The sequence below is a fragment of the Mycolicibacter heraklionensis genome (genome assembly GCF_001021505.1).
GTDB lineage: Bacteria > Actinomycetota > Actinomycetes > Mycobacteriales > Mycobacteriaceae > Mycobacterium > Mycobacterium heraklionense.
On record NZ_LDPO01000006.1, the window covers coordinates 1 to 56,853 of the forward strand.

The 56,853-nt window shown below is 68.3% G+C and carries 51 protein-coding genes and 1 tRNA gene (1 of these 52 only partly in view); 21 read left to right on the forward strand and 31 right to left on the reverse strand.

Translation table 11 applies throughout. From position 1 onward, the window contains the following. The first annotated feature begins 435 nt into the window (after positions 1-435). Both ABW16_RS09305 and ABW16_RS09310 read left to right on the forward strand, forming a co-directional pair. Positions 436-651 carry a biotin/lipoyl-binding carrier protein gene (locus tag ABW16_RS09305; protein ID WP_036458599.1) on the forward strand — a complete coding sequence of 72 codons (216 nt, stop codon included), beginning with the start codon at positions 436-438 and terminating at the stop codon, positions 649-651. A gap of 32 nt (positions 652-683) precedes the next feature. Continuing rightward, complete coding sequence (locus ABW16_RS09310; protein ID WP_047318896.1) at positions 684-2,171, forward strand: sensor histidine kinase; 1,488 nt, start codon at positions 684-686, stop codon at positions 2,169-2,171. A gap of 67 nt (positions 2,172-2,238) precedes the next feature. On the opposite strand, the gene ABW16_RS09315 is transcribed toward ABW16_RS09310, so the two are convergent. Both ABW16_RS09315 and ABW16_RS09320 read right to left on the reverse strand, forming a co-directional pair. After that, positions 2,239-2,493, reverse strand: coding sequence for a WhiB family transcriptional regulator (locus ABW16_RS09315; RefSeq protein ID WP_024443658.1), 255 nt, complete (start codon positions 2,491-2,493; stop codon positions 2,239-2,241). A 254-nt stretch (positions 2,494-2,747) separates the two neighbouring features. Continuing rightward, positions 2,748-3,713 carry a diacylglycerol/lipid kinase family protein gene (locus ABW16_RS09320; RefSeq protein WP_047318897.1) on the reverse strand — a complete coding sequence of 322 codons (966 nt, stop codon included), beginning with the start codon at positions 3,711-3,713 and terminating at the stop codon, positions 2,748-2,750. A 55-nt stretch (positions 3,714-3,768) separates the two neighbouring features. Here ABW16_RS09320 and ABW16_RS09325 point away from each other — a divergent pair, with 55 nt between their 5' ends. After that, positions 3,769-4,161: a hypothetical protein gene (locus ABW16_RS09325; protein ID WP_200900634.1), complete on the forward strand. Its 393-nt coding sequence runs from the start codon at positions 3,769-3,771 to the stop codon at positions 4,159-4,161. On the opposite strand, the gene ABW16_RS09330 is transcribed toward ABW16_RS09325, so the two are convergent. Further along, positions 4,121-5,179, reverse strand: coding sequence for an isochorismate synthase (locus ABW16_RS09330; protein ID WP_047318898.1), 1,059 nt, complete (start codon positions 5,177-5,179; stop codon positions 4,121-4,123). The two genes, ABW16_RS09325 and ABW16_RS09330, sit on opposite strands and share 41 nt — an antisense overlap. An 83-nt stretch (positions 5,180-5,262) precedes the next feature. After that, positions 5,263-5,868, reverse strand: a complete 606-nt coding sequence (locus ABW16_RS09335; RefSeq protein WP_047318899.1) for an acid phosphatase — start codon at positions 5,866-5,868, stop codon at positions 5,263-5,265. 87 nt (positions 5,869-5,955) lie between these two features. On the opposite strand from ABW16_RS09335, the gene ABW16_RS09340 reads away from it, so the two are divergent. Next, positions 5,956-6,747, forward strand: coding sequence for a ParA family protein (locus ABW16_RS09340; protein ID WP_047318900.1), 792 nt, complete (start codon positions 5,956-5,958; stop codon positions 6,745-6,747). 108 nt (positions 6,748-6,855) lie between these two features. Here ABW16_RS09340 and ABW16_RS09345 read toward each other — a convergent pair whose 3' ends face one another. Next, positions 6,856-8,091 carry an Rv3212 family protein gene (locus ABW16_RS09345; protein WP_047318901.1) on the reverse strand — a complete coding sequence of 412 codons (1,236 nt, stop codon included), beginning with the start codon at positions 8,089-8,091 and terminating at the stop codon, positions 6,856-6,858. Between the two features lie 14 nt (positions 8,092-8,105). After that, positions 8,106-9,620 (reverse strand): DEAD/DEAH box helicase, encoded by a 1,515-nt coding sequence (locus ABW16_RS09350; RefSeq protein ID WP_047318902.1) that lies wholly within the window; start codon positions 9,618-9,620, stop codon positions 8,106-8,108. 254 nt (positions 9,621-9,874) lie between these two features. On the opposite strand from ABW16_RS09350, the gene ABW16_RS09355 reads away from it, so the two are divergent. Further along, positions 9,875-10,570 (forward strand): ferritin-like fold-containing protein, encoded by a 696-nt coding sequence (locus ABW16_RS09355; RefSeq protein ID WP_047318903.1) that lies wholly within the window; start codon positions 9,875-9,877, stop codon positions 10,568-10,570. Between the two features lie 108 nt (positions 10,571-10,678). Beyond that, positions 10,679-10,945, forward strand: a complete 267-nt coding sequence (locus ABW16_RS09360; RefSeq protein ID WP_047318904.1) for a DUF3107 domain-containing protein — start codon at positions 10,679-10,681, stop codon at positions 10,943-10,945. Here ABW16_RS09360 and ABW16_RS09365 read toward each other — a convergent pair. Then, positions 10,942-11,628, reverse strand: coding sequence for a TetR/AcrR family transcriptional regulator (locus ABW16_RS09365; RefSeq protein ID WP_047318905.1), 687 nt, complete (start codon positions 11,626-11,628; stop codon positions 10,942-10,944). The two genes, ABW16_RS09360 and ABW16_RS09365, sit on opposite strands and share 4 nt — an antisense overlap. Positions 11,629-11,830: 202 nt before the next feature. Here ABW16_RS09365 and ABW16_RS09370 point away from each other — a divergent pair, with 202 nt between their 5' ends. From ABW16_RS09370 to ABW16_RS09380, 3 genes are all read left to right on the forward strand, one after another. After that, a complete protein-coding gene (locus ABW16_RS09370; protein WP_047318906.1) occupies positions 11,831-12,865 on the forward strand; it encodes a DUF3152 domain-containing protein in 1,035 nt (344 codons plus the stop codon). Between the two features lie 101 nt (positions 12,866-12,966). Beyond that, positions 12,967-14,160 (forward strand): adenylyltransferase/sulfurtransferase MoeZ, encoded by a 1,194-nt coding sequence (gene moeZ, locus ABW16_RS09375; protein ID WP_047318907.1) that lies wholly within the window; start codon positions 12,967-12,969, stop codon positions 14,158-14,160. 91 nt (positions 14,161-14,251) lie between these two features. Next, entirely contained in the window at positions 14,252-15,106 is an 855-nt protein-coding gene (locus tag ABW16_RS09380) for a TIGR02569 family protein (RefSeq protein ID WP_047318908.1), read from the forward strand. A 98-nt stretch (positions 15,107-15,204) separates the two neighbouring features. Here ABW16_RS09380 and ABW16_RS09385 read toward each other — a convergent pair whose 3' ends face one another. Together ABW16_RS09385 and ABW16_RS09390 are read right to left on the reverse strand one after the other, a co-directional pair. Further along, on the reverse strand, positions 15,205-15,501 hold the full coding sequence (locus ABW16_RS09385) for an MGMT family protein (RefSeq protein WP_047318909.1): 297 nt from the start codon (positions 15,499-15,501) through the stop codon (positions 15,205-15,207). An 11-nt stretch (positions 15,502-15,512) separates the two neighbouring features. Then, positions 15,513-16,301 (reverse strand): alpha/beta fold hydrolase, encoded by a 789-nt coding sequence (locus ABW16_RS09390; RefSeq protein ID WP_047318910.1) that lies wholly within the window; start codon positions 16,299-16,301, stop codon positions 15,513-15,515. Between the two features lie 58 nt (positions 16,302-16,359). On the opposite strand from ABW16_RS09390, the gene ABW16_RS09395 reads away from it, so the two are divergent. Genes ABW16_RS09395 through nudC form a run of 4 tightly spaced genes read left to right on the forward strand, consistent with a single transcriptional unit; the run spans position 16,360 to position 24,868 of the window. After that, positions 16,360-19,509, forward strand: coding sequence for an ATP-dependent helicase (locus ABW16_RS09395; RefSeq protein WP_047318911.1), 3,150 nt, complete (start codon positions 16,360-16,362; stop codon positions 19,507-19,509). Beyond that, positions 19,506-22,760 (forward strand): ATP-dependent helicase, encoded by a 3,255-nt coding sequence (locus ABW16_RS09400; RefSeq protein WP_047319059.1) that lies wholly within the window; start codon positions 19,506-19,508, stop codon positions 22,758-22,760. The genes ABW16_RS09395 and ABW16_RS09400 overlap by 4 nt, the downstream gene beginning before the upstream one ends. 55 nt (positions 22,761-22,815) lie before the next feature. Continuing rightward, the gene (locus ABW16_RS09405; RefSeq protein WP_047318912.1) at positions 22,816-23,892 is read left to right on the forward strand and encodes a potassium channel family protein; all 1,077 of its coding nucleotides are present in this window, start codon (positions 22,816-22,818) and stop codon (positions 23,890-23,892) included. 52 nt (positions 23,893-23,944) lie between these two features. Continuing rightward, on the forward strand, positions 23,945-24,868 hold the full coding sequence (gene nudC, locus ABW16_RS09410) for an NAD(+) diphosphatase (RefSeq protein WP_200900635.1): 924 nt from the start codon (positions 23,945-23,947) through the stop codon (positions 24,866-24,868). Here the strand turns inward: nudC and ABW16_RS09415 are convergent. Beyond that, positions 24,840-26,075 (reverse strand): cytochrome P450, encoded by a 1,236-nt coding sequence (locus tag ABW16_RS09415; RefSeq protein ID WP_047318914.1) that lies wholly within the window; start codon positions 26,073-26,075, stop codon positions 24,840-24,842. The two genes, nudC and ABW16_RS09415, sit on opposite strands and share 29 nt — an antisense overlap. Before the next feature lie 151 nt (positions 26,076-26,226). Here ABW16_RS09415 and ABW16_RS09420 point away from each other — a divergent pair, with 151 nt between their 5' ends. Next, entirely contained in the window at positions 26,227-29,505 is a 3,279-nt protein-coding gene (locus ABW16_RS09420; protein WP_047318915.1) for a LuxR C-terminal-related transcriptional regulator, read from the forward strand. A 2-nt stretch (positions 29,506-29,507) separates the two neighbouring features. Here the strand turns inward: ABW16_RS09420 and ABW16_RS09425 are convergent, their stop codons facing one another. After that, the gene (locus ABW16_RS09425; protein ID WP_047318916.1) at positions 29,508-29,756 is read right to left on the reverse strand and encodes a mycoredoxin; all 249 of its coding nucleotides are present in this window, start codon (positions 29,754-29,756) and stop codon (positions 29,508-29,510) included. 73 nt (positions 29,757-29,829) lie between these two features. On the opposite strand from ABW16_RS09425, the gene ABW16_RS09430 reads away from it, so the two are divergent. After that, entirely contained in the window at positions 29,830-31,929 is a 2,100-nt protein-coding gene (locus tag ABW16_RS09430; RefSeq protein WP_047318917.1) for an ATP-dependent DNA helicase UvrD2, read from the forward strand. A 238-nt stretch (positions 31,930-32,167) separates the two neighbouring features. Further along, positions 32,168-32,413: a WhiB family transcriptional regulator gene (locus ABW16_RS09435; RefSeq protein ID WP_047318918.1), complete on the forward strand. Its 246-nt coding sequence runs from the start codon at positions 32,168-32,170 to the stop codon at positions 32,411-32,413. A 13-nt stretch (positions 32,414-32,426) separates the two neighbouring features. Here ABW16_RS09435 and ABW16_RS09440 read toward each other — a convergent pair whose 3' ends face one another. From ABW16_RS09440 to ABW16_RS09450, 3 genes are read right to left on the reverse strand one after another with little or no spacing between them, the layout of a single operon-like run. Continuing rightward, positions 32,427-33,782 carry a macrolide-binding ATPase MABP-1 gene (locus ABW16_RS09440; RefSeq protein WP_047318919.1) on the reverse strand — a complete coding sequence of 452 codons (1,356 nt, stop codon included), beginning with the start codon at positions 33,780-33,782 and terminating at the stop codon, positions 32,427-32,429. 55 nt (positions 33,783-33,837) lie between these two features. Continuing rightward, positions 33,838-34,707, reverse strand: coding sequence for a TOMM precursor leader peptide-binding protein (locus tag ABW16_RS09445; protein WP_047318920.1), 870 nt, complete (start codon positions 34,705-34,707; stop codon positions 33,838-33,840). A gap of 40 nt (positions 34,708-34,747) precedes the next feature. After that, positions 34,748-35,323, reverse strand: a complete 576-nt coding sequence (locus ABW16_RS09450) for a TetR/AcrR family transcriptional regulator (RefSeq protein ID WP_047318921.1) — start codon at positions 35,321-35,323, stop codon at positions 34,748-34,750. A 47-nt stretch (positions 35,324-35,370) separates the two neighbouring features. Between ABW16_RS09450 and ABW16_RS09455 the strand changes: the two genes are divergently transcribed. After that, positions 35,371-36,252 carry a lysophospholipid acyltransferase family protein gene (locus ABW16_RS09455; protein WP_047318922.1) on the forward strand — a complete coding sequence of 294 codons (882 nt, stop codon included), beginning with the start codon at positions 35,371-35,373 and terminating at the stop codon, positions 36,250-36,252. Between the two features lie 10 nt (positions 36,253-36,262). Here the strand turns inward: ABW16_RS09455 and ABW16_RS09460 are convergent, their stop codons facing one another. After that, positions 36,263-37,600 carry a zinc-dependent metalloprotease gene (locus tag ABW16_RS09460; RefSeq protein WP_047318923.1) on the reverse strand — a complete coding sequence of 446 codons (1,338 nt, stop codon included), beginning with the start codon at positions 37,598-37,600 and terminating at the stop codon, positions 36,263-36,265. 99 nt (positions 37,601-37,699) lie between these two features. Here ABW16_RS09460 and ABW16_RS09465 point away from each other — a divergent pair, with 99 nt between their 5' ends. Both ABW16_RS09465 and ABW16_RS09470 read left to right on the forward strand, forming a co-directional pair. Then, on the forward strand, positions 37,700-38,719 hold the full coding sequence (locus ABW16_RS09465; RefSeq protein WP_047318924.1) for a YlbL family protein: 1,020 nt from the start codon (positions 37,700-37,702) through the stop codon (positions 38,717-38,719). A 56-nt stretch (positions 38,720-38,775) separates the two neighbouring features. After that, positions 38,776-41,736, forward strand: a complete 2,961-nt coding sequence (locus ABW16_RS09470) for a UPF0182 family protein (protein ID WP_047318925.1) — start codon at positions 38,776-38,778, stop codon at positions 41,734-41,736. A gap of 13 nt (positions 41,737-41,749) precedes the next feature. Here ABW16_RS09470 and ABW16_RS09475 read toward each other — a convergent pair whose 3' ends face one another. The 16 genes from ABW16_RS09475 to ABW16_RS09550 are packed head-to-tail and all read right to left on the reverse strand — an operon-like array spanning position 41,750 to position 55,960. Further along, a complete protein-coding gene (locus tag ABW16_RS09475; protein ID WP_047318926.1) occupies positions 41,750-42,967 on the reverse strand; it encodes a TetR/AcrR family transcriptional regulator in 1,218 nt (405 codons plus the stop codon). After that, positions 42,960-43,763: an oxygenase MpaB family protein gene (locus ABW16_RS09480; RefSeq protein ID WP_047318927.1), complete on the reverse strand. Its 804-nt coding sequence runs from the start codon at positions 43,761-43,763 to the stop codon at positions 42,960-42,962. The genes ABW16_RS09475 and ABW16_RS09480 overlap by 8 nt, the downstream gene beginning before the upstream one ends. Positions 43,764-43,765: 2 nt before the next feature. Then, on the reverse strand, positions 43,766-44,680 hold the full coding sequence (locus ABW16_RS09485; protein ID WP_047318928.1) for an oxygenase MpaB family protein: 915 nt from the start codon (positions 44,678-44,680) through the stop codon (positions 43,766-43,768). Positions 44,681-44,715: 35 nt separating this feature from the next. Beyond that, positions 44,716-44,895: a hypothetical protein gene (locus tag ABW16_RS09490; protein ID WP_047318929.1), complete on the reverse strand. Its 180-nt coding sequence runs from the start codon at positions 44,893-44,895 to the stop codon at positions 44,716-44,718. A 28-nt stretch (positions 44,896-44,923) separates the two neighbouring features. Continuing rightward, the gene (locus tag ABW16_RS09495) at positions 44,924-45,727 is read right to left on the reverse strand and encodes a mannan-binding protein (RefSeq protein ID WP_047318930.1); all 804 of its coding nucleotides are present in this window, start codon (positions 45,725-45,727) and stop codon (positions 44,924-44,926) included. Beyond that, complete coding sequence (locus ABW16_RS09500; RefSeq protein ID WP_052956825.1) at positions 45,724-46,296, reverse strand: hypothetical protein; 573 nt, start codon at positions 46,294-46,296, stop codon at positions 45,724-45,726. Before ABW16_RS09500 ends, ABW16_RS09495 begins: the two co-directional genes overlap by 4 nt. Positions 46,297-46,302: 6 nt before the next feature. Further along, positions 46,303-46,917, reverse strand: coding sequence for a hypothetical protein (locus tag ABW16_RS09505; RefSeq protein WP_047318931.1), 615 nt, complete (start codon positions 46,915-46,917; stop codon positions 46,303-46,305). Positions 46,918-46,934: 17 nt separating this feature from the next. Beyond that, a complete protein-coding gene (locus ABW16_RS09510; protein ID WP_047318932.1) occupies positions 46,935-48,206 on the reverse strand; it encodes an MlaD family protein in 1,272 nt (423 codons plus the stop codon). Then, positions 48,203-49,297, reverse strand: coding sequence for an MlaD family protein (locus ABW16_RS09515; RefSeq protein ID WP_233424733.1), 1,095 nt, complete (start codon positions 49,295-49,297; stop codon positions 48,203-48,205). Before ABW16_RS09515 ends, ABW16_RS09510 begins: the two co-directional genes overlap by 4 nt. 17 nt (positions 49,298-49,314) lie before the next feature. Further along, the gene (locus ABW16_RS09520) at positions 49,315-50,451 is read right to left on the reverse strand and encodes an MCE family protein (RefSeq protein ID WP_052956826.1); all 1,137 of its coding nucleotides are present in this window, start codon (positions 50,449-50,451) and stop codon (positions 49,315-49,317) included. Continuing rightward, positions 50,448-51,482 carry an MCE family protein gene (locus tag ABW16_RS09525; protein ID WP_047319062.1) on the reverse strand — a complete coding sequence of 345 codons (1,035 nt, stop codon included), beginning with the start codon at positions 51,480-51,482 and terminating at the stop codon, positions 50,448-50,450. Before ABW16_RS09525 ends, ABW16_RS09520 begins: the two co-directional genes overlap by 4 nt. Further along, a complete protein-coding gene (locus ABW16_RS09530; RefSeq protein ID WP_047318934.1) occupies positions 51,479-52,528 on the reverse strand; it encodes an MlaD family protein in 1,050 nt (349 codons plus the stop codon). Before ABW16_RS09530 ends, ABW16_RS09525 begins: the two co-directional genes overlap by 4 nt. Beyond that, entirely contained in the window at positions 52,525-53,967 is a 1,443-nt protein-coding gene (locus ABW16_RS09535) for an MlaD family protein (protein WP_047318935.1), read from the reverse strand. The genes ABW16_RS09530 and ABW16_RS09535 overlap by 4 nt, the downstream gene beginning before the upstream one ends. A gap of 3 nt (positions 53,968-53,970) precedes the next feature. Beyond that, positions 53,971-54,831 carry an ABC transporter permease gene (locus tag ABW16_RS09540; RefSeq protein ID WP_412178192.1) on the reverse strand — a complete coding sequence of 287 codons (861 nt, stop codon included), beginning with the start codon at positions 54,829-54,831 and terminating at the stop codon, positions 53,971-53,973. A gap of 3 nt (positions 54,832-54,834) precedes the next feature. Further along, positions 54,835-55,722, reverse strand: a complete 888-nt coding sequence (locus tag ABW16_RS09545; RefSeq protein WP_082134026.1) for an MlaE family ABC transporter permease — start codon at positions 55,720-55,722, stop codon at positions 54,835-54,837. A gap of 4 nt (positions 55,723-55,726) precedes the next feature. Beyond that, positions 55,727-55,960: a hypothetical protein gene (locus tag ABW16_RS09550; protein WP_412178193.1), complete on the reverse strand. Its 234-nt coding sequence runs from the start codon at positions 55,958-55,960 to the stop codon at positions 55,727-55,729. A 420-nt stretch (positions 55,961-56,380) separates the two neighbouring features. Here ABW16_RS09550 and ABW16_RS09555 point away from each other — a divergent pair. Both ABW16_RS09555 and ABW16_RS09560 read left to right on the forward strand, forming a co-directional pair. After that, a tRNA-Met gene (locus ABW16_RS09555) sits at positions 56,381-56,454 on the forward strand. A gap of 234 nt (positions 56,455-56,688) precedes the next feature. Then, on the forward strand, positions 56,689-56,853 hold the beginning of the coding sequence (locus ABW16_RS09560; RefSeq protein WP_047318936.1) for a DUF433 domain-containing protein. The gene runs 168 nt beyond the window's last position; the window shows 165 of its 333 coding nt (coding positions 1-165); its start codon is at positions 56,689-56,691; the stop codon falls past the right edge of the window.

Consider the following 56,853-nt stretch of genomic DNA (forward strand, 5'->3'; position numbering starts at 1 on the left):
GTACCGAGGGGGGCCGGGGTGCCGAGCGGGGCCGGAATCGGCATCGGGTCATCGACCAGCGCCGGGGCCGCTTTGGCGGACGCGACACCGAATCCGAGCGTGGCCAGCGTCATCGCGCCGGCGCAGATCAAGGTCAGACGCACTCGTGGCTGGGCAAAACGGTTTACAAACAACGCGCTACTCCTCAAGTTCGATCTCGACTTGTGCCGCGTCACGGCGATTTCGTCACGCGTTCAAAACACTCGAGTAACGGTGCTATGCAATTGTCACAGCAGAAACACGACACGATCACGGATCGAACTCTCTACATCCTCTTATTTATCTTGGAGTTCGCTTACCCGAGCGCCCCGCCGGGGGCCTGACGGGGTTGTGGTTCGATAGGGCCTAGCTTTTTGGATGTACGCAATCGTCGACTGGGTGATGAACGAGGTGAAGATGGCCGAGGACGTTCGCGCGGAGATCGTGGCCAGCGTGCTCGAAGTCGTGGTCCACGAGGGCGACCAGATCAACGAGGGCGACACCGTGGTGCTGCTGGAGTCGATGAAGATGGAGATCCCGGTGCTGGCCGAGACTGCGGGCACCATCAGCAAGGTAGCCGTGCAGGTCGGTGACGTGATCCAGGCCGGCGATCTGATCGCCGTGATCAGCTGATCGCAGCCGGCGTGAACGGCGCAACCTAGCCGATGTCCACACTCGGTGACCTGCTTGCCGAACACACCGTTTTGCCGGGCAGCGCGGTGGACCACCTGCATGCCGTGGTCGGGGAGTGGCAACTGCTGGCGGACTTGTCGTTTGCCGACTACCTGATGTGGGTGCGCCGCGATCTGGACGCCGGCGGTGCACTGGTGTGCGTGGCGCAGTGCCGGCCCAATACCGCGCCCACGGTGCTGCTCAGCGACGCCGTCGGCACCGTCGTCGCCCCGGAGTGGATACCGCTGGCGGTCGCGGCTTTCGAGTCCGGGGTGATTGGGCGGGAAGGCATTGCCGGACAACGCAATATGGAGGCGGTACCGGTACGGCACGGCGACCAGATCGTGGCCGTGCTGACCCACCAGACCGCGTTGACGGGCGGCCGCGAGTCCAGCCGGTTGGAAGCCGCCTATTTGGATTGCGCGGCCGACCTGGTGCACATGCTCTCCGAGGGCACCTTCCCCGACGTCGGTGACATCGCGGTGTCGCGCTCGAGTCCGCGGGTCGGAGACGGCTTCATCCGGTTGGCCGTCGACGGCACGGTCCGTTACGCCAGCCCGAACGCGGTGTCGGCCTACCACCGCATGGGTCTGGCCGCCGAACTGGCCGGCCACGACCTGGTCGCGGTCACCCGGCCGCTGATCTCCGACCCGTTCGAGGCGCACGAGCTGGCCGAGCATGTGCGTGAGTCGCTGTCCGGCGGGTCGAGCATGCGGTTCGAGGTCGACGCGGCCGGAGCGGTGGTGCTGCTGCGCACCCTGCCGCTGATCGTGCATGGCCAGCCGGCCGGGGCGGCGGTCCTGGTTCGCGACGTCACCGAGGTGAAGCGCCGCGACCGCGCGCTGCTTTCGAAGGACGCGACCATTCGAGAGATCCATCATCGGGTGAAGAACAACCTGCAGACCGTGGCGGCGTTGCTACGGCTACAGGCCCGCCGCACGGCCAGCACCGAAGGACGCGAGGCGCTACTGGAGTCGGTGCGGCGGGTGTCGTCGATCGCACTGGTCCACGAAGCGCTGTCGATGTCGGTCGACGAGGTGGTGAACCTTGACAAGGTGATCGACCGGATCCTGCCGATGATGAATGACGTTGCCAGCGTGGATATGCCGATCCATGTCGCCCGGATCGGGTCGATCGGCTCGCTGGACGCCGACCGGGCGACCGCGTTGATCATGGTGATCACCGAACTGGTGCAGAACGCGATCGAGCACGCCTTTTCCGCGGACGCAGACCGCCGTGCCGTGACGATCCGTGCCGAACGCTCGGCGCGTTGGCTCGACGTCGTGGTCCACGACGACGGTCACGGGTTGCCCGAAGGGTTCCGGCTGGAAACCTCTGACCGGCTCGGCCTGCAGATCGTCAACACGCTGGTGTCAGCGGAGCTCAACGGCTCGCTGACCGCTCAAGACGCGCCGGGCGGCGGGACCGAGATGGTGCTGCGTATCCCGGTCGGCGGACGCCGCCTCCGTCAGGCGTGGTAAGACCCAGCCCGACACAAAACGACGCGGCCCCGACCAGGTCGGGGCCGCGTCGTCGTCGATCTGAGGGTCAGACCCCGCTGCGCGCCCGGGTGCGAGCGTTGCGACGCTTGAGCGCACGCCGCTCGTCTTCGCTCATGCCGCCCCACACGCCGGCGTCCTGGCCGGTCTCCAGCGCCCAGGTCAGGCACTCGGTGACCACCGAGCAACGGGTGCAGACCTGCTTAGCGGAAGCAATCTGGGCGAGAGCCGGCCCGCTGTTTCCCACCGGGAAGAACAGCTCCGGGTCCTCGTCGCGACAGACCGCCTTGTGGCGCCAATCCATAGGTCTCCAACTCCTTACTTTGCGCGCAGCGAGGTGCGCTATTGCTTTTCGGCTCTTATAAGCGGCGCAAGAAATCAGTACGGCTTGCATCCGATCGCTCGATCGTTTCACAGCCTGGACAGATGTCAAGGGTGCGCTTTATCACGTGGCCAACGTCACGTTTGCGCGGGGCTGCTCCCAGCGCGCCGGCGCGGATGTACTACAGTGGACCTAACTGTGCGCTCATCGAGCAATTTGAGCGCTATCTCCGCAGGTCAGCGGGATTTCTTTGCCGGAGGGGCGACGACGCTCAGCGCGTCGGGAACCGCACGGAACGTCATCGTGGTACGCAGCCCGAGATATTCGCCATCGATTTGAGTCGCGATCGGTGTGTCGCCCGCGTCCACCCGCAGCGCGGCCACGTCGTCGTCGCGGATGAGCTGTTTGGCGCGTAGCTTCGGCCGTTTCGAGAGCATCTGCCGGACCAGCCTCAGCGTGGGTAAAACCTTCATGCTGGTGGTCGCGAACACGCCCATTCCCGACTCAAAGGTGGTGTCGGGGTTGGTCCATACGCACCGCTCGTCGGCATAGGTCCACGGCGCGCAGTTCGAGACGAACACGAAATGCACCCCTTCGACCGGCTGGTCGTCACCCAGTTGCAGCGTCAACGTCGGCGCACGGCGGGTGGTCGCCAGCACCGCGGGGACCGCCGCGCGGATATAACGCAGCGCGGTGACGGCGTGGCCCTTCTCGCGTTCGGCCTCCACCGCGGCCACCACCTCGCCGTCGACTCCCATCCCGGCGTTGAGGACCGACCACCGCTCGCCGCAGTCGATCAGACCGATCCGGCGCCACGCGGTATGGCCGCCTGGGTGGTTGATCAACTCGATGAGCTGGTTGGTGGCGGCGATCGGGTCGGCCGCGATGCCCAACGAACGCGCGAACACGTTCGCCGATCCGCCGGGCACCACCGCTACCGCGGGCAGGTGTGCCGGCGGCGGCGAACCAGGTGTCCCGAGCAGGCCGTTCACCACGCCGTGCACGGTTCCGTCGCCACCGTGCGCGATGACCAGCTCGATGCCGTCCCGGCTCGCGGCCTGACTGATCTCGATGGCGTGACCGCGATAGTCGGTGTGCACCACGGTCAGGTCGAGTCGGCTCTTGAGCGCGTGGGCGAGTAGGTCGCGCCCGGCCGGCGTAGTGGATGTGGCATTGGGGTTGACGATCAGCACGGCGCGCACGGGGTATCAGTCTATGGGCAACCGGGAGATGGGATCGGGTGGCTACGCTGGCGGCGTGAAAGCCGTCGCTGACTCACCGCGTGCTGTATTCGGCGCGGGCCTGATCGTTGCAGTGCAGGGCGCGGCCGCGCTGGCTGTCGCGGTGGTGCTGGTGCTGCGGGCACTGGCCGGTGCGGATCAGCATGACGCCAACGGCTACGGCACCGCGGCGTGGTTCGCGCTGGTTGGCGCCGCCGTCTCGGCAGCCGGTTGGGCGCTGCTGCGGGGCCGGCGGGTCGGGCGCGGCGTGGCGGTGTTCGCCAATCTGCTCCTGCTGCCGGTCGCCTGGTATCTGGGGGTGGGTTCACACCGCTGGGGCTACGGCGTCGTGGTCGGCGTGGCGGCCGTGGCGGTGCTCGCGGCGTTGTTCAGTCCGGCGGCGCTGCGCTGGGCGGCACGACGCCCATAGCCGACAGGATCGTGCCGAACTTCGTCACGGTTTCGGCCAGTTCCTCGTCCGGGTCGGATTCGGCGACGATCCCGCCGCCGGCATGGGCCAGCGCGGATCGGCGGTCGGCGGACAGTTGCGCGCAGCGGATCGAAACCACCCATCGGCCGTCGCCGTTGGCGTCGCACCAGCCGACCGCGCCGGCGTAAAAGCCCCGGTCGCCCTCCAGCTCGGTGATGAGGTCGACCGCGGCGCCGGTCGGCACCCCGCCGACGGCGGCCGTCGGGTGCAGTGCCAGCGCCAAATCCAGCGCGGTGGTGGCGGTGTCGCGCAACCGGCCGCTGATGGGCGTGTTCAGGTGCCACACCGCGGCGGTGCTGCTGAGCTGCGGCGCCGGCGCGACGTCGAGGTCGGTGCACAGTGGCTCGAGGGCCGCACGCAGCTGGTCGACGACCAGCTGATGCTCGTGGCGGTTCTTGCCGGACTCGGCCAGCGCGGCTCCGTTGGCGGCGTCGATTTTCGCGTCGGGGGAGCGCGGTGCCGAACCGGCGAAGGGCCGGCAGGTCACGCGGTCTCCGTCGCGGGCGACCAACAGCTCCGGGCTGGCGCCGACCAGCACCGCGCCGGCGTAGCCTTCCCCGGCCGCACTCAGGTCGACCAGATAGCCGTAGCCGCTCGGGTCAGCGGCGACCAACCGGTGCAGGAGGGTGCCGGCGTCCAGCGGGGCGTCGGCGGCCAGGCGCAGCCCGCGGGCCAGCACCACCTTGTGTAGGGCGCTGCGCGGGGCGGTCAGCTCCGCCAGGGCCCGGCAGATCCGGGTGCGGTGCTCGTCGGGAGGCGGAATCTGCGCGACGACACGGACCGCCGGCAGCGCTGCGCCGGGCGCCAGCGGCAGCGCGTCGGCGCACCGCACCCCTTGCGGGACGAACAGGGCCGCCGCGGCATCCGGGCGGAAAGGTAACGCGCCCACCACTATCGATGTGTCGCCGGCAGACAGTGCGGCTTGGGCGGCGGCGACATCGGCGAACCCGGTTGTCATCGCGTCGGCTGACAGTGTCCCGGCGGGTCCGGAAAGCACAAATGCCGGCGTTGTCGGCGACAGCGGTTCGGGCGGCGGCGTCCTCAAAGTCCGGAGGCTTTCGGCCCGGTCAGCCCGAGTGCGACGAGCTGGCGCACCCCGTGCTCGAACCCGCAGACGGCCAGTGACGCCACGGCCATCCCGAACCGCGCTCCGTCGGCCAACGGCAGCTCGAGCCAACGGGCGATCACCGCCCGGGAGAAGTGGCCGTGTCCGACGAAAACCACGTCACGCGAGGCGAGTTGCCGCAGTGCGACCGCAACCATCCGGTCGGCGCGATCGCTGACCTGCGCCACCGTCTCACCGCCGGCACTGCCGTGCGTCCAGATCAGCCAGTCGGATTCGGTCTGGCGGATCTGCGCGGTGGTCAGCCCTTCGTAGCGGCCGTAGTCCCACTCGGCGAGGTCGTCGGAGATCTCATCGACGTGCAGTCCGGCCAGCTCGGCGGAGATCTGGGTGCGGCGGCGCGGGCTGCAGATCACCAGCGGGTTGTCCAGCGCAAGCTCGGCCAGTGTCGCGCGGGCGGCGACGGCTTGGCGCCGGCCCACCTCGGTCAACTCCAGATCGGTGCGCCCGGTGTGCCGACCGCTTTGGGACCACTCGGTTTCGCCGTGACGCAGCAGCAGAAGTCGGTGCTCCTCGATCCCCACGCCCGTCGATTCTGCCCGACGGCGGACATCGGCGGGCGTTTGGTGCTTCGGGGAGCCAAGCCGTGCCAGTATGTCGGTGTGACGGGGATGCGGATCTTGGCGGTTGCCAACCAGAAAGGCGGCGTGGCCAAGACCACGACGGTGGCGTCGCTGGGTGCGGCGATGGCCGAGCTGGGCCGGCGGGTGTTGCTGGTCGACCTCGACCCGCAGGGCTGCCTGACCTTCTCCCTGGGACATGACCCCGACAAGCTGCCGGTGTCGGTGCACGAAGTGCTGCTCGGTGACGTGGAACCCAACACGGCATTGGTGCCGACCGCCGAGGGGATGACGTTGCTGCCGGCCAACATCGACCTGGCCGGCGCCGAGGCGATGCTGCTGATGCGGGCCGGCCGGGAGTACGCCCTGCAGCGGGCACTGGCCAAACTGGAAGACGAGTTCGATGTGGTGGTCATCGACTGCCCGCCGTCGCTGGGTGTGCTGACCCTCAACGGTCTCACGGCGGCCGGTGAGGTGATCGTGCCGCTGCAGTGCGAGACCTTGGCCCATCGGGGTGTCGGCCAATTCCTGCGCACCGTCGCCGATGTCCAGCAGATCACCAACCCGAAGCTGCGCCTGCTGGGAGCCTTGCCGACGCTCTACGACTCGCGCACCACCCACAGCCGCGACGTGTTGCTCGACATCGCCGACCGCTACGACCTGCCGGTGCTGGCCCCGCCGATCCCGCGGACGGTGCGTTTCGCCGAGGCCAGCGCATCGGGTGCGTCGGTGATCGCCGCGCGTAAAAACAAGGGCGCGCAGGCCTATCGGCAGCTGGCCGAGGCGTTGCTCAAGTACTGGAAGAACGGCAAGACGCTGCCCACCTTCACCCCCGAGGTCTAGCCCCTTCTTGCGCGACCCCTTCTTGCGCGACGGTGCGCGTCTGCACGCCGACACGCCGGTCCGCGGGGTACAACTATGCACCCTCGCGCGGGTGGATTTGGGCCGCCATCAACCCAGCGCGACCACGGTGTCGCCGCGCTGCTCCAGCACCGTCGGCCCCGACACCGCCGGAAACACCGCTGAGACCCCGGGCGGGCGGCTGACCGGGATGATCCGTTCGGCAGCGCCGGTGTTCTGGTCGAAGACGCCGACCCCGTCGGTCACCGGGATCAGCAGGCGCCCGGCCATCGCCGCAGCCGGTCCCAGCGGAACCGCGGCGCCGGAGCGCGGAACGGTATAGCGGTAGGCCAGGGTTCCGGAGTCGAACACCATCACGGCATCGCCGGTCCACCAGCAGATCAACCCGGTGGGCCGCGATACCGGCAGGGCGGCGCTGTCGGGAGTGGGCTTGGCCGGCAGCAGAGTCTTGGCGATCGTGCTGCCGGTCTGGTCGACCACCTCGATCCGCGGCTGCGGGGTGGGCAGATAGACCGCGGTGTTGGCGCCGGCGTCCGAGTCGGTCACCGCAAGCACCCGGGCGCCGGAGTCGGCGGTCACGCCGTGCTCGGGGACGTGCTGGGTCTCCGGCTCGTCTTCTTCCTTCCCCGCGCGCAGCAGGGTCAGTTGCAGGTCGGTTTGGCCCGCACAGGCCTCCAAAACCGAGACCGCCGACGAGGCGGCCGCTGCCGAGACCAGGGTGCAGCCCTGTCCGCGGCCGCGCGCCGACGGTTTCACCCGGGCATCGATTTCCCCGTAGGACAGCACCCGGACCAGGTCCGAACGCCACAGTTCCAGGCGGGTGGAACCGGCAGAGAGCACCGCGCTGCCTTCGGAGGTGATCCGCACGGCCCGGTCGGCGTAGCCGGTTCGGGCCGGTCCGCGCAGGCCGTCGGCGGCCACGATCGAGCTGACCTGGCCGCAGCCGCGGGAGTCCGGATACACCGCGACGGCGTAACGGTAGATCCAGGACACCCCGCACAGGTCGACGTCGCGGGAGTAGCTCCAGCGCTCCTCCCCGGTGACCGGGTCACGCCCGCTCATCCGAGGGCCGTCGCCGGTGATGACCGTGCCGGAGACCAGCACCGGGGCCCACGTTGCCGGGCTGGCTGCTGTCCACAGCTGGGACAGCGCCGCGGGCACCATCGCGGCCGACGGGGGATTGGTCGCCGAGTCCGATGCCGGCCGGCTGACCGTGGCGCGGGCATCGCTGGTCCACCAGATGACCACTCCGACGACGACGATCACGACCGCGATCAGCGCCGCCGCGACCAGATCACCGGAGGCGCGGCGCTCGGGTCGCACCATCTCAGCGGCCCAGCTCAGCTGCCGTTCGCGGCAGTGGCCGCGGTCTTGTTCGGGCGACGGCGGCGACGACGACGCGGCGTACTGGGCCCGGTGGGCTCGGAGGTGGCGGCGGCGCCGGTCTCACCCGCCTCGACGCTCTGCGACGCGCCGTCGGCCGTGCTCGCCTGACCGCCGCCTCGGGTGCGCCGCCGTGACCTGGTGGCGTTGCGGGGCGCCCGCTGGCGGTCCGCCGCGGTCTCGCGGGTCTCGTCTTCGGATCGCTTGGCCGGTGCCCGGCGTGCCTTGCCGATGGAGCCGCTGGCGTCGGTGGGAATGTTCAGCTCGGTGAACAGGTGCGGGGAGCTGGAATAGGTCTCCGACGGGTCCGGGCAGCACAGGTTGAGGGCCTTGTCGATCAGCGTCCAGCGGGGCAGCTCGTCCCAGTCGACCAGGGTGACGGCGACGCCGGTCTTGCCGGCGCGTCCGGTGCGGCCGATGCGGTGCACGTAGGTCTTCTCATCGTCGGGGCACTGGTAGTTGATGACGTGCGTGACGTCGTCGATGTCGATGCCGCGAGCGGCCACATCGGTGGCTACCAGCACGTCGATGTCGCCGGTGCGGAACGCCTTGAGTGCCTTCTCACGGGCTACCTGGTTGAGGTCGCCGTGCACTGCGCCCACTTTGAACCCGCGCTCATTGAGGTCGTCGGCGACCTTCTGGGCGGTCCGCTTGGTGCGGGTGAAGATCATCGTGGCGCCGCGGCCGCGGGCCTGCAGCACCCGCGCCACCAGTTCCGCCTTGTCCAGCGCGTGGGCCCGGTAGACGAACTGCTCGGTGGCGTCGTGCACGGCCGAGGAGTGCGGCGCCTCGGCGCGGATGTGGGTGGGCTGGTTCATGAAGCTGCGGGCCAGCGTGATGATCGGCCCCGGCATGGTGGCCGAGAACAGCATCGACTGCCGGTCGTCGGGGATGCGGGAGAGGATGCGCTCGATGTCGGGCAAGAAGCCCAGGTCCAGCATTTCGTCGGCTTCGTCGAGCACCAGCACCGACAGGCCGCCCAGCTGCAGGTGTCCCTGCTGGGCCAGGTCGAGCAGCCGGCCCGGGGTGCCCACCACCACGTCGGCGCCGGCCTGCAGTGCTTCGATCTGCGGTTCGTAGGGCCGGCCGCCGTAGATGGCCTGCACCGACAGGGGACGGTCTCCGGCGGTCAGGTATTTGGCCGCGTCGGCCAGGTCACCGGAGACCTGGATGCACAGCTCACGGGTGGGTACCACGACCAAGGCCCGGGGCGCCCCGGTCAGCGGCCGGTCCGGGCTGGTGGTGACCCGCTGCAGCAGCGGGATGCCGAAGCCGTAGGTCTTGCCCATGCCGGTGCGGGCCTGGCCGATCAAGTCATCGCCGGCCAGGGCCAGCGGCAGCGTCAGCTCCTGGATCGCGAAAGCGTGCTCGATACCGTCCTCGGCGAGTGCGCGGACGATCTCGTCACGAACGCCCAGTTCGGCGAAGCTCGGAGGGGTGGTGGGGACGGTGGTGGAGATCAATGGGGTCATGCGCGGGCAGATGCCTTTCGAAGTCGGCGCGGTATGTCAGTCGATCGCGGTGCGGGTCGGGGCGCACACACCGGAGACGGTCGATACTTGGCCCAAAATCGAAGGCACCGTCGGGGGCCCTGCACTCGGCGAGGAGGCGGGCCAACCGCGTGTACGCACATTGCGCGGCAGCGCCGAATAGGCACTGCCTGGCCTCATACTACCTGGTCGGGCCGGGCAGCGGGCCATCGGCGCGGAACGCCTACAGTGTGGTGATGAATTCGGTTCCCTCGGCCGACCCGGTGGCGCAGACTTCCCAGCCGCGGCTTTCGGCTGATCATCCCGGCGTCAACGAGCTTTTCGCGGTGCTGGCCTACGGTGAGGTGGCCGCGTTCTACCGGCTCACCGACGAGGCCCGGATGGCACCCGATCTGCGTGGGCGGATCTCGATGGCGGCGATGGCCGCCGCGGAGATGGGCCACTTCGAACTGCTTCGCGAAGCTCTTGACCGCCGCGGCGTCGACGTGGTCGCGGCGATGTCGAAATACGCTACCGCCCTTGATAATTACCATCGGCTGACGATGCCCAGCACCTGGCTGGAGGCATTGGTCAAGACCTACATCGGCGACGCGATGGCCGCGGACTTCTACCTGCAGATCGCCGACGGGCTCCCCGACGAGGTGGCCGACGTGGTGCGCGCGGTGCTCGCCGAGACCAAGCACTCGCAGTTCGTCGTCGACGAGGTGCGCGGCGCGGTCACGGCCAGCGCCAAACAACGCAGCCGGCTGGCGTTGTGGTCGCGCCGTCTGCTCGGTGAGGCGATCACCCAGGCCCAGTACGTGTTGGCCGACCGGGACGAACTCGTCGATCTGGTGGTGTCGGGGGCAGCCGGGCTGGCCCAGCTGGCCGGGTTCTTCGATCGACTCCAGCACACCCACGACGAGCGCATGCGCGAGCTGGGACTCGCCTAGCGGGCGACCGGCGCCGGTATCGCCGAGGGCGAACGGCCGGTGCGCACCAACCCGGTGCCCGTCCACTAGCCTGCTTAGCAACGCCCAACGCAAACGAAAGGGGCCGGCGTGGAGGTCAAGATCGGGGTCACCGACAGCGCGCGCGAACTGGTCATCACCAGTGCGCAGACGCCCGATGAAGTCGAAAAGCTGGTCGCCGCCGCGTTGGGCAAGGGCGCAGAGAGCGCGGGACTGCTGTCCCTCACGGACGAGAAGGGCCGCCGCTTCCTGGTGCAGGCCGCCAAGATCGCCTATGTGGAGATCGGTGTTGCCGACAGTCGGCGGGTCGGTTTCGGGATCGGTGCCGACGCGGCTACCGGTGCCAATTCCTCTTAACGGTTAAGCGGCACGTGTGACAGGCCGCCCCAGGCGAACGCCACCGTCCCGTCGACGGCGTCTTCCTTGGAGATCGGGCGGTCACTGTCCAGCCAGTACCGGGCGCAGTCCACGCTGATCGCGACCAAACCTACCGCGACCATCCGGGCGCGGTGCGGGTCCAGGCCGGAGTCGTGGCTGACCAGGTCGAAAATCGCGTCGATGCACGACTCGGTGGCTACCCGCACCTGGACCGCGACCTGCGGTTCGGCGACGTTGTCGTTCTCGAAGATCAGCCGGTAGCCCTGGCTGTCATGCTCGATGAAGTCGAAGAAGGCCTGCACCGCCGACCGCAGCCGCTGGCGGTTGTCGGTGGTGGTGCGCAGTGCCTGGCGGACACCGGAGACCAGGTTCTCCACGTGCCGGGCCAGCACCGCCAGGTACAGCTCCAGCTTCGACGCGAAGTGCTGGTAGAGGATCGGTTTGCTGACACCGGCCCGCTCGGCGATCTCATCCATGCCGGCAGCGTGGTAGCCGCGGTCGACGAATACATCACTGGCGGCGATCAGCAGCTGACCGCGGCGCTCGTCGCGGGGCAGTCGGCTGCCCCGGCGACCGCCGGCCGCCGACGCCTTGGCGCCGCCCGAGCTGCGGCCCGTCGACTTGGCGGCGTCCCGCTCGGCCGTGTCGATCGGTTTGCTCATCGACTCCTCAATCCGGTTCGGCCGGCCGCCGGGATCAGGTACTCGACGGTCGGTGCGTGAGAGCGAGACTACGCGCTGCACCCGTCACATCCACCAGCGACATCCGTCAATCGGCTGCCGATCGCCATTTCGAACCCCTCGCGGCACCCCTCCTGGCGTGCCGCAGAGTCCCAGCTCGCGGACCTTGTGCCATTCTGGGACGGTGACCTACGACCCGGGGCGGAGCGGCGGCGGTCGAGCCCCGGTGCTACGGGATCGCTTCCGCGAGCCCCTGCGCGCCCAGCGTGACCCGCTCGCGGCCGGCGCCGGGCGGCTGCGGTCCGACCGTGATGTGCACCGCCAGTGGCGCAAGCAGACCTGGCTGGGCAGGTTCGTGTCCACCTACGGCTGGCGCGCCTATGCGCTACCGGTGCTCATGGCGCTCACCGTCGTGGTGGTCTATCAGACCGTGACCGGCACGGGAGTGCGTACTCACGCCGCCGACGAGTCGGTTCAGGGCCCGCCGACGATCGGGTCGTCGGGCACATCGATCATCGGTGCGCCGCCGCGCGGCCTCACCGAGTTCGACGTCAACCTGCCGACCGGAGTGCTGCCCAACGGCGGTCCGTTCACCGAAGCGGGTGACATGACCTGGCACGTCATACCGGGCACGGAGCCGGCATTCGGACAGGGCACCGAGAAGGTGTTCGCCTACACCATCGAGGTGGAGAACGGCATCGACACCACCGCGTTCGGCGGCGACGAGGCATTCGCCCGGATGGTCGACCAGACCCTGCGCAACCCCAAGGGATGGACGCACACCCCGCAGATCGGGTTCGTGCGGGTCGACGCTGCGGGTCCGATTGCCCCGGATTTCCGGATTTCGCTGACCTCGCCGATCACGGTCCGGGAGGGCTGCGGCTACGAGATTCCGCTGGAAGCGTCCTGCTACAACCCGTCCTACGGGGCAAGGTCGGAGCCGCGGGTCTTCATCAACGAAGCCCGCTGGGTTCGCGGTGCCGTGCCCTTTCAGGGCGACATCGGGTCCTACCGGCAATACCTGATCAACCACGAGGTCGGACATGCCCTCGGCTACCAGCACCATGAACCGTGTGAGAGGCAGGACGGGCTGGCGCCGGTGATGATGCAGCAGACGTTCGGCACCTCCAATGATGACGCGGCGAAGTTCGACCCGGACTGGGTCAAGCCCGACGGAAAGACCTGCCGCTTCAACCCCTGGCCGTCTCCGATCGCCTGAGCCGGCCAAGCTGCCCGACGGGAAGCTTCACGCGCGGTTTGTCGTTGCCCCCACCAGCTGCTGTGATGGGTTGGCGGATGCGACGTTGAGGAGATTGCCCGGTGCCGATATCACTGCCGCCGCTGGTGGAACCGGCCGGCGAGCTGACCAGGGATGAAGTAGCGCGCTACAGCCGCCACCTGATCATTCCCGACGTCGGCGTGCAGGGGCAGAAACGACTCAAGAACGCCCGCGTGCTGGTGATCGGCGCCGGGGGACTGGGCGCGCCGACGCTGCTGTACCTGGCGGCCGCCGGCGTCGGCACCCTCGGGATCGTCGACTTCGATGTGGTCGAAGAGTCGAACCTGCAGCGTCAGGTCATCCACGGGGTCTCCGACATCGGCCGTGCCAAAGCCGAGAGCGCCCGTGACTCGATCGCCGAGGTCAACCCGCTGGTACGGGTGCAGCTGCACCAGGTGCGGCTGGATCGGTCCAACGCCGTCGAACTGTTCGCGCAGTACGACCTGATCCTGGACGGCACCGACAACTTCGCCACCCGCTACCTGGTCAACGACGCGGCGGTGTTGGCGCACAAGCCCTACATCTGGGGGTCGATCTACCGCTTCGAGGGCCAGGTGTCGGTGTTCTGGGAGGACGCGCCGGCCGACGAGGCAGGCAATGAGCGCGGCCTGAACTACCGCGATCTGTACCCCGAGCCCCCGCCGCCGGGAATGGTGCCGTCGTGCGCCGAGGGCGGTGTGCTCGGGGTGCTGTGCGCCTCGATCGGGTCGGTGATGGGCACAGAGGCGATCAAGCTGATCACCGGCATCGGAGAACCGCTGCTGGGGCGGCTGATGATCTACGACGCCCTGGAGATGAGCTACCGCACCATTGCGATCCGCAAGGATCCCGCCACGCCCAAGATCACCGAGTTGATCGACTACGACGCGTTCTGCGGTGCGGTCTCCGAGGAGGCGGCCGCAGCGGCCGCCGGGTCCACGATCACCCCGGCCGAGCTGCGCGAGCTGCTCGACTCCGGGCAACCGCTGGCACTGATCGACGTGCGCGAGCCGGGCGAGTGGGCGATCAACCGTATCGAGGGTGCACAGCTGGTCCCGCAGTCGACGATCAACACCGGTGAGGGCCTGGCGAAGCTGCCGCAGGACCGAATGTCGGTGCTGTACTGCAAGACCGGTGTCCGCTCGGCCCAGGCCCTGGCCACCCTGAAGAAGGCCGGGTTTGCCAACGCGGTCCATCTGCAGGGGGGAATTGTGGCCTGGGCCAAGCAGATGCAGCCCGACATGGTCATGTACTGAGCGCTATAGCTCGGACGAGCCCCCGCCAATAGCGGTGACCCGCCGCGCCCGGCTCCGCCGTGCTTGCGATCACCGCGGTTAGTCTTATCGCGTGACCATCGAGCCGCCGCCCGAACATGTGCTGGCGACGTTCGGTATTCGTAACGTTTCGCCCACACCGCTCGGTGCCGGCTGGGAAGACGGCTGGAAGTGCGGGGAAGTGGTCCTGTCGATGGTCGCCGACCATGCCCGGGCCGCGTGGTCGGCGAAAGTCCGCGAGACCCTGTTCGCGGACGGCATCCGATTGGCCCGCCCGGTGCGCTCCACCGACGGACGTTACGTGGTGTCGGGCTGGCGAGCCGACACCTTCGTCGGCGGCAGCCCCGAGCCGCGCCATGACGAGGTGGTGTCGGCGGCGGTCCGGCTGCACGAAGCCACCTCCAAGTTGGAGCGGCCCCGTTTCTTGACCCAGGCGCCGGTGGCGCCGTGGGCCGACGTGGACGTGTTCATCGCCGCGGACCGGGCGGCCTGGGAGGAGCGTCCGTTCGCCTCGCTGCAGGCCGGTGCCCGGCTGGCCCCGGGCTCGGTGGACGGCCAGCGGTCGATCGACCTGATCAACCAGCTGGCCACCTTGCGCAAACCCACCAAGAGCCCCAGTCAGTTGGTGCACGGCGACTTGTACGGCACGGTGCTGTTCTCCGGCGCCGCGGCGCCCGGCGTCACCGACATCACGCCCTACTGGCGACCGGCCTCGTGGGCCGCCGGGGTGGTGGTGGTGGATGCCCTGTCGTGGGGTGACGCCGACGACGGGCTGATCGAACGCTGGGAAACACTGCCCGAGTGGCCGCAGATGTTGCTGCGCGCGTTGATGTTCCGGCTTGCCGTACACGCGCTGCATCCGCGTTCGACCGAGGAGGCGTTTCCCGGGCTGGCCCGCACTGCGGCGCTGGTGCGGCTGGCGCTCTAGCTTTCTCGTTGCTCGCCGATCGCCGAACGTGTACTCAGCACGGGATTTCGGCCGGCGAATTATTCGGACTGAGTACACGCTCGCCGAATGTGCCGCCGTCAGAACCGGTGTCGCAGCGTGCGCAGATCCACCCTTCCATCGACGGCCAGGACCCCTTCGGCGCGAAGGCGTTCCAGTTGCTCGGTGCGCAAGTGCGGCGCCGGCCGTCCCGACGCCGGGACCACCCGGTGCCAGGGCAGGTCGGAGCCGTCGATCCGCAGAATCCAGCCGACAATGCGGGGACTGGAAAGCCCTGCCGCGGAAGCGACGTCGCCGTAGGTGGTGACCCGGCCGGCGGGCACGCTGATGATCAGCGCACGCACCAGCTCGACCTGCTCGTCGGTGACGGCCGCCACGGACCGCGCTCCTAGCGCCGGGCCAGCTGCGCGCGGATCACGGCGGCAGCCTCGGCGGGACGGGCCTGGTCCACCATGTGATTGCAGTCGAAGTCGACCAGGTGGAAGTTCGCGCCCAGGCGGGCCCGCAAGGCATCGATGAGGGCCTCTTCCACGTACGGCGGCGAGGTGCGGGTGGCCCGCACCAGGGTGGTCGGCGTGGACTGCGGGAGCACGCTGGGACGGGCCAGCTCGCTCCAGTACGACATCACGGCGGGCACGCTGATGCGCCAACCGAAGCGGCCGGTGGGCAGCCTGACCAGATGCTCGTCGAGTTCGATGTCGAGCAGGCCCGGCGCCACGTCGGACCACGCGCCGTTCTCCTTCTCGGCACGGGCCTCCGCAGCATCGGGGTAGTCGGGGGAGGCCAGCATCGCGGCCGCGATCGTGGCCATCCACTCGCCGTCCAGGCCGATCGCCGGGTCGAGCAGGATCAGCGCGTCGACGAGGTCGGGCCGTGCCGCGGCCAGATGCAGCGCTATCGCACCGCCGAAGGAGTGCGCGACCACCGGAACCGGGCCGTCAGCAGCGCCCTCCAGCAGCGCCGCGAGCGCGGCGACGTTGGCGTCGATGCTCCACGGGGCCGCCCATGAGGAGTGCCCGTGGCCGATCAGGTCCGGTGCGGCGACGGAGATGTCCGGCAGCTGCTCGGCCACGTAGCGCCAGCGCGCCCCGTGTCCGGTCAGTCCGTGGACCGCCAGCAGCCCCACCGGGCCGTCCGGGCCGTAGCGGTGCACATGCAGTCGATGGTCGGATTTCACCCGTCGATGGTGCCAGCCGCGCCCGCACTTGTCGGTAGGCAGTGCTGTCATAGGCGGTATGCCACAGGATTGGGGAGCACAGGCCGCGCAGGTCGCCGCGGCACTCGATCCGCGTGCGCGTGGCGTCTTGCAGGTGCGCGGGGGGCCGGGCACCGGCAAGACCAGCCTGCTGGTGGAGGTGGCCACCGCCCACGTCGCCGCGGGTGTGGACGCGAATTCGGTGCTGCTGCTGACGGGATCGGGTCGGCTTCCCGCGGCGGAACGCGGGACGCTGACCGCGACCTTGCTGGCCGCCGGCGGACCCGCGACGGGCCAGGCGATCCGGGAACCGGTGGTGCGCACCGTGCACGGCTACGCGTTCGCGGTGCTCCAACGCGCCGCCCGGCGGGCCGAGGCCACCCCTCCGCGGCTGGTCACCGGCGCCGAACAGGACAGCGTGATCCGTGAGCTGCTCGCCGGGGACGGTGCCGGGGCCTGGCCGCCGTCGTTGCACGCGGCCCTGGCCACCGACGGCTTCGCCACCGAACTGCGGGACTTGATGGCGCGCTGCGCCGAACGTGGCGTGGACCCGGCTGAGTTGGTCAGGCTGGGCAGGCGGTTCCGCCGCCCGGAGTGGACGGCCGCGGGCCGGTTCGCCCAGCAGTACGAGCAGGTGATGCTGCTGCGTGCCGCGGTCGGCACCGCGGCGCCCCAGGCGACCACGCCGGCGCTGGGCGCCGCGGAATTGGTCGGGGCGGCCCTGGAGGCGTTCGCGATCGACCCGGATCTGCTCACCGAGGAACGCAGCCGGATTCGGCTGCTGCTGGTCGATGACGCGCAGCAACTCGACCCGCAGGCGGCCCGGTTGGTGCGGGTGCTCGCCGCCGGCGTGCACCGGACGGTGATCGCGGGTGATCCCGATCAGGCGGTGTTCGGATTCCGCGGAGCCGAACCCACCGTCCTGCTGGCTGACGACGCGCGACCCGATGGGTCCGCGGTGCCCGTGGTGACGCTGACGACGTCGCACCGGTGCGCCCCGGCGGTGGCCAGGGCCATCAGCACTGTCGCCGGGCGGCTGCCCGGCACCAGCGCCACCCGCCGGCTTGAGGGCGCCGGGCCCGACGCGGGGACGGTCAGCGTGCGCACCGCGGCCACCAGTCACGCCGAGGCGGCCCTGATCGCCGACACCCTGCGGCGTGCCCACCTGATCGACGGGGTGCCATGGTCACAGATGGCGGTGATCGTCCGATCGGTGCCGCGGGCGGCGGCGCGCCTGCCCCGCACCTTGGCCGCCGCCGGGATCCCGGTCACGCTGCCGGCCAGCAGTGGGTTGCTGGCCGAACAGCCCGCGGTGGCCGCCCTGCTCACGGTGCTGGAATGCACCGCTGAGGCCGTGGATGGGCCTCGCGCGCTGGCATTGCTCAGTGGGCCGATCGGGCGGGTGGACCCGGTCTCGCTGCGGCAACTGCAACGCACGCTGCGCCGCGGCACAGCCCGCCCGCAAGCCCCGTCCGAGCCGGGTTCGTGCGGCGAGCGCCTCGCGGCGGTGCTCACCGGTGCGCCCGGTGAGCTGCCGCCCGCGCACACCCGCGCGCTGCGCCGGGTGCGCGCGGTGCTGCAGGCCGCGGCCCGCAGCCATGCCGACGGCCGCGACCCGCACCACACGCTGTGGCAGGCCTGGAATCGGTCGGGGCTGCAACAACGCTGGCTGTCGGCCGCCGAGCGCGGCGGTCCGGCCGGCGCCCAGGCCGGCCGGGATCTGGATGCGGTGACCGCGCTGTTCGACCTCGCCGAGCAGTACGTGGCACGCACCGCCGGTGCCACCCTGACCGGGCTGGTCGAATACGTCACGGCGATGCAACTGGCGGCGCCCCGCCCCGATGCCGCGACGGGCACGGAGGCGGTGGGTGTGCTCAGTGCCCACGCCGCGCTCGGGCGCGAATGGGATCTGGTGGTCATTGCCGGCGTCCAGGAAGGGCTGTGGCCCAACACCGTTCCGCGCGGCGGCGTGTTGGGAACCCAGCGGCTTCTGGACACCCTGCACGGCTTCGGTGAAGAGGTCTCGGCTCGGGCCCCGCTGCTTGCCGAGGAACGGCGACTGCTGGTGGCGGCGCTGGGCCGGGCACGTCGCCGGCTGGTGATCACCGCTGTCGACGGCGACGGGGACGGCAGCACCGAGGAACAGATCCCGTCGGAGTTCTTCGTCGAACTCGCGGCCTGCGCCACCGGCGAAGAGCATCGGGCGCCGGCGTCACCGGTGGTGGCTCCGCCGGTGCTGTCCGCGGCCGGGTTGGTGGGCCGGCTGCGCGCCGTCGTCTGCGCGCCGGAGACCGCTGTGAGCGATTCCGAACGCGCCGACGCCGCAACGCAATTGGCGCGACTTGCCCGGTCCGGTGTGCCCGGTGCGGACCCGCAGAGCTGGTACGGGGCGGCGCCGTTGAGCACCGAGGAACCGCTGAGGCGCCCCGGCGGCGGACCGGTCACCCTGTCGCCGTCGGCGCTGCAGAGTCTGCTGGACTGCCCGCTGCGCTGGTTGGCCGAACGCCATGGTGGAACCGACGGACGTGACCTGCGCTCCACGATCGGATCGGTGATTCACGCTCTGGTCGCCGAATCGGCGGGCAGCCCGCAGGAACTGCTCGCCGAGTTGGACCGGGCGTGGCAGCAGCTGCCGTTCGCGTCGCAGTGGTACTCGGCCAACGAACACGACCGGCATCGCGCCATGATCGAGACGTTCCTGACCTGGCGGGCGCAAACCCGCGGCGAGCTCACCGAAGTCGGCACCGAGGTCGCCTTCGACGGAGTGATCGACACCGGTGCGGACGGGGTGCGGCTGCGCGGCCGGATCGACCGGGTCGAACGCGACGCCGCCGGCCGGCTGGTGGTCGTCGACGTCAAGACCGCGAAGACTCCGGCCAGCAAGGACGAGGCCCAACAGCACGCTCAGCTCGCCGTCTACCAGCTGGCGGTCGAAGCCGGGCTCATCGGGCCCGACGAGCAGCCCGGCGGCGCCCGGCTGGTCTATCCCGCCAAACCCGCAACGGTCGGCGCCACCGAGCGCCAGCAGGACCCCCTCACTCCCGACACCGGCGGGCAATGGCGGGAGCGGATCGCGCAGGCGGCCGCTGCTACCGCCGGCCCGCAGTTCACCGCCCGAGTCAACGACGGGTGCCGGCACTGCCCGGTCCGGCCGATCTGTCCGGCCCACAACGGCGGGTGCGGCACATGACAAACCGCTACGATCCCGCCGAACTGGCGGCCGCGCTCGGGTTGCACCAGCCCACCGAGGAGCAGGCCGCGGTCATCGCCGCACCGCCGGGACCGCTGGTGGTGATCGCCGGCGCGGGTGCCGGCAAGACCGAGACGATGGCGGCGCGGGTGGTGTGGCTGGTTGCCAACGGCTACGCCGAACCCGGCCAGGTATTGGGCCTGACCTTCACCCGCAAGGCGGCCGGCCAACTGCTGCGCCGGGTTCGATCCCGGTTGGCGCGGTTGGCCGGTGCCGGACTGATGCCGGCCGAACCCGCGGCCGACGCCGCCCCGACGGCGCCCACCGTCAGCACCTATCACGCCTTCGCCGGCGCGCTGCTGCGCGAGCACGGGCTGCTGCTCGGCATCGAGCCGGACACCCGGCTGCTCACCGAGACCGGGCTGTGGCAGCTGGCGTTCGACGTGGTCAGCAGTTATCCGGGGGAACTGCACACCGACCGGGATCCCGCCGCGGTCACCGCGATGGTGTTGCGGCTGGCCGGGCAGCTGGCCGAACACCTGGTGGACACCGACGCACTGCGCCACACCCACCTGGAGTTGGAGCGGCTGGTGCACGCCCTGCCGCCGGGCCCGCGCCAGCGCGCCCAACCCAACCAGTCGCTGCTCAAGATGCTGGACACCCAGACCGAACGCGCCGAACTGGTGCCGCTGATTGAGGCCCTGCACCAGCGGATGCGGGCGGAACGGGCAATGGATTTCGGCGCACAGATGGCGACTGCGGCTCGGCTGGCTCAGGCAGGCGAGACCGTCGGCGCGCGGTTGCGCGCCACCTACCGGGTGGTGCTGCTCGACGAATATCAGGACACCGGGCATGCCCAGCGCATCGCCCTGTCGTCGCTGTTCGGGGGCGGCGCCGACGACGGCCTGGCGCTGACGGCGGTGGGTGACCCGATCCAGTCGATCTACGGCTGGCGCGGCGCCTCGGCGACCAACCTGCCCCGCTTCGCCACCGACTTTCCGCTCTCCGACGGCACACCAGCGCCCACCCTGGAGCTGCGGACCAGCTGGCGCAACCCGCCCGAAGTGCTGCACCTGGCCAATGAGATCTCCGCGGAGGCGCGCCGGCGCTCCGTCACGGTGCGATCGCTGCGGCCGCGCCCGGCCGCGCCCCCCGGCGACGTGCGGGTCGCGCTGCTGCCCGACGTCGTCGCCGAAGACGAGTGGGTGGCCGAGGCATTGCAGCGGTGCTACCGGCAGGCCGACGCCGACGGGGTGGCCCCGCCCACTGCCGCGGTGCTGGTGCGGCGCAACGCCGACGCCGCGCCCCTGGCCGAGGCGATCCGCGCCCGCGGTGTGCCGGTGGAAGTGGTGGGGCTGGCCGGGCTGCTGTCCGTGCCGGAGGTGGCCGACCTGGTGGCGATGCTGCGGCTGATCCAAGAGCCGACCGCCGGCGCCGCGGCGATGCGCGTGCTGACCGGACCGCGATGGCGGCTCGGCGCCGCAGACCTGGCCGCGCTGTGGCGGCGCGCCGCCGAGCTGTCCCGGCCCGAACAGTCGACCGCGCCGGTCTCTGCCGCAGAGATCGCCGCCGCGGCCGGGCCCGATTTCGACACCGCATGTCTGGCCGACGCACTCGCCGATCCCGGACCGGCAGAGCGCTATTCGGCCGTCGGGTACCGGCGCATCGTCGCCCTCGCCGAGGAACTGACCCTGCTGCGCGGCCACCTGTGGCATCCGCTGCCCGACCTGGTTGCCGAGGTACGCCGCGTGCTCGGCCTGGACTGCGAGGTGCTTGCCGCCCAGCCGGTGGCGGCCAGTGCGGCCGGCACCGAACAACTCGACGCCTTCGCCGATGTGGTGGCCGGATACGCCGAGGGAGCCGGGGCCCGGTCCGCACTGCCGGGCCTGTTGGCCTACCTGGATGCCGCCACGGTGGTGGAGAACGGGCTGGCGCCGGCCGCGCCGACGGTCGCTGCCGACCGCGTCCAGATTCTCACCGTGCACGCCGCCAAGGGACTGGAATGGCAGGTGGTCGCGATACCGCACCTGGTGGCGCGGGTTTTCCCGTCGACCGCATCGCGACGCAGCTGGCTGTCCGACGCCGCTGAACTGCCGCCGCTGCTGCGCGGCGACCAGGCCCAACTCGACGACCATGGCGTCCCGCTGCTCGACACCGATGCGGTCACCAACCGAAAGCAGCTGTCCGACGCCATCTCTGAGCATCAGCGTCGCCTGGACCAGCGGCGGGTCGATGAGGAGCGCAGGCTGCTCTACGTCGCGGTCACCCGGGCCGAGGACACCCTGCTGGTCTCTGGCCACCACTGGGGACAGGGCGAGGCCAAGCCGCGCGGCCCGTCGGACTTCCTCACCGAGATCAAAGCGGTGATCGACAACTCGACTGAAGCGGGGACCCCGTGCGGGGTGGTCGAGCACTGGGCGCCGGAGCCGGCCGACGGAGATAGAAACCCGTTGTGCGACAACATAAACGAAGCAACATGGCCGGTTGACCCGCTGGCCGGCCGGCGCGGCGATGTCGAACGGGGCGCGGCGCTGGTTGCCGCGGAGCTACAGGCGGGCGAGCCGCAGGACGGATCGTCCTCGGCCAGCCCGTGGGCGGCTGATGTCGATGCGCTACTCGCAGAGCGCGCCACAGCCGCGACGCAGCGGGTCCGCATTCTGCCCAACCAGCTCTCGGTGAGCGGCCTGGTCGAGCTGAGCCGTGACCCCGACGGTGCTGGGCAGCGTCTGAGTCGCCGACTCCCGGCCCGGCCCGACCCGCATGCGCTGTTGGGCACCGCATTTCACGACTGGGTTCAGCGGCTCTATGGGGCCGAGCGGCTTTTCGAGCTCGAAGATCTGCCCGGTGCGGCCGATGCCGACACAGCCCGCGCCGACGCCCAGGAGCTGGCCCGTCTGCAGGCGGCGTTCCTGGGTTCACCGTGGGCCGCCCGCACTCCCATCGCCGTCGAGGTGCCGTTCGAGATGGCCATCGGCACCCGGGTGGTGCGTGGCCGGATCGACGCGGTGTTCGCCGAGCCGGATGGTGGCGTCACCGTGGTGGACTGGAAGACCGGTGCGGCGCCCGACGGACCCGAGGCGCGCCGGCACGCCGCCGTCCAGCTCGGCGTTTACCGGTTGGCCTGGGCCGCGTTGACCGGCTGCCTGGAATCGCAGGTGCGAGCCGTCTTCCACTACGTGCGTTCCGGGACCACCGTCGTCGCCGATCAACTGCCCGAACTGGCTGAGCTGGCCGCGCTGCTCAACAGCTGACGACACCTGTGGTTACAGTGGGTCCGTGCGTCAGGCTGACCGATGACCGCCCGTCGTGGCGGGAGCTAGCTGGCGGCGGTTGCGGCGTCTTGACGAGACGCTGACCGCCCAGCCCAGTTATGCGCTCGTCGGCGTGCTACGCATGCCACACGGGCAGTCCAGTCCCGGCCGCACCGTCTATCGGCGAAGCCTCATCGCGCTGGCGGCACTGCTGGTGTCCGCGTTGTTCGTCTACGTCGACCGCGACGGCTACCAGGACGTGCAAGGCGACCGCCTGACCTTCCTGGACTGCCTCTACTACTCCGCGGTGACCCTGTCGACCACCGGATACGGCGACATCACGCCGGTCACCGAGTTCGCCCGCATGATCAATGTCCTGGTCATCACCCCGCTGCGGATCGCCTTCCTGATCCTGCTGGTCGGAACGACCGTCGAGGCGTTCACCGAGACCTCCCAGCAGGCATTCCGCATTCAGCGTTGGAGGAAGAGAGTGAAAGACCACACCATCGTCATCGGGTACGGCACCAAGGGCAAGACCGCGATCGCCGCAATGCTCGGCGACGACGAGACCACCCCGAGCGACATCGTCGTGGTGGACAACGACCGGTCGGTGCTCGACCGCGCCAAGAGTGCCGGGCTGGTCACCGTGGACGGCGACGCGACCAGATCGGATGTCCTGCGGCTGGCCAGCGCCCAGCGCGCCTCGGCGATCGTGGTGGCCACCGGCTCGGATGCCACCGCGGCGCTGGTCACCCTGACCGCCCGCGAGATCGCCCCACAGGCCACCATCGTGGCGTCCATTCGGGAAGCCGAGAACCAGCACCTGCTGGAGCAGTCGGGCGCCGACTCGGTGGTGGTGTCCTCCGAGACCGCCGGCCGGCTGCTCGGCATTGCCACCACCACGCCCAGCGTGGTCGAGATCATCGAGGATCTGCTCACCCCGGACGCCGGGTACGCCATCGCCGAGCGGGAGGTGGAGCAGAAGGAGATCGGTGCCTCGGCGAAGCATCTCAACGAGATCGTGCTCGCCGTGGTTCGCGGCGGCCGACTACTGCGGTTGGACACACCGGACGTTGATGCGATCGAGGCCGGCGACCGGCTGCTCTACGTGCGTACGGTGACCAGCCAGTGACGATCGCAAGCGCGGCGACGCCGGGCGCAGCGGGTCGGCACGGGGAGGAATGATGGGTGGCTTCCAGCTGCGCCAGGTGCCCCTGTTGTCGCGGGTTGGGGCTGATCGAGCCGATCAGTTGCGCACCGACACCGATGCGGCCGTCGCCGGCTGGTCGGCGGCCGCGCTGCTGCGGGTCGATCCCCGCAACCAGGTACTGGTCGCCGGCGGCCGCGTGGTGCTGCAGGAGGCCAAGGAACTGGGCGACACCCCACCATCGGACGCGGTCTTTTTAGGCCGCATCGAGGACGGTCGGCACGTCTGGGCAGTCCGCGACGCGCTGCGGGCCCCTGCCGACCTCGACGTCTCGGTGCTGGACATCCGTGCCACCGGCGACATCTTCGACGACGTCAGCGCCCAATTGGTGTCTTCGGCCATCGCGCTGCTGAATTGGCATGACAATGCCCGGTTTTCGGCCGTCGACGGCACGCCGACCAAGCCGGTACGTGGCGGCTGGGCACGGGCCAATCCGGTCACCGGTGTCGAGGAGTTCCCGCGCATCGACCCGGCGGTGATCTGTCTGGTGCACGACGGTGCCGACCGCGTGGTGTTGGCCCGCCAGCACAATTGGCCGGTCCGGATGTTCTCACTGCTGGCCGGGTTCGTCGAGGCGGGCGAGTCGTTCGAGGCCTGCGTGGTCCGCGAGGTTCACGAAGAGGTTGGGCTGGCGGTGCGTGATGTGACCTATCTGGGCAGCCAGCCGTGGCCGTTCCCACGGTCGCTGATGGTCGGCTTCCACGCCGTCGCCGACCCGGCTCAGACTTTCGTCTTCAGCGACGGCGAGATCACCGAGGCGGCGTGGTTCACCCGCGACGACGTGCGGGCCGCGCTGTCCGCCGGGGCCTGGAACAGCGGCAATCCGGATGCGAAACTGCTGCTGCCCGGGTCGATCTCGATTGCCCGGACGATCATCGAGTCGTGGGCTGAGTCGGGCTGAGCGAGTCGCGACCGACGAACTCCAGGGGCAGCACCTGCGGTCCGGTCAATTCGGTGACTGGTTTCCACGGCGCCGGGCCGATTTGGCGTGGATTCGACATCCTGGCCGTCAGGACACGCAGCGCCTCAACTAGTTCGATGCGGGCAAGGTGCACGCCCAGGCAGTAGTGGACACCGCCGCCGAAGGTCAGCATCGCCGGTGTTCCCGTGCGAGCGATGTCAAAGTGATCCGGGTCTTCGAAGGCCGCCGGATCCCGATTGGCCGCAGCTGTATTGGCTACGACGAACGAACCCGACGGAAACGTCACGCCGCCAAGGTCGACGTCGACGACGGCCTTGCGCAGGACGCGGAAGTTCACCGGCGCGTACCGCAGCACCTCCTCGACCGCCTGCGGTACCAGCTCGGGACACCGGCTCAGCGTCTTCCACTGGTCGGGATGATCGACGAGCACCTGCATCGCCGCGGCCAACTGGTGCCGCGTGGTGTCGATACCGGCATTGAACAGGATCACCACCAGGGCGATGAGTTCGTCGTGGCTTAACCGGTCGCCGTCCTCTTCGGCTCGAAGCAGCTCGGAGATCAGGTCGTCGGCCGGCTTCGAGCGCCGCACAGCAATGAGCTGCTCGATGTAACCCTCCAGGCCATTCCAGGCGCGCAGGATCTCTGCCTCGTACTGGGCGACCTCGATGCTCATGGCCTTGGACAGGCCGGTCACCCACTCGGACAACTGTTCCCAGTCGTTGCGCGGTGCGCCGAGCAGCGAGCCGATGATCGCGATCGGATACCACCTGGCGATCTCGGCCACGAATTCGCACCGGCCGATGGCAGCGCACTGGTCGACCAGCTCGGTGATGACGTCGATGCACGCGCCGCGCATCCGTTCGGCGGCGCGTGGGCTGAACGCCTTTGCCACCAAAGCACGTAGCCTGCGGTGCTCGGCGCCGTCCAGATGGAGCAACAGCCGGGTGACCCGATCCCAGACCGGGCCGGAGGTGATGCCTTGCATCAGCAGGGCGATGCCCTGCGGCGTCACAAATCGTGGATCGCGCAGGACGGCGCGCACCAGGTCGTACCCGAGCACTTCCGGACAGAAGGGGCCGAGGGCGACCGGACCCGCGCGACGAGCGTCGGCGACAGCGCGGTGGAATTGCTCCGGGGTCGGGTTGTCTCCGTATTGGATGGTCGGCAGGTTCGCATAGAGGTTCATGTCCAGAACTCTGCGATGTTTGCCGATGCTCGGCCATCGGCCGAAGGGCGTAATTCTGCGTCGATCGAACGCCTATATACGCGCCCTGCTGAGGCGATGATTGGCATTTTCGCTGATGTTGTACGCCGTCGATCACCGCAGGCTGGCTAGCATGAGCGAAACGAGCTGGAACGGCACGGACATGAGCGACATCGGGGAACTTCCGACGGGCACCGTCACTCTGCTGTTGGCCGACGTCGAAGGTTCGACGCGGTTGTGGGAGACCCAGCCCGAGGTGATGCGATCAGCCGTCGCACGGCTCGATCAGGTTCTGGCGCACGTCGTCTCCCAGCACCACGGTGTCCGGCCGGTCGAACAGGGGGAGGGTGACAGCTGCGTTGTCGCTTTTGCCCGTGCTGCGGATGCGTTGGCCTGTGCGCTGGACCTCCAGCGCTCGGCCTTGGCGCCGATCAAGTTGCGGATCGGGCTGCATACCGGCGATGTGCAGCTTCGTGATGAAGGAAACTACATCGGTCCGACCATCAATCGCACGGCGCGGCTTAGAGATCTAGCCCATGGCGGTCAGACCGTTTTGTCAGGTACCACCGAACTCCTTGTCGTCGACCAACTCCCGACCGGCGTCGTGCTCACCGATCTGGGCACCCATCCGTTACGGGACTTGCCGCGCCCGGAACGCGTGGTGCAACTCTGCCACCCGGACTTGTGCAACGACTTCCCGCCGCTTCGGGTCGCCAGTCCCGTTGACGTCAACCACCTTCCGGTACACCTGACGAGCTTCATCGGCCGTCGGCAGGAAATAGTCGACGTTGGGAAGGCGCTCAGTGAGAATCGCCTTGTCACCCTGACCGGTGCGGGCGGCGCCGGAAAGACTCGACTGGCAGTGCAGGTCGCCGGCATTGTTGCCGCGAATTTCGCGGGCGGTGTCTGCTACGTGGACTTGGCCCCGATCATTGACCCGAAGACCGTCGCTGTGACGATGGCCCGAGCGCTGGGTTTGCCGGACCAACCCGGTCAACCGTTGAGCGACATGCTGCGGCGGTTCCTGCGCGATCGCGAAGTCCTGATCGTGCTCGACAACTGCGAGCATCTCCTCGACGCCTGCGCGGAGCTGATCACCGGGCTGCTGGCCGCATGCCCCGCGGTGACGTGGCTGACGACCAGCCGCGAGCCGATCGGTGTGACCGGCGAGGTGAGCTGGCGGGTGCCGTCGCTCGGCTTGGCCGACGAGGCGATCGAGTTGTTCGGCGATCGTGCCCGTCGCACCAAGCCGGGATTCTCGGTGACCTCCGAGAATCTCGACACGGTGACCGAGATCTGCCGTCGCCTCGACGGGCTGCCACTGGCGATCGAGCTTGCGGCGGCGCGGGTGCGGGCGTTGTCGCCCAACGAGATCCGCGACAGCCTGCACGACACTTTCCGGCTGTTGACCGGTGGTGCGCGTACTGCGGTACGACGCCAGCAGACCTTGCGGGCCTCGGTGGATTGGTCCCACGCTTTGCTGTCGGAGCCCGAACAGGTGCTGTTCCGCAGGTTGGCGGTTTTCCTCGGCGGCGGTGACCTCGACGCCGCCCAGGCGATCATGGGCGGTGAGATCGAGCGTTACCAGGTGCTCGACCAGCTGGTCCTATTGGTCGACAAGTCACTGGTGGTCGCCGACGACAGTTCACACGGCACCCGCTATCGGTTGCTGGAGACGGTGCGTCAATACGCCATGGAAAAGCTCAGTGAGTCCCGCGAAGCGGGCGAGATACGGAACCGCCATCGCGACCACTATGCGGCGATGGCCACTGCGCTGGGCGCTCCCGGCGAGGTCGGCCAGGAACGCATCATCGATCGGTTGGACGCCGAAATCGATAATCTGCGAGCAGCTTTCGCATGGAGCAAGGAATGCTCCGACACCGATAGGGCGCTGATACTGGCGGCGGCGCTGCAACCGTTGTGGCTGACTCGTGGGCGTATCCAGGAAGGGCTGAGTTGGCTCACGGCGCCCCCCGATCCGGACCCGGCCGGTTCCGAGATGTCGGAGGCGCGGGTATGGGCGTCGGTATGCCGGGCGCAGCTGCTGTCTTTTCTGGGACGAACTGATGTCCTCGACGACGCCGAACAATGCCTGGCCGTCGTACGCGAGTGCGGCGACACCGCGATGCTGGCTCGGACGCTGGCGGCGTGCGGGATGATCTGTGCTCCCGGAAATCCCGAGTTGGCCCGCGGGTATTTCACCGAGGCGGCCGACTTCGCCCGCGCTGTCAACGACTTGGGGACGTTGGGCCAGGTGCTGGCCTCGAACGCGATCGCGGGTCTGATGCTGGACCAACCGCTCGCGGAGATTCAGACCGCCGCCGAGGAGGGGCTTCGGATCGCCGAGGGCATCGGCGCGGCATTCATCGCGCGCCAGTGCCGGTTCGCGCTGGGCTGGGCGCAGATGTATGGCGGTGACTTGTCCGGCGCCGTCACTCGTTTGGGGGAGGTGATCGAGGACGCCGCACGCGCTAACGATGCGATGTACTCAATCTACGGCCACACCATGCGCACCTTTGTGTTGGCTTACGCGGGTGACGCGGCGGGGTCGCGGGCCGAGGCGGCGGCGGCCTCGGGCAGTGTCTCACTTTTCGAGTACTACAACGGCCCCGTTCATTGCGCACAGGGGATGGCGCATCTGGCTTCCGGGGATGCGTCGGCGGCGCGGCAGGCATTCGAAACCGCCCGGGAGTGCTCCGGGCTGGACCCGCAGACCGCCTCGTCCTTTGTGTGGGCGGCGTTGGCGCCGCTGGCATGCGGTGACATCGCCGACGCGGGCCGCTGGGCCGACGATATCGCGGCGTCGACCCGCGGTTACGGTCGTGCGCTGACGCTGGTGGCGCGTGCCCGGGTGGGTATCGCTCGGTGTGACGTCGCGGCGGCCGAACGTGACGCCTACGAAGCGCTGGCGATTGCCGTGGAACTCGGCGCGCCATTTATCGTCCCGTTCGCCCTCGCCTGCCTCGGCCATACGATGAGCGCTACTGAAAACAACGTGGTTGCCGCCCGCTTGTTCGGTGCCGCCGAGGCGGCCCGCCAGCTCATCGGGCTCGAGCCGCTGGCGGTGCTGGCCGAGCAAGACCAATCCGCGTTGTCCGGGCTGCGGGCCACATTGGGCGAGAAGGACTTCGGCGCGGCGTGGGCAGAAGGGGCCGCGCTGTCGATCGACGAGGCGATTGGCTACGCGCAGCGCGGCAAAGGTGAGCGCAGGCGCGCAGAGAGCGGGTGGTCGTCGCTGACCCGAGCCGAGCGCGAAGTCGTGCGGCTCGTCAGCGAGGGGCTGGGCAACAAAGAGGTGGCGGCACGGCTATTCGTCTCACCGCGCACGGTGCAGGCTCACCTCACCCACGTCTACACCAAGCTTGGGTTGACATCGAGGGTCCAGCTGGCCCAGGAAGCGGCCCGGCACTGAGCTCAGGCGCCGAGCCGCTCCAGCTTCGCCTTGACCTCACGCCCGGTCGGGTTGGTCAGCGTCGAGCCGTCGGCGAAGCGCAGCGTGGGCACCGTGCGGTTGCCGCCGTTGGCCGAGCTGACGAATTCCGCCGCTGTGGGGTCCAGCTCGATGTCGATCTCCTCGTACGGGATCTCAAGCTTCTTCAAGGACGCTTTGAGCTGTCGGCAGTAGCCGCACCACTGGGTGGTGTACATGACGAGCTGGTTCATAACTCCCCAAACGTAGTCGGTGATCCGAATATGCCCGAATCGGCGTCTCGGGCAGTCGGGGGCGCCTGCCAAGATGGACGCCATGGATGCGCTCATCGCCGGGCTGGACGAGGAGCAGCGCGCTGCGGTGCTGGCGCCGCGCGGCCCGGTGTGCGTTCTCGCCGGTGCTGGGACCGGCAAAACCCGCACCATCACCCATCGGATCGCCCAGCTGGTCGCCGGCGGTCACGTCGCGCCCGGACAGGTGCTGGCGGTGACGTTCACCCAGCGCGCCGCCGGGGAGATGCGGTCCCGGTTGCGTGCGCTGGGTTCGGCGGCCGGCGCGGGCGCGGCTGCCGGGGTCGGCGGAGTCCAGGCGCTGACCTTTCACGCCGCCGCCCGGCGGCAGTTGCGGTACTTCTGGCCGCGGGTGGTCGGCGACACCGGGTGGGAGCTGTTGGACCGCAAGTTCGGGGTGGTCGCCCGCGCCGCCGGCCACGCCGGCCTGCGGTTGAGCAATGACGACGTGCGTGACGTGGCCGGCGAGATCGAGTGGGCCAAGGCATCCCTGATCGGGCCCGAGCAGTATCCCGAGGCGGTGGCCGCGGCCGGCCGCGATACCCCGCTGGACGCCGCCAAGCTGGCCGATGTCTACGCCGGTTATGAGGCGCTGAAGGCTCGCGGCGAAGTGGCGATGCTCGACTTCGACGACCTGCTGCTGCACACCGCGGCCGCGATCGAGAACGACGCTGCGGTGGCCGCCGAATTCCGGGACCGCTACCGGTGTTTCGTCGTCGACGAATACCAGGACGTCACGCCGTTGCAGGAGCGGGTGTTGTCGGCCTGGCTGGGGGAGCGCGACGACTTGACCGTCGTCGGGGACGCCAACCAGACCATCTATTCGTTCACCGGAGCCTCGCCGCGTTATCTGCTGGACTTCACTCGCCGGTTCCCGGATGCCGCACTGGTGCGCCTGGAGCGCGACTACCGGTCCACGCCCGAGGTGGTGTCGCTGGCCAACCGGGTGATCGGCGCCGCACGGGGGCGGGTGGCCGGCAGCAAGCTGAACCTGATCGGGCAGCGCGAATCCGGCCCGGCTCCGGTCTTTCGGGAGCATTCCGACGAGGTCGCCGAGGCCGCGGCGGTGGCCAAGTCCATCGCCCGGTTGATTCACGACGGCACTTCGCCGGCCGAGATCGCCGTGCTGTACCGGATCAATGCGCAGTCGGAGGTCTACGAGGAGGCGCTCACCGAGGCCGGCATCGCCTACCAGGTGCGCGGCGGCGAGGGGTTCTTCACCCGCCAGGAGATCCGCCAGGCGCTGGTCGCGTTGCAGCGGGCCGCGGATCGTGGTGCCGATGGGCCGCTACCCGAAACGGTGCGCGGTGTGCTGGAACCGCTCGGGCTGACCACCGAACCGCCCAGCGGGGCCAAGGCGCGCGAGCGCTGGGAGGCCCTCGGTGCGCTGGCTGAACTCGTCGACGACGAGGTGGCCCAACGCCCCGACCTCGACCTGCCCGCGCTGTTGACCGAACTGCGGATGCGCGCCGACTCCCGGCACCCGCCGACGGTGCAGGGCGTCACCCTGGCATCGCTGCACGCTGCCAAGGGCCTGGAGTGGGACGCGGTGTTCCTGGTCGGCCTCGCCGACGGCACGCTGCCCATCTCGCACGCTTTGGCGCACGGCGCGGACAGCGAGGCGGTCGAGGAGGAACGCCGGCTGCTCTATGTCGGTGTCACGCGGGCCCGCATCCACCTGAGCTTGAGCTGGGCGCTGGCCCGCGCCCCGGGCGGGCGGGCCGGCCGCAAGCCGTCGCGCTTCCTCAGCGGGATCGCCCCGCAGGCCGACGCCGCCGCCACCCCCGCCAAGCGCCGGGCCCGCGGGGCCCCGAAGCACTGCCGCGTCTGCAACAAGGCGCTGGCCACCCCGGCCGCCATCATGCTCAGCCGGTGCGAGACCTGTGCGGCCGACGTGGACACCGAGCTGCTGGTGGCGCTCAAGGACTGGCGACTGCGCACCGCCACCGAGCTGAAAGTGCCTGCTTACATCGTCTTTTCCGACAACACCCTGACTGCGATCGCCGAGATGCTGCCCGGCGACGAGGCCGCTCTGGTGGCCATCCCGGGCATCGGCGCGCGCAAGCTGGAGCAGTTCGGCTCCGACGTGCTGGAGATGATCCGCAACCGGGGCTGAACGTGCAGGTCAGAAATTCGGTTGTGCGCGGGGGCCGGCAACGACTAACCTGCCAAACCATGACCACCCCGACCACGATCGCCGTACGCGCGGCTGCCGCCGCGCATGCCGCTGCCGGCGTGTCCGTGCATCGGGGTTTTGCCTAACGCATCAGCTCAACCAGCCCGATGGCCACGGACCTGAACCAGGACCGTGGCCATTTTTTTTGCATTCTTCCCAGAACAGGTGACCGACGACGATGAAGAACCAGCTCGAACTGCCGTGTAACAGCGATCCCGACCTGTGGTTCGCCGACGCCCCCGCCGATCTGGAGCGGGCCAAGGCGCGGTGCGCCGCGTGCCCGATCCGCCAGCAGTGCCTGTCGGCGGCGTTGCAGCGCGCCGAGCCGTGGGGGGTGTGGGGCGGCGAGATCCTTGACCGGGGCAGTGTCATCGGCCGCAAACGGCCGCGTGGCCGCCCACGCAAGGAGCCGGTCGCCGCGTAAAGCGACCGCGGTACTAGGCGGACGGACCGACCGCGGCGTCTTCGGGATCGGTGAAGCCCGGCACCAATTCTTCGGACAGCCGCTTGATCGGCACGTGGGCGTCGAGCTGACACATGATCGCCGTGGTGGATCCGAGCACCCGCATCGGCATCGCGAGTTTGGGCGGCAGGTCCAGCTGCCGGGCCGTCTTGATCTGCTCGACCGGGCGCTCCAGTTGCTTGCCGGCGATCCGCATCAGCCACTTGCGGCTGTAGTGGAAGACCTCGACCTCGACCGGTTCGACGTACTGACGGAACATCTCGTCGATCTCGCGTACTGAGACGTCCTGGCCCTTCTGGATGAAGCCGCCCCGGCGCATGGTTTCGATGACCTTGTCGTATTCCTTGTCGCGGGCGTAACGCACCGAGGCGCCCAGCTCCGGGGGGAAACCGCCGGGCATCGGCGCCACCGCACCGAAATCGATGATGCCCATCCGGCCGTCCGGCAGCAGCATGAAGTTGCCCGGGTGGGCGTCGCCGTGGATGAGCTCCAGCCGGCGGGCGGCGTCCCAGGTGAACTCGGCCAGCCGGGTGCCCATCAGGTCTCGCTGCTCGACGGTGCCGTTACGGATGATCTCGGCCATGCCGATACCGTCGATCCACTCCTGGATCACCGTCTTGGGGGCGCTGGCCACGACGTGCGGGATGTGGAAGTGGGGGTGGCCGGCGTAGGCCTTGGCGAAGATGCGCTGGTTGTCGGCCTCCAGCCGGTAGTCCAGCTCCATCTCGGTGCGCTCGATCAACTCATCGATGACGCCCTTGACGTCCACGCCGGGCGCCAGCTGCTTGAAGATGCCGGTCAGCCGCCGAATGGTCTTGAGGTCGGCACGCAGCGCCTCGTCGGCGCCGGGGTACTGGATCTTGACCGCCACGGGACGGCCGTCGGCCCACACCGCTTTGTGCACCTGTCCGATGCTGGCCGAGGCGATGGGGGTGTCGTCGAACTCGGTGAAGCGCTCCCGCCACTTGGTGCCCAGCTGCGCGTCGAGCACCCGGTGCACTTTGTCCGCGGGCAGCGGCGGCGCATCCTTCTGCAGTTTGGTCAGCGCCTCCCGGTAGGGCTCGCCGAACTCCTCGGGGATGGCCGCTTCCATCACCGACAGGGCCTGGCCCACCTTCATGGCGCCACCCTTGAGCTCACCCAGGACGGTGAACAGCTGGTTGGCCGCCTTCTCCATGAGCTCGGCGGTGACCTCGTCCTTGGACTTGCCGGTCAGCCGTTTCCCGAGCCCGAGTGCTGCCCGGCCGGCGAAGCCGACGGGCAGGCTGGCCAGCTTCGCATTGCGCGCCGCGCTACCGCGTTTGATGTCTGACACGTGTCCATCATCCATGACGTTGCTGTGGTGCCGGTCACCGCGTTGGTAATTCCTGGTGGCGCATACGACGTCAGCAATCGCACAGCGGGTGCCGGACCCAGCGTCGCATCACGATCGATCCGGCGGCCAGATCCAGCTCCAGGGTGGCGTCCAGCGTCGGGGGAGCGTCCAGGTCTCGGTCGGCTGCGGTCCCGCGTACCGCTGCGATCACCCGGTCGACTTGGCTCAGCGCCAGCGCCGCCGTCGCCAGCACTGTGGCCCGGTCGGCGTGGGCGACGGTGTGGCGTAGCTGCGCGGCCACCGCGGGCCACGCGGAGTCCCGGTCCCGCCGGTGTAGATCGGCGCACCCCAAACAGCTGGTGACTCCTGGCAGGACCAACGGGCCGACCAGTCCGGTGCCGTCGCGCACTCGCACCGGCAGGTGCGGCACCCGCTCGGCATGCAGTTCCCGTACCAGCCGCGGGTCAGGGACCAAGTAGTCCGCCAGTACCACCAGGTCGGTCCCGGCGGTGCTCACCGCGGCGTGCGGGTGACTGCTGCGCCGGACCACGGCGCTCGAGCAACGCAGCGATTCGACCAGCAGATCCGACAGCGGGCCGCGGCCGTGCACCCGCAGCGAGACCGTGCGGCACCCACGGCGCGTCCCTTCCTCGCGGACGGCGACCCGTGTCGCCACCAGAGCGGCCAGCAGCTCATCGAGCTCCGCGGCGTCCACCGGGCCGTGTTGGGCGGCTTCGCGGTGCAGCGCGGCGACGGTGGTTGGGATCTGCATCGCGCGCAGGACGGTGGCCAGCGCTGCCGGGGTCAGGCCACGGGGTGGCTGCACCAGCACGGCGCGCCTCGGATCCCAGCCGATCTGCACGGCACCGTCGGGACGCAGCAACACCGGCAGCGCCGGATCGAGGGTGTAGGTGGAGGTCTCGGAACCAACCCTTGTCACGCACGCGACCCTGTCATGCCGGGCGGCAACACGCCTCCCGTCATCCACAGGGGCGAGCAACGATCCGCCGCGCTGCCTCGACGGCGGCGCCGCGTTGGCGTGCGATCACAGCGCGGTCGGTGAGGGCCTCGTACGGATCGGGGGAGTGGGCCCAGGCCAGGCCGATACCGAACAGCAGGGCCAGCAGGTCCAGGGGTTCCCAGGAGGTGTCGACGTGCCCGTCGCTCTGGGCGGCTTCGATGGCCGCGACGGCGTGCTCGAAGATCGCCCGTCCGTCTGCGTGGGGCTCGTCGAGGGCCAATCCTTCCAGGCGGGCCCAGGTGATCATGCGAAGGTGTTCGGGTCGGTTGCGGCCCAAATCGTAGATATCGCCGGCGAATTCGGGCACCGCGTCGGGACGTAGGGTGACCGACCGATAGAAGGCGGTCACGTCGGTCGCCATCACTTCCCGAAACAGTGTTTCCTTGTCGCCGAAGTGGGCGTAGAGGCGTTCCTTGCTGGCGTGTGCCGCGCCGGCGATCCGGTCGATGCGCGATCCGGCAAGACCATGGCGAGCGAACTCGGCGCGGGCAGCATCGAGTATCTGGCCGCGCAGCTCACCGGCGTTCCGTCTCACAGCAAGATCATAACCATACGAACCAGTTCGTTCTGTACTGTGAGGGCATGCACGTCCTGACCGACACCGACGCGATCCTGAACCAGCCGCCGCGGGTCGACGCCCTGCGGCGGGCCGTCGAGACCGTCGCCGACGCGGTCACGCCCGCGATCGAGGCGTACCGGCCCTACGTCGAGGGGCTCGAAAACCTGCCCCGTGATGGCCGATTTCTCTTGGTGGGCAACCACACCCAGGTCAGTGTGGAAGCTCTGCTGATTCCCTTTCACGTTCGGCGCGTGATCGGCAAACGGGTACGGTCACTGACGGATCGACAGTTCGGGCGCATGCGGGGCCCGGCGCGAGATCTGCTCGCCGCCGCGGGGGCGCTGGTGGGCGCGCCCGAGCCGGTCCGCGAACTGATGTGCCGCAACGAGCCCATCCTGGTGTTCCCCGGCGGCGGTCGGGAGATTCCGAAGTTCAAGGGGGAGGAGTACACGCTGCGCTGGCAGGGCCGCGCCGGATTCGCCCGCCTCGCAGTCGAACACCAGTATCCGATCGTGCCCGTCGGGTTGGTCGGTGGCGATGACGTCTACCGGAGTCTGAGTCGTCGCGGTGGCAGCTGGGAACGCTTCAGTGCGGCTCTGACACGACGGCTTGCCGGGCCGCCGGACATGGTCATGCCCCTGCAGCACGGCATCGGCCCGACCCTCATCCCTCGACCGCAGCGGATGTACCTGCGCTTCGGCGCCCCGATCGACACCACCCAGCCCGCCCGCGTCTCGAGCGAGAAATGGGTTGCCACCGTCCGGGAGAAGACTCAACAGTCGCTCGAGCGGATCTTGGCCGAACTGCTCGACGTCCGCGCCGAGGATCCCTACCGCCACCTCAATCCCTTGGCGTGGCGGCACGCAATCTCACCACCCGAGGCGGCCGGGGCGCTACACGGCTGAACGCTGCGCGTCAGTCGTCGGCGTCGTCGGTGTTGCCGGCCTCGCGCTGGAACTCTGCGATCGCCTGGTCGATGGCCGAGTCAACATCGCTGGAGCCGCCGAGAATCCGATCGATGAACGCGGCCGGCTCGTCGAGATCGGAGGCCTCGGGAAGCAGATCGGGGTGCTGCCAGACCTTGTCACGAGCGTCGGCCCCGACTGCCGCAGTCAGCCGCTCCCACAGCACCGCGGCCTCGCGCAGCTTGCGCGGGCGCAGTTCCAGACCGACCAGCGTGGCGAATGTCTGCTCGGCCGGGCCGCCGGTGGCGCGCCGGCGGCGCAGCATCTCCGAGAGCGCGGCAGTACCCGGGATCCGGTCGCCCAGCGCCGCATTGACCACGGTCTGCACCCAGCCCTCGATCAGCGCCAGCAGGGTCTCCAGCCGCTCCAGTGCGGCGAGTTGCTCCGGGGTCGACTTGGGCTCGAACACGCCCTGGTTGAGCAGTTCGTTCATGGCCGCGGGATCGGTCATCGCCGCCGGGTCGAAGCCCTGCGCCAGTTCCTCGATGCCCCGGATGTCGATCTTCATGCCCCGGGCGTAGGCCTCCACAGCGCTGAGCAACTGGTTCGACAGCCACGGCACGTGGGTGAACAGCCGGTGGTGGGCGGCCTCGCGGGCAGCCAGGAAGGTGACGATCTCACTGCGCGGCTGCTCCAGGCCGCCGGCCAATTCCTCGATCGCACCGGGCAGCAGCGCGGCCACTCCGCTGGGCCCCAGCGGCAGGCCGATGTCGGTCGAGGTCAGCACCTCTCCGGACAACCGGCCCAGCGCCTGGCCCAACTGGGAACCGAACGCCAACCCGCCCATCTGCGACATCACCGACAGCAGCGGGCCGGCCATGCTCTTGGCCTCTTCCGGCAGTGCTGAGGCCCACACCGACGAAACCTGTTCGGCCATCGGGTCGCACAGCCGCTGCCAGGTGGTCATGGTGTGCTCGACCCAGTCCACCGGCGTCCAGGCAACCCCACTGGTGGTGCCGGCCGGTAACGAAGTCGCTCCGTCGAGCCAGGTTTCGGCCAGGTGCACCGCGTCGCCGACGGCGGTCGCGGTCGACGCGGTCACCGGCGAGACCGGGCCGATCGACTTGGTCGCGACCTGTCGCGCCAGGTCGTAGTTGACCGGACCGGCCGGTCGGCCGTCGGCGCTCACCCGGCCGGCACCGCTGAACATCTGCCCGAGCTGGGTGAAGACCTGGCCCAGATCGGCCATGTTGAACCCAGCACCCATGCCGAACGGGTCGGTGGGCCCCGAGCCTCGCTCGCGGTCGGGGTCGTCCCCGGAAGAGAAACCGAAGGGCAGATCAGCCATAGACACAACCGTACCCATCGGCAACGTCTGGCGGAACGACACGCGGCCACGGCGGTCGGGCCGTCTGCGCCGGGGCGGTGGCCGTTTACCATACCCGGGGTGAACAGGCGGATTCTGACGCTGTTGGCGGCTGTGCTGCCGGTGGTCGCGTTCGGCGTACTGCTGACGGCGGTGACCGTGCCCTTCGTGTCATTGGGGCCGGGCCCCACGTTCGACACCCTCGGCATGATCGACGGCAAGCAGGTGGTCGACATCGAGGGGACCACCACGCACCCGACGACCGGCCACCTCAACATGACCACGGTCTCCCAGCGCGACGGTCTGACGCTGGGGGAGGCGTTGGCGCTGTGGCTGTCGGGGCGTGAGCAGCTCATGCCGCGTGACCTGGTCTATCCGCCGGGCAAGTCTCGTCAAGAAGTCGACGAGAGCAACGACGCCGATTTCCGCGCGTCCGAGCAGAGCGCCGAGTACGCCGCGCTGGGCTATCTGCGCTACCCGTCAGCGGTCACCCTCGCCGATGTCCACGACCCGGGTCCGTCTGCCGGCGCGCTGCAGCGCGGCGATGCCGTGGACGCCGTCAACGGCGAACCGGTCTACACGGTTCGGCAGTTCACCGCGCGGCTCGCCGACACCAAGCCGGGCGAGACGGTCGTCATCGACTACCGGCGCAAGAACGCCGCACCCGGTACGGCGCGGATTACGCTCGGAGAGAACAAGGACCGCGCCAACGGATTCCTGGGCGTGTCCGTCCTGGATGCGCCGTGGGCGCCGTTCACCATCGACTTCAACCTCGCGAACATCGGCGGCCCGTCCGCGGGTCTGATGTTCTCGCTGGCCGTCGTCGACAAGCTGACCACCGGCACCCTGGCCGGGCCGAACTTCGTTGCCGGCACCGGGGTCATCAAGTCCAACGGCCAGGTCGACGCGATCGGCGGAATCGCACACAAGATGATGGCGGCCCGCGAGGCCGGCGCGACGGTGTTCCTGGTCCCGGCCGACAACTGCTACGAGGCCAGAAACGACGACAAGGGTCTGCAACTGGTCAAGGTGGACAGCCTCGCCCAGGCGGTGGGCGCGCTGCGAACCATCACTGACGGAGGTCAGCCACCCTCTTGCTGAGTCTTTGTTGGCTACAGTGGGGCCGTCAGGGACAACTGAGCTAGGGAGCGTGGCACGTGGGGATGCGGCCCACTGCGAGGATGCCGAAATTGACCGCGCGCAGCCGGATCATGGTTGCCAGCGCGTTCGTCGTGATCGCGCTGCTGCTGGTGGGGCCGCGGCTGATCGACGGCTATGTCGACTGGCTGTGGTTCGGAGAGCTGGGCTACCGCTCGGTGTTCGTCACGACTTTGCTGACCCGCCTGATCACGTTCGTCGTGGTGACGCTGCTGGTCGGCGGAATCGTGTTCGCCGCGATGGCCACCGCCTTCCGGGTCCGGCCGGTTTTCGTCCCCAGCAACGGCGTCAACGACCCGGTGGCGCGGTATCGCACCACGGTGCTGTCGCGGCTGCGGCTGATCGGATTCGGGATTCCGGCGGGCATCGGAGTGCTGGCCGGAATCGTCGCGCAGAGCTACTGGGTGCGTATCCAGCTGTTCCTGCGTGGCGGTGACTTCGGGATCAACGATCCGCAGTTCGGCAAAGACCTGGGCTTCTACGCCTTCGATCTGCCGTTCTACCGGCTGGTGGTGGGGCTGCTGCTGGCGACGCTGTGCCTGGCCACCATCGCGAATCTGACCACGCACTACATCTTCGGTGGCATCCGGCTGTCGGGCCGGGCCGGCGCCCTGAGCCGCCCGGCGCGCATCCAGGTGGTCAGCCTGATCGGCACCCTGGTGCTGCTCAAGGCAGGGGCGTACTGGCTGGACCGCTATGAGCTGCTCAGTCACACCCGCACGGGTAAGCCTTTCACCGGAGCCGGCTACACCGACATCAACGCGGTGCTGCCGGCCAAGATGATCCTGCTGGCGATCGCGCTGATCTGCGCGGTCGCGGTGTTCTCGGCGATCGTGCTGCGCGACTTACAGATTCCGGCGATCGGTTTGGTGCTGCTGCTGCTGTCGTCGGTCGTGGTCGGCGCGGGCTGGCCACTGATCGTCGAACAGTTCAGCGTCAAGCCCAACGCGGCGCAGAAGGAGAGCGAGTACATCTCTCGCTCGATCACGGCGACCCGGCAGGCCTACGGGCTGACCGAGGATGTGGTCACCTACCGGGACTACCGCGGTGATGCGCGGGCGACGGCTGCGCAGGTGGGCGCCGATGCGGCCACCACCTCCAACATCCGGCTGCTCGACCCGACCATCGTCAGCCCCGCGTTCACCCAGTTTCAGCAGGGCAAGAACTTCTACTTCTTCCCCGACCAGCTCACCATCGACCGGTATCGCGACGACGACGGCCAGCTGCGTGACTACGTGGTCGCCGCCCGCGAGCTGAACCCGGATCGACTGATCGACAACCAGCGCGACTGGATCAACAGGCACACCGTGTTCACCCACGGCAACGGGTTCATCGCCTCGCCGGCCAACACCGTGCGCGGTATCGCCAACGACCCCAACCAAAACGGTGGATACCCGGAGTTTCTGGTCAATGTCGTCGGCGCCAACGGCGGTGTCGTCTCCGACGGACCGGCCCGCCTCGACCAGCCGCGTGTCTACTACGGGCCGGTGATCGCCGACACCGTCGCCGACTACGCGATCGTCGGACGCAACGGCGCCGACCGTGAGTACGACTACGAGACCAACACCGAGACGAAGAACTACACCTACACCGGCGCCGGCGGGGTGGGTATCGGAAACTGGTTGGCCCGCAGCGTGTTCGCCGCGAAGTTCGCCGAGCGGAACTTCCTGTTCTCCAATGTGATCGGCGCCGACAGCAAGATCCTGTTCAACCGTGACCCGGCGAGCCGGGTGCAGGCGGTGGCGCCCTGGCTGACCACCGATTCCACGGTGTACCCGGCGATCGTGAACAAGCGACTGGTGTGGATCATCGACGGCTACACCACGCTGGACAATTACCCGTACTCGGAGCTGACGTCGTTGTCGTCGGCGACCGCGGACTCCAAAGAGGTGGAGTTCAACCGGCTGCTGCCGGACCGGCGGGTGTCCTACATCCGCAACTCGGTGAAGGCCACCGTCGACGCCTACGACGGAACGGTCAGCCTGTACGCCCAGGACGAGCAGGACCCGGTGCTGAAGGCGTGGATGAAGGTGTTCCCGGGAACGGTCAAACCGAAAGCCGAGATCACACCCGAACTCGCCGAGCACCTGCGCTACCCCGAAGACCTGTTCAAGGTGCAGCGCATGCTGCTGGCCAAGTACCACGTCAACGACCCAGTGACGTTCTTCTCCACATCGGACTTCTGGGACGTGCCGCTGGACCCCAATCCCACCGCCAGCAGCTTCCAGCCGCCGTACTACATCGTCGCGAAAAACCTTGCTAAGGGCGATAATTCAGCGTCCTTCCAGCTGACCAGCGCGATGAACCGGTTCAAGCGCGACTACTTGGCCGCCTACATCAGTGCCAGCTCGGACCCGGACACCTACGGAAAGCTGACCGTGCTCACCATTCCCGGGCAGGTCAACGGGCCAAAGCTGGCCAACAACGCCATCACCACCGACACCACGGTCAGCCAGGACCTCGGCGTGATCGGGCGCGACAACCAGAACCGCATCCGGTGGGGCAATCTGCTGACCCTGCCGGTGGCACAGGGTGGACTGCTCTACGTCGAACCGGTCTATGCCTCACCGGGTTCCAGCGATGCTTCGTCGTCGTACCCTCGGCTCATCCGGGTGGCGATGATGTACAACGACAAGATCGGCTACGGGCCGACGGTGTCCGACGCACTCACCGGCCTGTTCGGGCCCGGTGCCGGTGCGGCCGCCACCGACATCGCACCTACCGACAGCGGCGCTGCTGCGCAGGGGACGGCACCGTCGGCCACCCCGCCCGTTGCGGCGGTGCCCACACCCCCGGCCGCGGAGGTCGCGTTGTCGCCGGCGAAGGCCGCGGCGCTGCGCGAGATCGAGTCGGCGCTCAATGCGGTGCGAGACACCCAGCGCCGCGGTGACTTCGCGGCCTACGGTGCGGCGCTGCAACGCCTCGACGACGCCATGGCCAAGTTCAACAGCGCCAAATAGGGGTGCGGTGCGCTCAGGCGCCGAACAGCACCGAGTGCATCAGCGTGCGTACGCACGCCTGCTCGTAGGCCCTGTGCGGCGTCGAGGGGTCGGGCCGGTCGTAGTGCACCAGTCGACCGAGATCGACCACCAGACCCATCGCGGCGTGCACCAGGAATCGGGCAGCGGTTGCGGTGAGTTCGGGCCGCACCGACCGCAACAACCCCACCCAGGAGTCGATGGTGGAACGCTGCACGTTGCGCAGCAGCGCCCGATCGGATGGGGACAGGTGGATCTGTTCGCTGTAGTAGATCGACGCCAGCTCCGGGTTGGCGAACGAGGTGGCGACGTAGATGTCGACCAGCTGCGTGAGCGCCTCTCGCGGTTCGGACCGGTTGGTGTTGACCACCGACAGCTCCGCGGAGAGCCGATCGGACGAGCGGCGCAGCGCGGTGCTGAGAATGTCGGCTTTGCCGGGAAAATAACCGTAGATACTCGAGATTCGCAGTCCGGCGGCCTTGGCGATCTGGGCCACGCTGGTCTCGGCGTAGCCGTGGCGGTGGAACAGCATCATCGAGGCGTGCAGCACCGCCTCGTACATCCCGGCATCCGCGGTGAAGATGCGCGCCCCGCTCGCCCCGGAAGAAAAGTTGTCCGGCACGGGAAATTCGGTGTGCAGCAACGCCCGCGACGCCGTCGTCAGGAGATCCGTGATGTCGTCGGCCGTGGCGCGTAGGTGGTGGTCGGTGATCCCCCCGGCGACGCTGAGCAATGCCGCTGAGAGCATCTGTCGATGCAACAGCGGCGCCGCCGGCCGTAGCTCGGCCAGCGGCTGCTGTAGGCGTTGGTTGACCAGGCGTAGCTGATCCAACAGCGTGGTGGCGTCGGGTTCGCGGAGATAGCGTGCCTGCCATCGGTACAGGCCACCGGATTCGCGGTTGCGCAGTGCGACATCGATCAGGGCGTGTATCAGCTGGTCGAGTGCTGCCGCCGGGCCTGCGGCGGGGTCGACGACGATGTCGGTGACGTCGACCAGTTGCTGGCTCAGTGCCAGCACCGCGACGCGGAACAGGTCGTACTTGCTGGCGTAGTGCCGGTAGAGGGCGGGAGCCGAGACACCGACCTCGGTGGCGATGTTCTCCACGCTGACCGCGTGATAGCCCAGGGTGCTGAATGATTCGGCGGCGGCCCGGGCGATCTGGTCCTTGCGATCTTTGGGGCGCCGCCGGGTCGTGCGTGCGGTGTCAGCCACGCGCGGCGCCCAGCGAGGTGCTCGGCTGATGTGCGGCCGTGCGTAGTGCGGCGCGCGCCCTGGCGTTCCAGTGGTGTCGCGGGGTCAGCGAGGAGAGCTGAGTCAACCGGACGAATTGGCGCAGCGACCATCGGTCGGCGGCATTGACGTTGGTCCCGGTGAGCTCGCGGGCGCGGGGGTGCTGCAGGGCACGAATGGCGGGGTGGGGGACTGCGCGCATCCACCAGTCGGTGGGGGCGAAAATCTGTTCGCGAAACGGCTCGAAGTGGGCGCCGGCCATCAGGTGCGCCTGGCAGTAATCCTCGAAGTATTCAACGAATTCCGGCCAGGTCGCAGGCATGGGCCGGGTAGATACGCCGTATCGGCGATACCAGGCGCAGCACTCGGCATAGAGCTGCTCATGTTCGTCGCCGTCGAGGGGACGAATGAAGGTGTTGACCATGACGAAGAGGGACTCTACGTAAGCGCTGTGCTGAAAATGGAAGGTGTCGGGGTTCAGTGCGTGGTACTTGTGCCCGAACCTGTCGACGCCCTTGACGTGCTCGTGGGAGAAGCGCATCTGGGGTCGCATGTCGAGGTCGGCGTAGGCGTAGTTGACGGCTTGGGTGAAGGTGCGTTTCTTGTGCAGCCAGATGCGGTTACGCATCAGGGCGTGCTCGCTGATGCCGGCGGCGATGCCGGGATGCAGCAGCAGCAGACATACCGCTCGGGGCAACACGAACAGGTAGCGCCGGTCGGCCAGGAAGTGCCACAGCAGGCCGTCGGGCCCCAAGCCGTCGTCGTGGTGAGTCGCCATGGTCAGATCAGCGACTTGTGGCGCCGGATGCGATGGCGAACATCGGCCATCAGCACGTGATAGTTGGCGGTCCGGAGGAACCGGGGAATGAAGCGGTTCACAAATGACACGAACAGAAAAAGATTTTCGAACTGGCGTTGTTCGCCTCGCGACCATTGCACACCGAGCAGCTCGCGAAAGACCGGTGGCAGAAACCCGATCGTCAAGAATCGCAGCAGCGGCCCCAGGAGCGCCCGGAAGATCGGGTTGACCATCTTCAGGTCGACTAGGCGCATGAGGTAGTCGCGCACGGCGTCGTCCATCCGAAGAGTTTGGCAGGTGGTGTTCCAATAGGTGTCGAACTCGGCGCGGGTGGGCGGCCACTGGTCGTCGGTGACCTGCAAGGTGGTGCCGAGCGGCCAGGCGTGGTGGTAGAACGCCTCCGCCTGTTCCTCGGTCATCTTGCCGCGCAGCAGCTGGTAGGTGTCCTCGTAGAAGACGAACAGGCACGCGGCGACCCATAGTTGCAGATCCCGGTCGAAGGCGTTGTATTTGACCGGACTGTCCGCCGTGGAGCGAACCTGCCGATGCGCGACGTTGACCGCGTCACGGTAGGCGGCGCGTTCCTCCTCGGTGCCCAGCACCGCGACGGCCATGTACTGGGCGGTGGTGCGCAGCCGCTTCCACGGATGTTCCATCAGCGAGCCGGATTCCACTCGACTCTCCACGACGCCGTAGCCGACGCCGGGCATGCTCAACTGCATGATGACATTGGCCGCCGCCGCGGCAGCCGACCAAAAGTCCAGTGCCTCAGTCAGATCGACCGGGTCGTCGTCCCAGCGCGGGGTGTAACAGTCGACGTGAACCCGGGTCTCGGCGGTGGTGGGTAAGCGGTGCCGGGCCTGGTCCTGGCCGTGTTGTTCATGGCAGGTCGACATGTGAGCGATCCTCTCGATGCAGCGATATGTGACGGCTAGGGTCCGGCAAGGTAGTGCGGGAGTTGGGCGAGTCCCCAGATCAGCCCGGCTGCACCGACCACGACACCGAAGAACAGCACGACCAGCACGCCGGCGCGCAGTAGCCGGGCTTCGGGGGTGGCCAGGTAGCGCAGCACGCTCACGACAAGGTCGATGATCCGCACCAGAAGCATCATCTCCAGGGTCCTCCTATCAGGGCTGGCCTCACGTTCCACCGTATTCCGGTCGCAGGGCGGGCGACAGCGACGCCAGGGGCACCCTGGCCACCACCGCCCCGCCATCCATGGACCACACGAACCGGTCGGCGGGCTGCGGGTTCTCTCGAAGCAGCGGGGCGTCGGGCAGGTACAGCACCAGTTGGTCGGGGGTGAGCGCGAATGCCCGGTAGTCGCCGGTATATCCGCTGCCCCGTGAGCTGGGCTGAAACTCGTCGACGGTGAACGGGTAGGTGTTGGGCGCATGCGGGGGCGCCGCGGCGTCCAGCGCGGCCGGCAGCACCGGGGCCGCCGCGGCTGCGATGACGGTCATCGGGTCGACGCCCGGCTTGAACAGGTCGCCAATGGTCAGGCGGCGCCCGGTGGCCATGTCGAACACGAAGGTGCGGTAGGCGTTGTTAGCTTGCATCCCAAACGGTTCCAGACATTCATGTACGACCAGCGACTGCACCGCACCCGGCCCGGGAAAGCTCTCGTAGTAGGCGACAGCACTGCTGTCCCGCACCGCCTCGGCGCCCGAGCTGCGCCAGCCGCTCATCAGCCGGCGGTAGAAGTCGCGCACCGCCGGTCCGGCCGCGGCGTTGTCCAGCATTGCCTCGGGAAGGTCAAAGGCGATGTACCGCTCGGCCTTTCGTGGCGACACCACCAGGGTCGTGCAGCGCTGACCGTCCCAGCTCGCCTGAAGCTCGTCGCAGAAGCCCGGCGCGGAGGCGACGGCCGCCGGGGCCAGCACCGTGTTTGCGGTGACCAGCGCAGCCGCCAGACCGCACCACGCTGTGCCGCTACTCGTCATTGTTGCTGCCCTGCCACGACATCGCTGACCAGCCACCGCCCGCCATCTCGGTGCAGGGTGAGCGCCATGGCGGTGACGTCGGGCGGCGCTTGGGCGATCTGGCCTCCAGGGTCCTTTTTCAACGCCGCGCTGCTGAAGGTCTGCTCGACGAACAGCAGCACCGTGGCGTCGGTGGCGTCGGCTGATTTCACCGCGGAGTCGATGATGGTGCCACTGGTGGTCACCTGGTTGGCGATCAGCATCGCGCGAAGCTGGGAGCTCTGCTTGGCGTAACGGTCGTGGAATGTACCGGTCGATCGGTCCAACAGCTCGGTGATCTGCCGATCGACCGTGCCGGGACTCGCTGTCGTCAGCAGCACCGCGTATTGCGTTGCGGCGTCGGAAGCCTCACGGGCGGCGACGTCGAAGCGATGCTGCTGGTACAGCAGCCAGCTCTGGTATCCGCTGCCCGCGAGAACCGCGAGAGTGCCCAGGGCGGCGGCCGGCCGGGCCAGCCGCCGCAGCCGGCGGGGCCGAGCCGCCGGAGGCTTCTGCGGCGTCTGGGTGTCGGGCTTCTCGATGGTGGTCATGGTTGCTCAGACCAGATCGACCTGGCTGGCCAGCCAGCGGTGGTCGACGAGTTCCATGGTCATCTGGATCCGGTTGCGGTCGATCCGTGGTTCCGATCGCACCGCGTTGGTGATCGACTGATCGACGAACAGCAACACCTCCACGCGGGTCGTGGTGGCGGACTTGACGGCCGCGTCGAGGACGATTCCCTTGCCGGTGGCCTTGTTGTCGATCAGGACCTGACGTAATTGCTTGGCGCCCAAGCTGTAGGCGTCCTTGAACTGGCCGGTCGCGCCGTCGAGCGCGCGGGCGTAGTTGCCGTCGATGTCGGCGGTGTCCAGGCTGGTCAAGGTGATCGCGTAGTCCTTGGCGGCCGCCAGGGCGGCCTGCCCCGCAGCGGCGCGTGCATCAAGCTGGTGCAGGAGCCACCCGGCATATCCCGAATAGGCCACAGCCGCGATCACCACGGCGGCTACCAGCGTCACCGGCGCTCGGCGGCGCCGCGACACCGGTACCGAGGGTGTTGTGGGTTCGGGGTCGATATGGTCGGCGGCCTCGTCATGCGCTGATTCCGTCTCGAGGTCCGTCTCGCGTTGTTCGTCGAGTTGGTCGAAGACGTCCGGGTCGGCGGTTTTTCCCATGGGGCTCGGCTTTCTCATCAGTTGGGGATCCACGCGGGCAGCTGCGGACCGCCATCGGGAGTGGGCAAGGTGTAGGGCGGATAGACCGGAGGCGGTTCCAGGGTTGCCAGCGGGTCGTGGCCCGGGGGCGGCCCGGCGGTGTCGTCCCCGGGTGGGCGTGGTGCGTTGCGAGCGCCGCGAACCAGCAGCGAGGGGTCGTCGTCGGGGCAGTAGGTGTAACGGTACGGCGCAGGGAAATTCACCGCCGAGGGCGGTTTGCGGGGCAGGCCGTAGTCGCAGCGGTGCCTGGGATAGATGTCGGCGATCACCCAGATGCCGCCGTCGTGCACTGTGCCGGCCAGTCGGTCCACCAGCGAGCCGTGGTCGGGGCGCCACAGGTCCTGCAGGGCGGGCACCCGCAGGTAGAGAATCTGCGACAGGGTGGTCAGGTTGCCCAGCAGGGCGTAGACGTTCTCCCGGTTATCGCCGATGAAGCTGTCGACCTGTCCCAGTTCAGTACCGCCGAGTTCGACCAGGGTGCGGAACCCGCCGTCCATGGCGTTGGCCCCGCCGAGGATCTGTTGCAGGTCGTTGCTGGTGCCGCTCAATCCCGGGCTGACGTCGCTGAAGGTGGTGAACGTGACCCGGGTGTTGCGCAACATGCTGACCGTCTCGGGTAGTACGCCGTCGAGCGTCGAGGCGAGCAGCACCGTGCCGTCCAACAGCGCGGACAGTTTCTTGCCGCCATCCGGACTGACTCGAAGCTCGTTGAAGACCGCTGTCAGTTTCTCGGCGTCGACCTGGCCCAGGGCGCCGCGGCTGTCGTCGATGATCTGGGGCAGCGAGACCGGCACGCTGGTCTGCTCCTGGCCGACCAGTGAGCCGTTGGTGAGGTATGGCCCGTTCTCGTGCTCGGGGCGAAAGTCCAGGTATTGCTCACCGGCGACCGACAGCCCGGACACCCGCACCGGCGTGTCGCGCGGAATGGGGCGGTCGGCGCGCAACGAGACGACGGCCTCGGCTCCCGTCGCGGTCAGGTGCACATCGGTGACCCGGCCGATCGGGATGCCGCGCAACGTCACATCCTGATTGACCAGCAGCCCGCCGGACTGCGGGAGCAGCACCCGCACCGAGATCGTCTTCTGCGCGGGGTTGATCCCGACGCCGAAGATCGTCACATATGCCGCCGCCACCACCGTGGTCAGCGCCAACCCGATGCCGGACAACAGAATTCGCCGTCGGTACCCGGCCTGGACCAGCCACACGCCCAGCCGGGCGAACAGGTCGAGGAGGTCGAGAAACGGTCTCATCGCTGCGGTCCGTAGATCCGGGAGAGCAGCATGTTCCACTCGTAACGCAGGTCTCCGATCATCAGATGCCAGTCGGTGCCGTCGGTCCAGTGGAATTCTGGATCGCCCGGGTAGTTCTTGTCAGGCCAGGGAACCAGCGTGATCTTGTCTATCTCTCCCTTGACGTGTGCGGCAGGGCCGTTCATGGTCTTCATCAAGATGCCCAGGAACCGGTTGAACGGCATCAGCGACAGCTCGGGGTCGACGGCGATCTCGTTGAACACTCCCGCCATCTTGTTCAGGTCGGCGGTCAGGCTGCGGGTATCGGTGCCTTGCAGAGACGGGAAGCGAGACAGCTGACGGGTGATCCGCGCGCCGGTGTCGACCAGGTCGATCAGATCGGAGGTGTTGTCGGAGATCACGTTGAGGGCGGGCGCCAGGTGGGTGAGGGCATCGTCGAAGGTGTTCTGACGCGCCGACATGGTCGCGGCCAGCTCCGATGACCTCCGCAGCGTCCGGTCCAACTGCTGCGACCGGGCGCTCATCCGCGACAGCAGGGTCGCGGTCTGGTCCAGTAGCAGGCCGAGCTTTTCGCCGCGTCCGCCGACGGCCTTGCCCGCGCCGTTGAGCATGGACACCAGGTGGCGCACCGTGCCGCCGTTGACCAGCATCGCCATCGAGCTGATCAGTTCTTCGATGGTCGGAGCGTTGGCGGTGGATTCCAGCGGCAGTACCGAGCCGTTGTGCAGCAGCGGGGCGTCGTCCGGCCGGTTCTTGTCGGGCCAGATCTGAACGAAGATGTCGCCCAGCGGGGTGGCCGACCGCAGCTCGGCGGTGCTGCCGGCATACAGCGGTACGGCCGATTTGATCCGCATGGTGATGTAGGCGTTGAAGTCTTGAGCCCGAATGGATTCGACCTCACCGATCTGCGCCCCGTACAACCGCACCTTGGCCTTCTCGGGAAGGTTCAGTGCGTCGGAGAAGACGGCGGTGATGGTGTAGTACGGCCCGCCGCCGCCGGGTGCGGGCAGGGCCACACTCTCTAGGTCCAGGCCGCAGCCGACCGTCAGCAGCGCGGTCGCGATCGCCAGCGCCGCACGAGTTCCTCGCACCCATCTCGTCGACCGCGTCATGGCTGCTGACCGATCCCGTCCTGCATCAGATCGAGCATGCTGCCCAACCCGAAGTCCGGTCCGTAGTCCTGCAACGTTCCGGTAGCGCACGCGAGCTGCCGCAGGCCCATCAGGTTGCAGACCTCCTTGCCGAACTGACTGTTGAACAAGGTCTTGCCCAGCAGCAGGTGAGATCGCAGGCTGCCCGCGTTCTCGTCGATGACGTTGTAGAAGTTGTCGATGAAAAGCGGTCCCACGTCCAGGATCTCGCGCAGGTCGCGTTCGTTGTCGGTGAGCGTGGTGGCGACTGTGCGGACACCGGAGAAGGCGTCGCGCAGCCGGTCGGAGTTGCCCTCGAGAAGCCGCGACGTCTCGGCGAGTAGCCGGTTGATCTTGGCTCCGGTGCTTCCGGCACCCAGATTCTCCGCGGCCAGGATGTCGCCGAGTTGGTGGACGTAGGAACCGAATTCCCGTAGTGCAGCGTCGTTTCGGGATGCGGCTTCGCTGAGTTCGGCAACGTTGGCGATGATCGTCTGGATGTTCTTCTTACTGCGGGCGCCTTTGTCCGACCCGACGTGCAGGGCTTGCGACAACCGGCCCAGGGTCGCCTTGATATCCGGTCCGTTGCCGACGGTGATCTGCGAGCCGAGGGCGACGAATTCGCCCAGCGGTCCCTGATTGTTGTCGTCGCCCCGCAACGCGCTGCCCAGCTTGTCCATCATCGCCAGGGTCCGTTCGAACTCCACCGGTGTACGGGTGCGGTCCAGGCTCAGCACATCGCCGTTGCGCAGCTTGGGCCCGCCGCGATACGCCGGGGTGAGCTCGACGTGACGGTCGGTGAGCACCGAGGAGGAGACGGTGACGGCTTCGGCGTCGGCGGGGATGTCGACACCGGCGTCGATCGCGAGCTTCACCTCGACGTACCCGCCCTTGGGGGTGATGCTGGTGACCTTTCCGACGTCCATGCCGAGCACCGACACCCCGTTGCCGGCGTAAAGCCCTACGGCGTCTTGGAACTGGGCAGTCACCCGGATCTTGTGCAGCGATAGCCGCGGCAGGTCGGGGATCAACTGCGGTGCCACCGCGGCACCGGTCACGGCCAAGACGAGGACGGCCGCACCGGCGAGCACGTAGAGCTTGAGGGCGCGACTCATTCGCAGTCCTTGAAGTATTCGACCAGGTTGAACTGCCTGGCGCGTCCGCTCAGCGCGCACATCCAGGAGTCCACGAAGATCCCGGCCGGCAAGAAGACATCGGCCCCGTTACCGCTGCCGGTGGCATTGGCGAAGTTGCGTAACGCGACCGGGGTCGACTGCAGGAAGCTGCGCAGCAACGCGTCGTGGTCTGCGGTCATCTTCATGAATTCATCGAAGTCATGGATCATCTGGTTGACGGCCGCTTCGTCGCGCAGGATTCCGTGGGTGCGGTCGACCAGCAGGGTGGCGCTGGCGAACAGTTGTTGTACGGCCGCACGGCGGGTGGCGATCTCGCGCAGCACATCACGGCCCTGTAAGACCAGGGCGCCGAGGTTGGCCCGCTGGTCGCGCAGCATGGTGGTGAGCGTTTCGGTGTTGGTCAGCAGTGTGCCGAGCTGCTCGCGGCGGTCGGCGATGATGTCGGCCATCGCCTGCAGGTTGGTCAGCGCCTGCGGCAGTTCCTCGGCGACCCCGCCGAGGTTGGTGTTGAGCATGTTCAGCGAATCGACGAACCGATTGGCGTCCACCGGGCCCAGGGTGCGCGTCGCTCCGGCGAGGGTGCGTTGCAGATCGTAGGGAACCTGGGTGTGCGCCAAGGTGATCGTCCGGTTCTCCAGCTGCCCGGTGCCTGCCGGTGACAGTTCGAGATAGCGCGACCCCAAGATGGTGGTCAGCTTGATCGCGGCGCGGCTGTCGGCGCCCAGTGGGATGCCGCGTTCGACGTTGAATCCGACCACCACGTGGTCGCCGGCGAGCTTGACGCGTTCAACGGTGCCGACTTTGACGCCGGCGATGGTCACCACGGCGCCGGAGCGGATCTGGGCGGCTTGGGCGAACTGTCCTTGGTAGCGGGTCTTTCCGATGCCCAGTCCGGAGTAGACGACGGTGGCCGTGAGCACGGCGACGATGATGACGATCGAGATGACGCCCATCCAGGGCCGGCTGAAGGATTCGATGGGGCGTTTGAGTGCGGCGGGGATCAGGCTCATCGGCACGCCGCCGAATGCTGGTGGGCGAGGCCTTCGCTGGCGGTGGCCGCGCCGACGAAGGCCCGGAACCAGTGGAACAGACCGCGCCACAGGCCGAAGTCCAGTTCGCAGGCGTAGACGTCGCTGTAGGTGCCGCTCTGGGTGATCCGGGCCAGCCCCTGCAGTACGTACGGGAGGTTGGCCGCCATGTAGGCGAAGCGTTCGCGGCCGTCGTTGACGCCGTAGTTGAGCAGCCCGGGCTGGCGCGTGATGAACTCTTCGAGATCCGGGGTGATGTTGTCGACGATGGTGGACAGTCGCGCCATGGTGGCGTTGATCGAGCCCACCGAGTCGACCAACGGTTCGCGGTGATTCGCCAGCGCGACCATGGTGTCGCGCGACTGGCGGATCATGTTCTCCATGTTGGTGCTCTGTTTGGCCAGGTCGGTCATCAACTGATTGAGGTTGACGATGAGTGCGCTGAGCACCTCGTCGGGTCCGGCGAAAGTTTCGGCCATTTGTGAGGCCTGCGTGATCAGCGTCAGGATGGATGCGTGATTGCCTTGCAGCGCCAGAACTGTTGCGTTGCTGATGTTGTCCACCTGTTCGGGGTCCAGCTCGGCGAACAGTGGCTCGAATCCGTTGAGCATGTAGGAGACGTCTAGTGATGGGTTGGTGCGTTCGATCGGTATCTGACCCTGGTTGGGCAGGATCTCGCGGTTGTCGCCGGGACCTTGAGCCAGTCCGAGATAGCGCTGCCCGATGATGCTCTGGTAGGTCACCGAGGCAATCGTGTTCTGGTACAGCTGCTGGCTGCGTTGCACGCGGAACTGCACCCGGGCCGCGGTGCCGTGCAGTTTCACCCGGTCGACCCGCCCGACCCGCACCCCGGCGACGCGCACATCGTCGCCCGGCGCCATGCCGGATGCGTCACTGAAGATCGCCGAGTAACTGTAGGTGGGCCCGGCGATGTCGCGGCGCAAGGTGTTGTAGACCATCCAGGTGACAGTCAGGGCGAAGCTGGTGAACAGGGCCATGCCGATCACCGATTTGGAACGACTCCTCACCGGCCACCTTCTTTCGCGATCCGAGACAGGTGCACCGTGCTGCCGCGCAACAGCGGCGCCAGCAGTAGCACCGTGGGGGTGTCTGAGCTGCCGGTGATCCGGCTGATCTGCTGCCTTTCCAGCGGGCTGCCGACCACGCCGACGTTGCCCCCGATGACCGCGCCCTGGGGCTCGACGGTGGGGACTTCGGCAGGCGGTGGTCCGGGCGGCGGGGGGATCGGGGGTCCCTGCGGATCGCCGGGCATGGAGTGCCGGGGCGGGGTGAGGTTCGGCCGGTTCTCGGTCATGCCCGGAGTGGGGGAGACGCCCTGGGACTCCAACGCGGGGAACAGGTCCGGGGCTGTGGGCACTTCCGGTGCGGTGGCGCAGCTCGGTCCGGCCAGCTCGCCGTAGCGGGGGCAGTCGGCGCGGACGTAGGTGCGGCTGGGTGTCAGGGCGATGGCCGCCTTGACCTGAAGCAGGTTCTCGTCTGCGTCCCAGATGACGTCGTAGACCCGGTTGGCGAGGGTCTGCAACTTGGTTGACACGCCGTGGAATTCGCCGGCATGGTCCGCGATCACCCCGAGGGCAGGGGTGAGGTGGCTGGTGATGGTGATCATCCGCTCGGCTTGGTTCTCCAGGGCGCTGGCCAACGTGGTCGCGGTGTCGGTTCCGCCGGTGAGCAGGGTGGACAGCTGCGGTCCCTTTTCGGCGATGGTGGCCATCGGCTGAATCGATCGGTCCAGCGCGTCGAACAGTTCCGGGGAGACGCGCTGTAGACCGTCGGCCGCGGCTGTTAGCGCCGACAGCGTGGTCGGATCGGCGTCGTCGGTGGCGACGACGGAGTTCAGTTGCGCCAGAATCTCGTTCAGGTTGTGACCGGTGTCGGTCAGCTCCTGGCCGCGGCCATGGGTTGCGGTGCCCAGGGCGGCGATCACGCCGACGGTGGTGTCGTCAGGTTTGCGTCCCAGTGGGCTGATCAACTGGCGGAGCTTGTTCAGGACGTTCTGAAACAGCACGGTGGGCAGCGACTGGTCTTCGAGGACCACCGAGCCCGACCGCAGATGGTCGGGGGCGGCACCGTTGTCGACCAACTGGATCGCGGAGACGGCGAACAGGTTGGCCGGTACGACGCGGGCGGTGACGGTGCTGGGGATCTTGGCCGCGTGCTCGGGTTTGAGCACCACGTGGACTTCGTTGGGCAGCCCGTGGGTGGAGGGCGTGATGTCGGAGACGGAGCCGACCAGCAGGTCGTGGTACTTCACGTCGGAGCGCGGTGGCAGGCCGTCGCCGATGTTGGACAGCCGCACATCGATGCGCACCAGGTTGTCCAGCTTGCCCTGGGATTTGGCGACCATCAGCGTCGCGGTGGCCACGGCGATGACGATGAAGGCAACGCCCAGCGCGAACACCCGAAGGTTGGAAGGCCCGCGCGGATCGGTGTCGAAGGAGTTCGGCATCGCCTAACCCCCGAACCTGGCGCCGGATTCGACACCCCACAGCGCCATGGTCAAGAACATGTTCACCACGACTACGGCGGTGACGCTGGTGCGCATCGCGCGTCCGGCGGCGACTCCGACGCCTGCCGGTCCGCCGGAGGCGACAAAGCCGTAGTAGCTCTGGATGGTTGATGACACGAACACGAAGACGGTGGCCTTGAACGTCGCGTACAGCACGTCGCGGCCGTTGACGAACAGGGAGAAGTAGTGCAGGTAGGACCCGTTGGATTGCCCGGAGATCAGGATGACCGAGAACTGACAGGACAGGTAGGCGATACCCAGCGCTACCAGGAACAGGGGCACGACTGCGATCACCGAGGCGACCGCCCGGGTGGTGACCAGGAACGGAATCGGGTTGATCGCCATCGCTTCCAGCGAGTCGATCTCCTCGTTGATCCGCATCGCGCCGAGTTGGGCGGTGAAGCGGCATCCGGCCTGGGCGATGAACGCCATCCCGACCATGATCGGGGCGAGCTCGCGGGTGGTGGCGAACGACGAGATCAGACCCGTCGCCGGACCCAGGCCCAGCAGATCCAGGACGTTATAGCCCTCGACGGCGACCAGTGCGCCGGCGATCGCCCCGAGTGCCAGCGCGACCGCGATGGTGCCACCGCCGACGACGATCGAGCCGTTGCCCCAGGCGATATCGGACAGCAACCGCAGCATCTCGCGCCGGTAGTGCCGGAGCATGGTCGGGATGGATGCGAGCGTGCGCCCGAAGAAGTGCACCAAGTGGCCGGCGCGGGCCACTGCCACGAAGAACCCGCTGAAGAGCTCGGTGATCGTTCGCAGTCCGGGAATCTCAAAGGCGCTGGGAATGACCATCTTCTACAGTGCCTGCCGCGGGAACAGGATCACGTAGAGCTGGCTCATCACAACGTTGACGAACATCAGCAGCAGGATCGACTCGACCACTGCGGCGTTCACCGAGTTGGCGACTCCGGCAGGCCCCCCATGGCTGTCGAGGCCCTTCTGGCAGCTCACGATCGCGACGATCATCCCGAAGACAATGGATTTGGCGAACGCCAGCCACATGTCCCCGACGTCGGAGAACGAGGAGAAGGTCGCGATGAACGAGCCCGCGGTCCCGTTCTGCAGGAACACGTTGAAGATGTAGCCGGCGACGTAGCCGACGAAAAACGTGATGCCGGTGAGCAGTACGCCGACCGTCATCAGTGCGGCCAGCCGGGGAACCACCAGGCGCCGCACCGGCGACACCCCCATGACCTCCATCGCCTGGATCTCTTCGCGCATGGTCCGCGATCCCAGGTCGGCACAGACCGCGGAGCCCACAGCCACCGCCAGCAGCATCGCGGCCACCAAGGGGGCGGCCTGGCGGATGATCACCAGTCCGGTGGCCGCACCGGCGAGCGAGGAGGCGCCGACTTGGCCGGCCAGCACGCTGAACTGGATCGAGAGTGTCACGCCCACCGGGATGGTGACGAAAACCGTTGGCAGGAAAGCGGCGCTGGCCACGAACGCCGTCTGGTCGATGAACTCACCGACCAGGAACCGCCCGCGAAACAGATCGGCGAACAGGTACTGGATGGCCCGGACCCCGAGCACCACCTGGCTGCCACCGGTGCCCAGCGACTGGATCGGGTGGTTCTTCAGGTACTGCAGGAGCCAGTCGGTCACGGACCGTAGGCCCGGCCGGCCGGATATCTGTTGGTCAGCGAGGTGGATCAGGCGCCGCGTCGATTCCGATACAGACATCGGGTCACTGCATGCAGACATTGGAGACCAGCAGCACCGGCCACGACACGATCGACCCGAGGAAGGACACCACCAGGTCCAGACCTTGCAAGTCGTGCAGGTGAGCGGTGTGGGTCAACGACCAGATCAGCCCGATGATCAGGTAGGGCGTACCGAGGATCAGGCCCAGCCCGATCAGTTCTCCGACACTCATCCGGTAGCTCAGTAGGCGGCCTATGCCGTCGACGATTCCAGGCATCCGTAGCCTCTCCCGACTCTGTGGGCCCGCCGTGGGCGACGGGAATGTGATGCAGGACTCAATTGGCGCTGTGCGAGCAGCATGCCACGCAGGATCGGGCGCTGCAAGACAAAAGTTAATTTTGGTTTCCCACCAACTCGGACTTTCGGGCGTCGGCGGTTGGGCTGGCGCGTCGGGGGTCTCGGCCTTTCAGGCGCGGCTTGGCGACGACAATATGGCTGTGAACTGCGTATATATCGGCAAGATCGGGCGGATGCGGGTGGCGCGACGAGGCGGTGCGGCGGTAGCGGCGGTCCGTCCAAAAGCGGCGTTTTGTTAATTTGGGTTACCGGCTGATTGTGGGCCGCCGGTCCCCGCGGCGACGCCGGCCGCAGGCGATTTGGTGCCCGGGCCATCGTTCGGTAACCTCGTAGATACCGACGCGGGGTGGAGCAGCTCGGTAGCTCGCTGGGCTCATAACCCAGAGGTCGCAGGTTCGAATCCTGTCCCCGCTACTAGCGAAAATGCCCCTTCAGGCCCCGGCCTGAAGGGGCATTTTTCATGGGCTTGGAAACGCGTTTGGGAACGTCGTCCTCGCCAATCGCTACATCTGCCAGTTGAAGCACTTGCCACCACGTCGAACAAAGGGCCTCGGCTTGGGCGCAACGCGGAGAGGGCCCAGTGGGCGGGCTAACCAGGAGGCCCGATGGGTTCGTGCCGGTACTCTGAGGGGAAGGAGGTGCGGCGCGATGACCGTAGCAGCCATCGAGCCCGAGCCGGTGCCGCTGGTTCGAGACCAGGCCGGTCGGTTGATGGTGCCCGGCACCCGCATCTCCCTCGACATCTTGGTGGCCGACTTCAAGCAGGGCAAGACCCCGGAGGCGGTTCACGATTCGTACCAGACGGTGTCTCTC

Excerpts from the sequence above, each read along its gene's own strand:
- ABW16_RS09305 (WP_036458599.1), top strand. The coding sequence starts at position 436 with ATGGCCGAGGACGTTCGCGCGGAGATCGTGGCCAGCGTGCTCGAAGTC.
- ABW16_RS09310 (WP_047318896.1), top strand. The coding sequence starts at position 684 with ATGTCCACACTCGGTGACCTGCTTGCCGAACACACCGTTTTGCCGGGC.
- ABW16_RS09315 (WP_024443658.1), bottom strand. The coding sequence starts at position 2,493 with ATGGATTGGCGCCACAAGGCGGTCTGTCGCGACGAGGACCCGGAGCTG.
- ABW16_RS09330 (WP_047318898.1), bottom strand. The coding sequence starts at position 5,179 with ATGACAACCGGGTTCGCCGATGTCGCCGCCGCCCAAGCCGCACTGTCT.
- ABW16_RS09340 (WP_047318900.1), top strand. The coding sequence starts at position 5,956 with ATGCGGATCTTGGCGGTTGCCAACCAGAAAGGCGGCGTGGCCAAGACC.
- ABW16_RS09345 (WP_047318901.1), bottom strand. The coding sequence starts at position 8,091 with ATGGTGCGACCCGAGCGCCGCGCCTCCGGTGATCTGGTCGCGGCGGCG.
- ABW16_RS09350 (WP_047318902.1), bottom strand. The coding sequence starts at position 9,620 with ATGACCCCATTGATCTCCACCACCGTCCCCACCACCCCTCCGAGCTTC.
- ABW16_RS09355 (WP_047318903.1), top strand. The coding sequence starts at position 9,875 with ATGAATTCGGTTCCCTCGGCCGACCCGGTGGCGCAGACTTCCCAGCCG.
- ABW16_RS09365 (WP_047318905.1), bottom strand. The coding sequence starts at position 11,628 with ATGAGCAAACCGATCGACACGGCCGAGCGGGACGCCGCCAAGTCGACG.
- ABW16_RS09395 (WP_047318911.1), top strand. The coding sequence starts at position 16,360 with ATGCCACAGGATTGGGGAGCACAGGCCGCGCAGGTCGCCGCGGCACTC.
- ABW16_RS09400 (WP_047319059.1), top strand. The coding sequence starts at position 19,506 with ATGACAAACCGCTACGATCCCGCCGAACTGGCGGCCGCGCTCGGGTTG.
- nudC (WP_200900635.1), top strand. The coding sequence starts at position 23,945 with ATGGGTGGCTTCCAGCTGCGCCAGGTGCCCCTGTTGTCGCGGGTTGGG.
- ABW16_RS09415 (WP_047318914.1), bottom strand. The coding sequence starts at position 26,075 with ATGAACCTCTATGCGAACCTGCCGACCATCCAATACGGAGACAACCCG.
- ABW16_RS09420 (WP_047318915.1), top strand. The coding sequence starts at position 26,227 with ATGAGCGAAACGAGCTGGAACGGCACGGACATGAGCGACATCGGGGAA.
- ABW16_RS09425 (WP_047318916.1), bottom strand. The coding sequence starts at position 29,756 with ATGAACCAGCTCGTCATGTACACCACCCAGTGGTGCGGCTACTGCCGA.
- ABW16_RS09430 (WP_047318917.1), top strand. The coding sequence starts at position 29,830 with ATGGACGCCATGGATGCGCTCATCGCCGGGCTGGACGAGGAGCAGCGC.
- ABW16_RS09435 (WP_047318918.1), top strand. The coding sequence starts at position 32,168 with ATGAAGAACCAGCTCGAACTGCCGTGTAACAGCGATCCCGACCTGTGG.
- ABW16_RS09440 (WP_047318919.1), bottom strand. The coding sequence starts at position 33,782 with ATGGATGATGGACACGTGTCAGACATCAAACGCGGTAGCGCGGCGCGC.
- ABW16_RS09455 (WP_047318922.1), top strand. The coding sequence starts at position 35,371 with ATGCACGTCCTGACCGACACCGACGCGATCCTGAACCAGCCGCCGCGG.
- ABW16_RS09460 (WP_047318923.1), bottom strand. The coding sequence starts at position 37,600 with ATGGCTGATCTGCCCTTCGGTTTCTCTTCCGGGGACGACCCCGACCGC.
- ABW16_RS09480 (WP_047318927.1), bottom strand. The coding sequence starts at position 43,763 with ATGGCGACTCACCACGACGACGGCTTGGGGCCCGACGGCCTGCTGTGG.
- ABW16_RS09485 (WP_047318928.1), bottom strand. The coding sequence starts at position 44,680 with ATGTCGACCTGCCATGAACAACACGGCCAGGACCAGGCCCGGCACCGC.
- ABW16_RS09490 (WP_047318929.1), bottom strand. The coding sequence starts at position 44,895 with ATGATGCTTCTGGTGCGGATCATCGACCTTGTCGTGAGCGTGCTGCGC.
- ABW16_RS09495 (WP_047318930.1), bottom strand. The coding sequence starts at position 45,727 with ATGACGAGTAGCGGCACAGCGTGGTGCGGTCTGGCGGCTGCGCTGGTC.
- ABW16_RS09500 (WP_052956825.1), bottom strand. The coding sequence starts at position 46,296 with ATGACCACCATCGAGAAGCCCGACACCCAGACGCCGCAGAAGCCTCCG.
- ABW16_RS09505 (WP_047318931.1), bottom strand. The coding sequence starts at position 46,917 with ATGGGAAAAACCGCCGACCCGGACGTCTTCGACCAACTCGACGAACAA.
- ABW16_RS09510 (WP_047318932.1), bottom strand. The coding sequence starts at position 48,206 with ATGAGACCGTTTCTCGACCTCCTCGACCTGTTCGCCCGGCTGGGCGTG.
- ABW16_RS09520 (WP_052956826.1), bottom strand. The coding sequence starts at position 50,451 with ATGAGTCGCGCCCTCAAGCTCTACGTGCTCGCCGGTGCGGCCGTCCTC.
- ABW16_RS09525 (WP_047319062.1), bottom strand. The coding sequence starts at position 51,482 with ATGAGCCTGATCCCCGCCGCACTCAAACGCCCCATCGAATCCTTCAGC.
- ABW16_RS09535 (WP_047318935.1), bottom strand. The coding sequence starts at position 53,967 with ATGCCGAACTCCTTCGACACCGATCCGCGCGGGCCTTCCAACCTTCGG.
- ABW16_RS09540 (WP_412178192.1), bottom strand. The coding sequence starts at position 54,831 with ATGGTCATTCCCAGCGCCTTTGAGATTCCCGGACTGCGAACGATCACC.
- ABW16_RS09545 (WP_082134026.1), bottom strand. The coding sequence starts at position 55,722 with ATGTCTGTATCGGAATCGACGCGGCGCCTGATCCACCTCGCTGACCAA.
- ABW16_RS09550 (WP_412178193.1), bottom strand. The coding sequence starts at position 55,960 with ATGCCTGGAATCGTCGACGGCATAGGCCGCCTACTGAGCTACCGGATG.